The organism is Desulfuromonas sp. TF, assembly GCF_000472285.1.
Taxonomy (GTDB): domain Bacteria; phylum Desulfobacterota; class Desulfuromonadia; order Desulfuromonadales; family ATBO01; genus ATBO01.
Genome location: NZ_KI421422.1, coordinates 63,737 through 105,575, shown reverse-complemented (window position 1 = coordinate 105,575; position 41,839 = coordinate 63,737). Strand labels below are relative to the sequence as shown.

The following is a 41,839-nucleotide window of genomic DNA, read 5'->3' as shown; positions in this document are numbered from 1 at the left end:
GGGGGCAAAAGCCGGTCCATCGGCGGGTGCTTTTCGCCATGAACGAGCTGGGAAACGACTACAACAAGCCCTACAAGAAATCCGCTCGCGTGGTCGGGGATGTCATCGGTAAATATCATCCCCACGGCGACACGGCCGTCTACGACACCATCGTGCGCATGGCCCAGAGCTTCTCGATGCGCTATCCGCTGGTCGACGGCCAGGGGAATTTCGGATCGATCGATGGCGACTCGGCGGCGGCCATGCGTTACACCGAGGTTCGCATGGACCGGCTGGCTCACGAGCTTCTGGCCGACATTGACAAGGAAACGGTCGATTTCGGTCCCAACTACGACGACTCCCTTCAGGAACCGCTGGTTCTTCCCTGCAAGTTTCCCAACCTGCTGGTCAACGGCTCGGAAGGGATCGCCGTCGGCATGGCCACCAAGATCCCGCCCCACAATCTCGGGGAAGTGATCGACGGGCTGATCGCCGTCATCAACAATCCGGCTCTTCACGAAGACGAGCTTCTGGAAATAATTCCGGGCCCCGACTTCCCCACCGCCGGCTTCATCCTCGGCCGGGAAGGAATCAACGAGGCCTATCGCACCGGGCGCGGAATCATTCAGATGCGAGCCAAGGCGATGGTCGAGAAGGACCGCCGCACCGGGCGCGAGGCCATTATCGTCAACGAAATTCCTTTTCAGGTGAACAAGGCCCGCCTGATCGAAAAGATTGCCGACCTGGTCAAGGACAAAAAGCTCGAAGGAATCTCCGATCTGCGGGACGAATCCGACCGCGAAGGGATGCGCATCGTGATCGAACTGAAGAGGGACACCATTCCCCAGGTGACCCTCAACCAGCTCTACAAGATGACCCAAATGCAGAGCTCCTTCGGCATCATCATGTTGGCCATCGTCTCCGGCCAGCCGCGGATCCTGGCGTTGAGGGAGGTGCTCGACAAGTTCATCGAGCACCGCAAGGAGATCGTCACCAGGCGCTGCATCTTCGAGCTGAAAAAGGCCGAGGCTCGGGCTCACATTCTCGAGGGGCTCAAGATCGCCCTGGAGAATCTCGACGAGGTCATACAGATCATCAAGGCGTCGGCCAACTCCCCGGAAGCCAAGGAACGGTTGATCGCCCGCTTCCTTTTTTCCGACATTCAGGCCCAGGCGATCCTCGATATGCGCCTGCACCGTCTCACCGGCCTGGAACGGGACAAGATCATCAGCGAATACAATGAGATCCTGGCGCTGATCAAACGTCTCAAGGAAATACTGGCCAGCGAGGTGGAAATCCTCAATATCATCAAGGGGGAACTGACAGAGATCCGGGACCGCTACGCCGACAAGCGACGCACCGAGATCATCGAGAAAAAAGGTGAACTCTCTCTTGAGGACCTGATCGTAGAAGAAGACATGGTGGTCACCGTCTCGCACAGCGGCTACATCAAACGCAACGCCGTCTCCCTCTACCGGGCCCAGCGCCGCGGAGGGAAGGGCAAAACCGGGATGCGCCCCAAGGAGGAGGATTTCGTCGAACTGCTCTTCATCGCATCCACCCATTCCTACATCCTGGTATTCACCGACATGGGGAAGGTCTACTGGCTCAAGGTCCATGAAATTCCCCAGGGCGGAAGGGCCTCGCGCGGCAAGGCCATCGTCAATCTGCTTCAGATCGGTTCCGACGAGAAGGTCACCTCGATTTTGGCGGTCAAGGATTTCGTCGAGGGCAGATATATTGTCACGGCTACCCGCAATGGCGTGATAAAGAAGACGGACCTGATGGCCTACTCCAATCCCCGGGCTGGGGGGATCATCGCCCTGACCATAGATGAGGGGGACTGTCTGGTCTCCACCCGTCTTACCGACGGGCACATGGATATCCTGCTCGCCAGTCGGGACGGAAAATCGATCCGTTTCCCCGAGAAGAACGTTCGGCCCATGGGGCGGACCTCCCGCGGAGTGCGGGGAATGATGCTGGAGGGGGATGACCGGATCATCGGCATGGAGGTGGTGACCGAGGCGACGGCCGCCACGCTGGTCACGATTACGGAAAACGGTTTCGGCAAGCGCACCTCCCTGGACGAATACCGGCTGCAGAGCCGGGGCGGCAAGGGAATCATCACAATCAAGACTTCCGAGCGCAACGGCAAGGTTGTCGATATAAAGCTGGTCGATGAAGAATCGGATCTGATGTTTATCACCGACCGGGGCAAGGTATTGCGAACCAGAGTCGGCGCCCTTTCGATCATCGGGCGCAACACCCAGGGGGTGCGGCTGATGGTTCTGGAGCCGACAGAGCGCATTGTGGCAGTGGCCAGGCTCGCCGAAAAGGATGAGGATCATGGAGATAGAGAAGCTGAAGAAGCAGATTTTGCGGGAGGAGATGAGGAGGCGGAGGAAGAATTCTAGCCGTCCCCGCACATGGATCTGCATCCTGCTTCTTCTCCTGCTGGCGTGCTCCGTCGGAGCTTATTACCTGGCCACTTTGGACCAGAGGCTGGAGGCGCGCTATATCAGGGGCGAGAAGATGGTGGGAGCGGGTGAATACGGGGAGGCCGTAGAGATCTTTCGCGGCATTCACCGGGGCCATGGCAAATTTCGTCTCGCTCCCCAGGCCCTCTTTCGTTCGGCCGAAGTGCTCAATCACTACCTGGAAAGGTATCATGAAGCCATCCTCGCCTATCTGATGGTGGAGAAGGATTACCCTGATACCGACCAAGCCCGCAAGGCCCAGGAGCAGGTCGCGGAAATATACAAAAACAGCCTGAGGGATTACGGCCGGGCCATCGTCGCCTACCAGAAGCTTCTCGACAGCGGTGCTCCGGATGGGGACCGCATTCAATACGAAGTGGCAGACAGTTATTTCCGGCTCAACAACTTTGAGCAGGCCCGCATCGAATTCGAGAGTCTGCTGAAAAATTACCCAGAAAGCCCCCTTGTTGCCGGGGTTCAGTACCGGATAGCCGTCGCCTATTCACTCGAAGGGTCGTCCGAAGAAGCAGAAGAGGCGTTTCGGGTTACAATTGAAAAATGGCCCGGAAGTCCCTACACCGCCGAGGCCAGGTTCGGTCTGGCGACGGTTCTGGAAGAGCGGGACGAACTGAAGGCCTCCCTTCAGATACTCGAGGAACTGAAGGGGACCTACCCCAATGCCGAAGCGCTGGCCAAAAAGACCGACCAGGTCAAAGAGCGGATAGGTAAAAAGAAACGCGCCATTTAACCCCAAGTGACGAGTGACAAGTGACAAGTGACAAGTTGGAAATCGGCGTCATAGGCGCCGGCAGCTGGGGAACCACCCTGGCCGACCTGCTGGCCAAAAAGGGTTTCACCGTCACCCTCTGGGCCTATGAGAAAGATCTTGTGGAGCGTATGGGACGCAGCCGGGAGAACGATCTCTATCTGCCCGGCGTAGCCCTGTCCGAAAACCTTTCTTTCACCTCCGATCTGACTGAGGCGGTGGCCTTCAAGAAAGTCCTGGTTCTGGTTCCCCCTTCCCAGCTCATGCGCCAAGTGATGTCCCGGGCGGTGCCGCACATCGCGCCGGATACGGTGCTGGTCTCCGCCTCCAAGGGAATCGAAAACGAAACTCTTCAGACCATGTCCGAAGTTCTCAATGACCTTCTGGCTCCAGACCTGAACCGTCGGCTGGCCTTTCTGTCCGGCCCCTCTTTTGCCAGGGAAGTCGCCGCAGGGATGCCGACTGCCGTCGTGGCCACTTCCGGCGATTCCGAAATCGCCCGCAAGGTGCAGGAGATATTCAGCACCGAGGTTTTCCGGGTTTATACGAACGACGACGTCATCGGGGTCGAACTGGGGGGAGCTCTTAAAAACGTTATCGCGCTTGCGGCAGGGGTTTCGGACGGCCTGGGTTTTGGATACAATACACGTGCCGCCCTGATCACACGGGGTTTGGCGGAAATGACCCGGATCGGGATGGCCATGGGCGCCAATCCGGCCACCTTCTCCGGACTGGCCGGTATGGGAGATCTGGTGCTGACCTGCACCGGCGACCTCTCCCGAAACAGAACCGTGGGAATGGAACTTGGGCGCGGGAGAAGCCTGGAGGAAATACTGGCGGGAATGAACATGGTCGCCGAAGGGGTTAAGACGACCCTCTCCACTTTTCAACTGGCGCAGAAACTACAGATAGAGGTTCCCATCGTCGAACAGATGTATCTTATCCTGTACCAGGGCAAAGAGGCCCGCCAGGCGGTTACCGACCTTATGCTCCGGGAGTTGAAGCCGGAAGGGGTCTGATCCCCAAGGAGAAAAATCATGTCGAGAACAGTCGTGTTCCTGTTTGCGTTCCTGATCCTGGCAGCGCCGGTTCTGGGCGAGGAGAATGTGGTCATCCAGACGAATTATGGAGAGATCAAGCTTGCGCTCAATGAGGAGAAGGCTCCCATCACCGTGAAAAACTTTCTGCACTATGTCGAAAACGGCTTTTATGAGGGAACGGTTTTTCACCGGGTCATCAAGGATTTCATGATCCAGGGCGGCGGATTCACCCCCGACCTGAAACAAAAGGAAAATCTCGCACCTATTAAGAATGAGGCGGACAACGGCCTGAAAAACGGGCGGGGAACGATCGCCATGGCCCGCACGAATGTGGTGGACAGCGCCACCAGTCAGTTCTTCATCAATCTGAAGGACAATGATTTCCTCAATCATGCGGGGAACGCGCCCCCAGCTTACGGATACGCCGTTTTCGGAAAGGTTGTGGAGGGGATGGACGTTGTCGACAGAATCGGTACCAGCCCCACCAGGAGGAGCGGTCCGTTCCAGGATCTGCCGGTGGAGACCGTGATCATAAAATCCGTCAGGAAGGTGGAAAAGTAACAGGATAAACGCACCGTCGCCTTGTCTGCAGCCAAGGCGGAGAAGGGCTCCCGTGACAACCACCCGCGTCATGACATATAACGTCCGGCGCTGCCGGGGACGGCACGGTGAAGTAGATCCCGACCGTACGCTGAGCGTCATCGGTGCAGGAGCGCCGGATATCGTGGCCCTTCAGGACATCACTGCCGATCAGCTCGCCTACCTGGCCAGGCGGCTCGGCATGAAAAGCTACGGCAGCCCCGGTGAGGGCGGCAACGCCTTTCTCTCCTATCACATGCTGAAGGGGATTCGGGAATACGAGCTGGGAGACGGAGGCTGCTGCCTGCAGGCCGATGCGGAATTTTCCGGAAAACGCCTGCACCTCTTCGATGTCCATCTGGCTTTTGCGCCCGGGCGGCGTCACAACCAGATCGCAGGCCTGCTGGGGCCCGATATCCTGGGCAACCGCAACCTGGTCTGCCCGACCCTGATTCTCGGTGATTTTGCCGACCTGCTGGGCTGGATGGGTAATGTAAGTCTCTCGTTGTCTCTTCGCAGGGCTCCCCGTCTTCTGTGGAACGCCACCTATCCGGCCCGTTTCCCTGTGCTGGGGCGGGATCGCGCCTATCTGCGAGGAGATCTGCGGGTGGTCGACTCACGGATTCTTCGTTCATCCCTGTCCCGCCAGGCCTCTTCTCACCTGCCCCTGGTTCTGACCGTTCAGGTCATCGATCCCCGCACCTATCTTCGGGTTGAAAAGCTAAGCCGCAGTCGCATGGAGATCGCTCCGGGATGAGGGCAAAACTCCCCCTAGGAGATCTTTCATGATCCGATCCGATATCAGGAAAAAATCCCTCAAGGTTCTGGATATCCTGGCGGCTACCCATTCGGATGCAGCCATCGCCCTGGAGTTCTCCAACCCGCTGGAACTTCTGGTGGCCACCATTCTCTCGGCCCAGTGCACCGACGTGCGGGTGAACCAGGTGACGCGGGACCTCTTCCGAAAATACCCCGACGCGCGAGCCTATGCCGAGGCGGACCTCTCCGAATTCGAGAACGACATCCGGTCCACGGGCTTTTACAGGAACAAGGCCCGGAACATCGTCGCCGCCGCCAGAACCATCCTCGAAGATCACGGAGGGAAGGTCCCCTCCTCCATGGAGGAGCTCACCGACCTTCCCGGGGTGGGGCGCAAGACGGCCAACGTGGTCCGGGGGAATGCCTTCGGGCTGCCGGGGATGGTGGTCGACACCCACGTCAAGCGGGTTTCCTTTCGCCTGGGGTGGACGGCGGAAAAGGATCCCGGAAAGATCGAAAGGGATCTTTCCACGCTCCTCCCGGAAGAGCGATGGACGGAGGCCAGCCACGTCCTGATCTTCCACGGACGACGGATCTGCAAGGCCCCGGTTCCCAGCTGCTCGGGGTGCCCGGTGCTGGAATATTGTCCAAGGGCGGGAGTGATGAAGTCGCGCTAGTGAGGAACGGAATGGGACGAAAGCTGTTGACATTAAAGATTCCGCTTCACCCGGGGGGCGAAAAGATTCTGGCTTGAGAAGGGGATGGTGCTGCCGAAGGGCGGCTGAAAGGATGATCAGGGAAAAAGAGCCGCAGCCCGGTCACCGGTGCTAAACGGGAGCCTCGCGCAATGGGTCTCCAGCGTCAAGTTACGCACCTGCAGCATAGTTCCCCTTTTTGGTAAAAAACCTTCGCACCCGAGGGGGTGCGTGAACCAAGATCCTGTATAAGCCAGCTTTTCTTTGACATGAACCGCCGTTGCGGGTACTTTAGGGCATTCTTACATTTTGGTATGCTCTGGAGGGTTTTGATGAGAGTGCTGGGGGCAAACCGTAGAGATTGATGGGACCGCTTGGCGCCGTGAGGTGCGGGCGGTTTTTTTTGTCTCACGCGAAGCCGCGAAGGAACACGAAGAAGGGGGACGTGACAATTCCGGTAGAGGTCGTCGAGATTCGCTATTTTTCTCAGCAGGATACAAACTTGAAGTCACAATTTGTGACCTCAAGTTCACCTACTGTTACCGCGGAAAAGGAGGGGAATATGGAAAAAGTGAAAATTGATCTGCTCCGCATCGAACGATCCATTCGCCTGATTCGTGGCGACAAGGTGATTCTCGATGAAGACCTGGCAGAGCTCTACGGCGTCGAAACCAAAATCTCGACAGGTTTCCTGCCGACTTCATGTTTCAGCTGACGAATCAAGAATTTAGTGACTTGAGGTTCCAATCTGGAACCTCAAGTCAGTGGGGTGGCAGGCGCACTCCGCCCTACGCCTTTTCCGAGCAGGGCGTTGCCATGCTCTCCAGCGTGCTGCACAGTCCGCGAGCTGTGCAGGTGAACACATCGGTCCCGGGTCTCGGGTCTAAGGTCCCGAGTTAAAAGCCCAAGAAATAGACCAGGAACTCGGGATTCGGAATTAGAGACTCTAGACTCGGGACCCGAGACCAGGGACTCGGGACTTTATACAAGGAGGGGGATTGTGAAAGGGGTAAAGCATTTCGAGGAGTTGGATGTCTGGCAGAGGGCGCGGGAGATGGCCGGAGAGATCTACGCCTGCTGCAGGGATGGGGATTTCGCTCGTGATTTCGGATTGAGGGATCAGATCCGTCGGGCAGCTGTGTCGGTCGTCTCGAATGTCGCCGAAGGGTTCGAGCGGGGCGGTGACCGTGAGTTCCGCCAATTCCTGGCATTGGCCAAGGGGTCGTGCGGGGAAGTCAGGGCTCAGCTCTATGTTGCGCTCGATCAAGGGTATCTCAATCAGGAGAAGTTTGACCGCGTCAGTGCGCTGACAGTCCAGATCGGCCGAATGCTTGGCGGGCTGATGAATTATCTGAAGGTGTCGGATTATAAAGGGCAAAAGTTCAAATAAACTTCTCGGTCCTGGGTCCCGGGTCAAAGGTCCAGGGTCGAAAAGCCAATGACTCAAGACTCGGGACCAGAAGTTTAACGGACTCGGGACCAGGGACCCGAGACTCGGGACCTTAGGTATGGCGCCGGAAGGCGCGGCGTATCTGTGACTCTTCTTTGCTGGTTTTGGGGGCAAAATGGGGGCTTTAAGCGCTGTGGAGTGGTTAAAAATCGCGCTTTGTTGTTTGAAAACGGACACATGGTTTGGTCCGACCCCAATAGGCCGCGGCTTTCCAGCGTCCTCAATAGCGAGCGCGCCGTGCAGGTGAACATCGCCATCATGCGAGCCTTTGTGCAGATGCGGGAGTTGGCCTCATCCAACCGTGAGTTTGGCGAGCAAGTTCGCCGAGCTGGAGCGCGGGTAGGGAAGCATGACGAGGCCATCCACACCCTCTTCGACGCCATCCGGAAGATGATGCGGCCGGAGGAGAAGGGTAAGAAGTCGATCGGGTTCAAGGTGGAGGAGGACGGCGCGGCGTATGTGTGACTCTTCTCTGCTGGTTTGGGGCCAAAAAGGGGGTTTTAAGCTCAGTGGAGGGGTGATAAACTACTCTTTCTTGTATAAATACCGATGCTTGGCTTGGGCCGCCCCCGGCAACACCCAAGGCTCAATAGAAAAATAGAAAGGAACGTCCCTTCGGCCGTCTTTGAAAGGCATTTCGGATAAAAAAAGAGATTTATCCGCCTTTATCGGAAGTGATCAGATTTTATCCGCGTGAAAATAAGGTGTTTGGGGACTACCTGCGTAGAACTCGAAAGGGGAGGGGGAGACGATATCAACGGAGAACCCATGAGTGATCTATTTGCCAGTATCAAACGCGGGCTCGAAGAGGCTGTCGCGCACCAAAACGGGGAGAAAACCGTCTTTTCACTCCGGAAAAGGTCGATGTCAAACAGGTCCGGGAGCGGACCGGCCTGACCCAGGAGCAGTTCGCGGCTGGTTCTCCTCAACGCGGTCGCGAAGGGCCCGGGTACTGTTTTGTGGATATTGACGGGGAAAAGAGAATAGCAGAATTCGCCCCCTTGTTCGTCCACCAAAGATGACCCGAATAACCGCGCTAATTTGTTCAAGAGATAACAGATATATATGGCGATACCAATAATCGATTTATTTGCTGGCCCGGGCGGGCTGGGTGAAGGCTTCAGCCAAGTTGGATGGCGCGAAGGGAATCCTTTCTTCCGGATCGGCCTTTCAGTTGAAAAAGAAACTTTTGCGCATCGTACTCTTCGACTCAGAAGTTTTGTACGGAAATTCCCCTATGATAAAATCCCGGAAGAATATTTTCAATTTTTAAAAGAGGGTAGACCCCCTGAGGCTCTTTTTTCACTAAAAAAATTTTCAGAGCAGGCTCGAACTGCAGAAAATGAAGCTTGGAATGAGACTCTTCGTAATGACGATGATTTCAATACGGCTCTTGATGTACGAGTCCGTATGGCTCTTCGGGGTAATGAGAATTGGGTACTTATTGGAGGGCCTCCCTGCCAGGCCTATTCCGTCGTTGGTCGTTCCAGAAATAAGGGCGAAAAAGATTATGTTCCGGAAAAGGACGACCGCCATTATCTGTACCAGGAATATTTGCGGATTGTAGGTGTCCACAATCCGGCAATTTTTGTCATGGAAAACGTTAAGGGACTGCTTTCGTCCAAGGTTAACGGCAGTGCAGTTTTCAAGCAGATCCTGCAAGATCTTCGAGCCCCTTTAAATGGCCATGGTTGCAGATACCGAATCTTCTCACTTGCTATAGCCCCCCATTCTTATGATGAGCCGGAATTTGTGGACAAGGATTTTGTAATTGAGTCTGAAAAGTATGGCATTCCTCAGACCAGGCATCGGGTTATTCTTCTCGGGGTCAGAGAAGACATTTGCCAAAAAGGTGTCAGGCCCTCCGTTTTAACTGAAGAAAAAAGAATCAGTCTTTATAAGATTCTTACTCTTCCAGAATTACGGAGTGGAATTTCCAGGGGTAAATATAATGAGAGTGACTGGATGCAGGCTGTTAAAAGGTTCCCAGTAAACAAATTGAGACAAGAGATAGAGCGCTTGTCGGATCGCTGGACGATGGAGAATATCCGGGATGCCTTAGGTGGTCTGAGGGTTCCATCAAGTGATATGGGTGGTAACTTTGTGGATAAGCCGCCATCCTCAATAAAAGCTGAACACCTGAGGGTCTGGTATGAAGATGAACGTATTAAAGGAGTTTTCAACCATTCAGCAAGAACGCACATGGAGTCCGATCTTCACCGATATTTATATGCATCCAGTTTTGCCAAGGCAAAGGGAAGGTCTCCAAGAATGGAAGAGTTTCCTGAGCTTTTAAAGCCAGCACACAAAAACAGAGACTCCGGTGATTTTGATGACCGGTTTAGAGTCCAGGTGACTGGAAAACCTGCGACTACAGTGACCTGCCATATATCAAAGGATGGACATTATTTTATCCACCCTGACCCCTCGCAATGTAGAAGCCTGACGGTCAGAGAAGCAGCAAGAATTCAGACTTTTCCAGATAATTACTTTTTTTGCGGCAACAGGACAGAGCAGTATATCCAAGTAGGTAATGCGGTTCCGCCATTGTTGGCGAACAAGATAGCATTGATTGTAAAGAAAATGCTGATAGAGGCTTTTGGCGACTGTGGTTGATCGAATCACTAAAGAACGTCGCAGTTGGAACATGTCGAGAATCCGCTCCAAGGATACATCGCCTGAAAAACTAGTGCGATCTTTTTTGCATCGGGCAGGTTTTCGCTTCAGACTTCATGTAAATAAGCTTCCTGGCAGTCCAGATATTGTGCTTCCGAGGCATTGGACTGCCATTTTTGTTCATGGGTGCTTCTGGCATCGTCATGAGGGATGCAAGTTCGCATATTCTCCAAAGTCGCGGCGGGAGTTTTGGGAAGCGAAATTTCAGGCGAACGTGAAACGGGATGCCGTCGTCAGGCAACAGCTTGAGGACCTTGGCTGGAACGTAGGGATCGTTTGGGAATGCCAAACCAAAGATGAGCGGACACTGGTTCAATGCATTGAATCCATTCTGCCATTATGCAAGTGAAGGGTACGGAGGTATTACTTGAAAGAATGGCTCATGTCCGAAGACTTTGAGGACTGTCCGCCACGGGCTGAGGCAATGATCCACTCCCTGAGGGCCTTTGGTTACGATCTGGGTATGGCCATCGCCGATCTGATCGACAACAGCATTTTTGCCGGAGCTTCGAACATATGGCTCAGTTATGACTGGAATCACGGCGATCCATGGGTGGCCCTGCTTGATGATGGCAGGGGCATGTCCGAGGCCAGACTGGTTGAGGCAATGCGGCTGGGAACCCAGAGTCCACTCGAGGAGAGAGATAAGACTGACTTGGGAAGATTCGGGCTGGGCCTTAAGACGGCATCTTTTTCACAATGTAAGTTGCTGACAGTACGGACTAGACAGGCAGGAGGAGCACCCTCGACCAGATATTGGGATCTCGACCATGTGGAGCGGACCAAAATGTGGCAACTCGGGCGGAACCCTCCAGCGAACATTCGTGAACTTTTGCGCCCGCTCGACGATCTTGAGCATGGGACCATCGTCGTTTGGAAGGCACTTGATCGGATCGTGGATCACAGCATTACGGATCGGCATGATCCGAGAGATGCGTTTCTGGGTCGTTTCTTGGCCGTTAAGACATACTTAGAAATGGTTTTTCATCGTTATCTGGAGAAACGTCCCAAACGGATCAAAATTAAGATCGGCATTAGTGAATGCAGTGCGTGGGACCCTTTTCTGCTTAGAAACAATTTTACCCGTGAACTTTCCAGCGAGAGACATGAAGACAACCGGGTCAAGGTCGTTCCCTATGTCCTTCCGCATGTCTCGAATAGATCTGTTCAGGAGAATGAACAGGGTGGTGGAATCAAAGGGTGGAACGCTCAGCAGGGGTTCTATGTCTATCGAAATGACAGAATGATCGTCTCGGGGGGGTATCTTGATCTGGACCTCAAGCCCGAGGAGCATTACAAGCTGGCTCGTATAAGTATCGACATCACCAACGACATGGATCATGAATGGTCAATTGATGTCCGCAAGGCCGTGGCTTCACCACCCGACCGTCTTCGAAACGAGCTGCTGCGAATTGCAAGAGCGACACGTCAGAAAGCATCCGAAATCTACAGAGCCCGTACTGGTGCACGAAGAAGGGGTGCCACAGCAAGAGCGACGAATGATGTCTGGCTCAAACGTGAAGCGGACGGAAAGATTACCTACAGGGTGAACAGCAGCAACCCCGTACTGGTTAAACTTCTGGAGGAGATCGACGCCCCGCGTGGGTGGGCGAAGAAACTCTTTCATGTTCTTGAATCTACCGTCCCGCATCGACTCATCATTATGGATGGGATTGAAAACGAAGACTGCCATGTTGATCTTCCGGAAACTCTTCATGCGCCACCCCCGGGGCTCATGGACTACTGCAGGGAGATCTACCTGGACAAGCTGCGCGAGGGCAGGTCACATGAAGAGGCGGTCGATATTGTCTGCAGTATCGAACCATTTGATGTCCACCCAAGCTATCGTGCAACCCTTGATTCTTTTGCGGAGGGAAGAAACTGATGGAGCAGATCTACGAGGAAATCATCAAACTCTCATTTGCCTATTTTGAAAGCAGACCGGTTACTCCCGAGACGATCTGGGACTACATCGCACGAGCCAAGGGCTTCTATCCGGAGCACTCACTCGACGAAAAGAGACTCTTCAACGCCCTTGAAACAGTTCATGCTCCAACCATTTCCGATGATGCCAGAATTCTGGAAGATTCGGAGGGCCACGAGGACTGGTTCAATCCCGACACGCACCTGCCTCTCAAACGGGACTTCAAGTGGCATTTCTGGGACCACTATCAGCAGTATCTGCTGCTCAGGAAAAGATGGCCGAAGAACATCGTCAAGAGCATGGACCGATTTTCGAGTCTGGTCCTCTCAAGGATCGAGGATCCGCTGCGAGCGGGGTACTGGGATCGACGTGGGATGGTCGTCGGCAATGTCCAATCGGGAAAGACGGCGAACTATACAGCCCTGATTACAAAGGCTGCGGACGCCGGATACAAGCTCTTTGTCGTGCTGGCCGGTGTGCACAACAGCCTCCGAAGCCAGACCCAGGAAAGGCTCAACGAAGAATTCCTGGGTTATGATCTCGAAGTCATTCAACGGATCACCGGCCAAGAACGCCGTATAGGCGTTCGCAGAATGTTCAACGATCATAGGACTGTGAATACGCTTACCAGCTCCGCGGACTGTGGCGATTTCAGTCGTGTTGTCGCAAATCAGGCCGGCATCATCCCTTCCACGACGGGCGACCCGATCATTCTTGTAGTAAAGAAGAATGTGTCCATCCTCCGGAACCTCATCGAGTGGGCCACCAGCCTAGCTAGACCGGACAGCAGCGGCCATCGTGTCGTTCAGGACATCCCGCTGCTTCTTATCGATGATGAGTGTGACTTCGCTTCAGTGAACACCCGCGAACCGGTGAGGGATGAATTCCATAACATCATCGAAGACTGGGACCCGACCCGCACCAATCTGCTCATCAGGCAGCTGCTGTCGAGCTTTGCAAAGAGCAACTATATCGGCTATACGGCCACGCCCTTTGCCAACATTTTCATTCACAAAGATGATCCACATCCGATTTACGGCGACGATCTCTTCCCGAAGCATTTTCTCGTCAGTCTTCCCCAGCCTGACAACTATGTCGGCCCGGAGAAGCTTTTCGGCCTAAGGGGCGACCCGGATGTTGGCATTGCCGCGCTCGAGCCTCTCCCACTCCTGCGCGACGTCGACGATACCGAAACGGTCATTCCCGGAAGTCACAAGTCCCACTTGGTCATAAATGAATTGCCGGAATCACTCATAAGGGCGATCAAATCCTTTCTTCTGGTCTGCTCGGCGAGGAGACTGCGTGCTACAGGCACACCGCACAATTCCATGCTTATTCATGTGACACGATTTACCGGTGTTCAATCACGGGTGAGGGATCTCGTAGAGTCGGAGCTTTCCAGACTTTCGGGGCGAATCATGAGCGGCACCGATTCGCTGGACGACTTCAGGGATCTTTGGGAGGAGGATTTCATTCCGACGAGTGTCGAGATGAAGAGAAGAGATTTCAAAGACGCTCGGATTCATGACTGGTCCGAGATCCGCCCCGTTCTCTTCGACGTGATCCGCTCTCTGAAGCTTAAGGGTATCAACGGTGAAATCGGAGATACGCTCGACTACCGTCAGTCGGAACTCAACGCAAGGCAGAGGGTTGAACGGGGCGAGACAGTCCCTTGGGCGGAGTCGGGTGCGACCATCATCGCAATCGGCGGGGACAAACTCTCTCGTGGCCTGACTCTTGACGGCCTTTCCGTCTCCTACTATCTGCGTGCGGCCAGGATGTATGATACCCTCATGCAGATGGGCAGATGGTTCGGTTACCGTGACGGCTACAATGATCTCTGTCGGATCTACACCACGGAAGAGCTTATGCGCTGGTATCAGCACATCGCTCTGGCCAATCGTGAACTCAGGAACGAGTTCGACTACATGGAGGCCATCGGCAGTTCGCCCGAAAAGTTCGGCCTCAAGGTTCGAAAGCACCCTGGACGTCTCGCCATAACAGCCGCTGGCAAGGCTAGGGCAACAGAGAGGATGCAGATCACTTTTGCAGGCCGATGTCTGCGTACGATTGTTTTTGATCCCAGATTTTCAGCGCCCAACATGGAGGCGCTGGAAGGGCTAATCGAGGAAATCGGGCGGGAGCCTGACCGGGAGATAATTCCAGAGAAGCCTCGCTTTTACTGGACGAATGTGCCACCGCAGTTGGTCACGAAGTTTATGCGAAGCTATGTGACCCAGGAAGACGAGAAGCGGGTTGTCGATCCGGCCCGCATTGCCGACTATATCGACCGACAGACCGCCCGGAATGAGTTGACGGACTGGCACGTCGTTCTGGTCTCCAATTCAAATCCAATCCACAGGTTTCCGGTTGGTAAATATGAGATCGGCGCCGTTCTGCGCAAACCCCTCAGGAGAGTGGAGGAGCGTCTCATCTCCATAGGTACTCTGACAAGCCCCATGGATGAATACATCGATATGGAGAAGGACGAATATGAAAGGGTAAGGAAGCTGTATGAACGCCTCAAGATTGAGGACGAGGACGACAAGACGAGATTCGCAGCTTTCGCCCGATTGGAGAGACCTAAAGAACGCGGCCTGCTGCTGATCTACTTTCCCGCCTGTGACGATGATGTCGAGGGAGGGGCCTTCCGTTACGGACTTGATGGGAAAGAGGTTGTGGGCTTCGCGGTTAGTTTCCCGGGGAGTGATACCGCCGAGCCCATCGAATATGTGGTTAACTCGGTCTATGCGGACGGGGAGGATGCCGCGTGACTGGGGGCATGCAGGACCGACTTGTTGAGATCTGGAGGGATCTGGCTGTGCACCCGGAGGGCAACCTGTCCTTTACGGGGCGCAGATACCGTCGGCTGGATCTGGAGAGGGAGAGTGGATTCCGACTCAGCTGTCTCTTCCCTGCACAATTCTGGGAGCTTCTGGTCGAGGTTCCTCCCGATGGTGCCGGTGGTGAGATCCAGTTCCCACAGTGGCAGGGCATGGCCTTTGAATTGCTTTTCCTGGATGTCCCGGCCAAGGGGTCAAAGCACATATCATTGCGACTGGATGATAAGGACCTCCAAGATGTCTTCGTGACGGTATGCGCCGATCTGGCGGCCGAGCTTCAGGAACTGGTTGGCCCGGATCAGCGACAGAAAACACTTGCAGACTTTCTCGACAGGTGGTCTCGGTTCTTTGATAAACAGGGCTGGCTCGGACTTTCAAAAGCAAGTCAAAGAGGTTTGTATGGAGAGCTCTGGTTTCTTCGTCGGCTTCTCGACTCCGGTTTGCCACCATCACATGTCATCGGGGCATGGAAGGGATGCGAGAGGGCCTACCATGACTTCGAAATGTCGGGGAAGATTGTGGAGGTCAAAACGACGCTTTCCAAGGAACCCAAGAGAGTCCGCATCAGTAATGAAAGGCAGCTCGATGACAGAGGCCTTGAGTCTCTGCATCTTCTGGTTCTGTCGCTTGTGAGTTCCCTAGGAGGTGGGGAGTCCCTCCCCGGGATCATTGAAGAGCTGCGAAAGAGATTCGTTTACTCCCCTGGCTGCCGGAGACGGTTCAATCATGCACTCGGTGAGGCGGGATACCTTGAGGTGCATGCGGGTCAGTATGTTTCAACGTACGAAGTGAGAAGTGTGGAATTCTTCCAGGTCAAAGAGGGGTTCCCGAGGATTCTCGAACTACCTTCAGGTACCGGGGACCTGAGCTATTCGCTGATCATCGCGGCGATTTCCGCCTTTGCGTCCGATATGGATGAATTTCTAAAGCAGCTTGCCGGGAGAGCTTGATGGCGGACTCTGACCTCAGAGAGTACTACCGCAGTTTCTTAGAGGACATCCAGGCGTCGGCCCATGCGGCTGAAGCCCTTCGGGAGGACATCTTTGTCTCAAAAATGGGTGAGCTTCTTGAGGACTACGGGGAAATCGAATCGTTTGTTCCCTGCCCCTACCGTGGCAGGGGTATCAAGGTGGATGGATACTGCTTTGACGAGGAGTTCAGGGATATCACACTTCTTGTCTCCTGCTTCCTCGATGAACCCAATCACGAAAGAATCAAGGTCAATGACAGTACTGTCGACGACCATTTTGGCAGGCTTTCCAGATTCTTTGAGAAGAGCCTTAAAGGGTTACACAAGACCATCGATGTCTCGGATGAGGCTCATGACCTGGCAAAGTTGATTCATGAATGCCGAGATGACATCAGGAATGTGAAGCTGATTCTGGTGACCAATGGTGTTGCGAAGAAGCGCCCCGCCGAAGTGAGAGAGCACGACGGTGTGGATATCACCAACATCATCTGGGATTTGGAGAGGGCCCATCATTTTCAGAAGACGGGTGAAAGAGAGAGGATAACTATTGATTTCCAGGAGCAGTGCGGAGGAGCATTGCCGTGTACCGTTCTGGTACAGAACGGGAAGTATTCTACCTATCTTGCCTTCATCCCGGGACAGGCATTGGCCGACATGTATTCGCTGTGGGGGGTTCGCCTGCTCGACATGAATGTCCGGGTTTTTCTTACTGCCAAGGGAAAGGTCAATATGGGCATCCGGGAAACCATTCGCAAAGAGCCGGAAATGTTCTGTGCCTACAACAATGGGCTGACCGTCTTTGCCCGCAGCATTGAGACGATCGAGTCCGGAAATGGCGGCACGAGTCTGCTCCGCGTGGAAGACTTCCAAATCGTTAACGGCGGCCAGACAACCGCCTCTCTGTATCATACGCAGAAACAGTACAAGAGCGATCTCTCCGATGTCCGAGTTCAGATGAAACTGACTGTCGTTCATGACGAATCCCTGATAGATGAACTGGTTCCCCGAATCAGCGAATATTCCAATACCCAGAACAAGGTACAGTCGGCCGATCTTGCGGCGAATCAGGCTCCTCATCCGGAAATTCAGGCGATATCCAAGGCGATACCCTCCCCCGACCCGACAGGAGGATCACGGCTGACCTACTGGTTCTATGAACGTGCCAGGGGCAGCTATGAGGAATACCGGAACCTGACAGCCAGAACGCCTGCGCGGAAGAGGGAGTTTGATGCACTGAGACCCAAGGCGCAGAAGTTTGACAAAATCCGGTTCGGAAAGGTGTGGAACTCATATCTTCAGCTTCCGCATGTAGTCAGTCTTGGATCACAGAAGAACTTTGCCCGGTTCAATGAGTGGCTTCGTGGACAGAAGGATGAGGACTGGTCCGCCTTTTTCAGAAAGACTATTGCACTGCTGATCCTCTGGCGCGAAATGGAGAAGACGGTGCGCCGACTCAAGTACCCGGGGCATCACCACCTGATTGTTACCTATTCGTTGGCTTGGTTGTTCCATCTGACAAAGTCAAGAATCCATCTTGGTAAGATATGGGACACGCAGAGTATTGATCAGGCCATCCTCGATTTTCTTGAGGTCATTTCAGGAATCGTCAACGAGCATATACGCGATACCCAATCGAACATTGGTGAATATGCCAAGAAGGAAGAGTGCTGGTCGAAGCTCAAAGAGAAGAATCTAAAGGTGCCTGATAATGTGTCGGACAGCTACATTGAGCAAACTGGAGTGACAATTCACAGGCCGGACCTACCTGCCGAGAAAGAGGATATCGAGTTCTGCATGCAGAAGGGTGGTGTCCCTTGGTTCCAACTGGCAAGATGGCTCAAGGAAAGGGATTTCCTTACTGGAAAGGCACGAAGTCAGTGTGTAAACATGGGCAAGGCGATCAAGAGTGGGCGCGAGCCCAGCCCCCAACTAAGCCGTCCCTGCAGAAAGGCTTGGGAAGAGGCAGAGATTCGTGGCTGGGTCTGGGAGGAGTGATCTCTGCTTTCCAGAACCGTATAGGGATAGAAAATCCCAGGGGGACGCTGGTAAGTTATGTAAGTTATTCACCATCCCCCCCTTCAGCTCGGCTCTTACCTGCTCGACCACCAGGCAGACCGCAACGTGACTCCGGCCGGTCAGCCTACTCAGCATCGACTCCATTATTTGGGGTCCGGCGTCCAAGATAGCAAGAGCAGCCTTTGTCGGGGTTCGCGGGACAGGTCCGGAGTCGCGGGGATAGGTGTGGTAATTCCTCTTTTGTAACAGATAGTCGCAACCATATTTTCCCCTGAATCAAGAGCCCATGCAGAACCTCCTCCCCAAACTCACCCGCCTCAAAATCGACCGCTCCCGAGGCGCCGCCCCTCACAAACCCCTTCTCCTCCTCTGCCTCCTCGACCAAGGTCCAAAGTCCCGGGTCCAAGGCTTGCCGGCCATAGCCGAAAAGCGACGGCTGGTCCAAGGGCCAAAATCCAGGGGGCCTGGCGCCCCCCCCCTGAACGAAATTTACCGTTGGCATTTCAGGTGGTTGGCTGGTATAGTCTGTGCCGTGGGGAATTGTTTTAGTGAATGACTCCGGCAGTTTCAGGATATCTCATGACCGCCAACGATCTGAAAGGGAAAAGCTCCCGGGAAAAGCTCCCGGGTCAGGCTTGACATTCGGAGATTCGCAACCTGGTGTTTTTGGGTAAAGTAAGAGGCGTTTTCGGATCGGGGGGGCAAGCGGGTCAGGCCTGAAAGACTGCAATTTGGAAATGGCGGGCTGGTGCGTTAACTCACTCCCTCACCCGCTTACCCGCCACCTTGTACACCGCCAGATTCTCCCGCTTTCCCACCGCCACGACGATGACCACCACCCGGCTGGCGTCCACCTGATAGACCAGCCGATAGCCGGCATTTTTCAGCTTGATCTTATAGCAGTCGGCCATTCCCTTGAGCCGGGCCGATTCGACACACGGCCGGACCAGGCGCTCGGCAAGCTTCTTCTTAAACTGTTCACGGATCGCCCCATCGAGCTTCTTCCACTCCTTCAGGGCCGATTCCTTGAATTCGAGGCTATAGCTCATCGAGGGAAACCGGAACAGACGGTTCACCCTCCCGCTCTTTGACGACGCGGGAGAGCTCGTAGTCTTCGAGCTTTTCCATGAGGGCCTCGAAAGCCTCGGCGGGGACGAGATAGGCGCTGGGTTTGTTGTGGTTCAGGATAGCGACGGGGGTCCCCTCGGCTTCATGGATGATCCGGGAAGGGTTTTTCTTCAGGTCGCTGATGCTGACTGAGGCGCGGGCATATAGTCTTTCCATTTTGAGACCTCTTTTGTGTGCTGTTTTTAGCTCTAAATATAGCTCATGTTTTTGGAGATGGCAAGAGGCTCCTCGGAGCGGTTGGAATGATAGTGGGGACGTCCCTTGCTATTTTTCTAAGTGGGGAAAGCATTGATCGGAGTCTCGCCGGCGCAAGTCCGGAATTCCTCTTCCGTAACAGATTGTTGCAACCATATTTTTCTCTGAATCAAGATCGAACCTCCGCCCCAAACTCTCCCGCCTCAAAATCGACCGCTCCCGAGGCGCCGCCCCTCACAAACCCCTTCTCCTCCTCTGCCTCCTCGAATTCGCAGAAAACGGTCCAAGGTCCCTGGTCTTGGTCCTCAGTCCAAGTCACGTGGGACGGACCGGATGCCGACCTCATCCCCCTGAACGAAGTTTCCCGTTGGCCTTTTAGGGAGTTGCCGGTATAGTTCGGGGAGAGGAAGATGACCTTCCAGAGGGAGTGGGAAGATGACACTGTCCAAGAGGGAAAAAGAGACGCTGATCGTCAATTTCGCCGGCAAAGGGGAAGTCCTGTACGCGGCGTAAGGGTTTTCAGATTAGAGAGCGGAAAAAAGGGGTCAAGTCTTTGCTTGACTCATCCATGAAAATCCCTGCCAAAAACAGGCTTACAGGCCTGTTTTTGGCATCTGAGAATCACTTGCCTCCCGTTCTTTTACTGGAGATCGAGCTTGAAGAAATCCCTGGCCTGGAGCTTTTTCTCATCCAGGGCATATCGGGAAGGAGCTGTTCCCGGAGCGAAAACCTCGATGTATACATCGCCGCCATCCTCGGGGGCGAGAAGTCCGGTCAAGGGATCGATGGGGCGAAACTCTATGGAGTCGGGGACGGAAAAATCCGCCGGCTCCATACCCTTGACCGCCTCCTGCATGAAATCCATCCAGGCCGGAGCCGCGGCCAGAGAACCGGTTTCATTTTTCCCCAGCGGGCGCTCCTGATCATAGCCGACCCAGGAGACGGCAACCAACTGGGGCACAAAGCCGGCAAACCAGGCATCTTTGAGATCGTTGGTGGTCCCTGTCTTTCCGGCCACGGGCCGGTGGAGTGCTTTGGCCCGCCAACCGGTGCCATTGCGAACCACGCTCTCCATGAGATTGGTAATCAGGTAGGCGGTTTCGGGAGAGATGACGCGCTGCGGCGACTGTCGAATAAGGCGCTGTCCTTCCCTGGGACCTTCCGGGAAGTCGGCGGTGTCCAGGGACTCCAGCACCATGCCGTCGCGATCGACGATGCGGGTGATATAAGTCGGAGTCACCCGCACGCCGCCTGAGGCGAAAACGGTATAAGCGGTGGCCAGCTCCAGGGGGGTGAGGGCGGAGGAGCCCAGAGCGAGGGTAAGGTCCCTGGCCAGGGGAGATTCAATGCCGAGCTTGCGGATGTAATTGGCCGCGTATCTGACCCCGATATCCTCCAGAATTTTGATGGTTATTACATTGTGCGATTTGGTCAGGGCGGTGCGGACGGAAGTGGGACCGTAGAACCTTTCTGAATAGTTTTTCGGCTTCCACTGGGTCTCCTCTCCCGAATCGGAGGTCTCCTCATAGATCAGGGGTGTATCGAGGATGACCGTAGCCGGGGTATAACCCTTATCCAGAGCCGCGGCATAGATGAGAGGCTTGATCGCCGATCCTGGAAGCCGGCGTGCCTGGATAGCCCGGTTGAACTGGCTTTCGTTGAAATCATAGCCTCCCACCATGGCCCTGACCTGGCCGGAGCGAGGATCGAGGGCGAGCAGGGCGCCCTGGGCTTCGGGGTGCTGTTCAAGGGAGAGGAGCAGGGCGCCGTCCTCCAGCCGATCCTCCACCCTGACCTGAAGGAGGGAGCCGACGGGAAGATCGGTACTGCTCTTCAGGGCGTTGCCCGACGCTGCCCGGTCGGCGGATACCACCCGAAGGGGAGCGGCCCAATGCCCCTTGTCGATGGGGAGGCGACCACTGAAGGAGCCGATGCGGACAATGAGTTCCTTACCCGATCCGCCGGACAGGACCCCTTGGATAACGCTCCCCGTTTCAGGAGTTTCTCCCCCTAGAATTTCACCCTGTTCGGAAAGAAAAGCGTCGACCTCCGTGGACGACAGGACTCGTTCAGGCCCCCGATAACCCTGGCGCTTGTCATGGTCGCGGAGGTTTTTCCGGACGGCTTCCTGGGCCGCCTGCTGCATGGTGAGATTCATGGTGGTGTGCACTTGCAGGCCCCCGGTGTAGAGGACCTCCTCGCCGTAGGTCTGCTCCAGGTAGCGGCGCACCTGCTCAGTGAAATAGGCGGCTTCGGTGATATGGGTGTTCACCCGGGGAAGAATGGTCAACTCCTCCGCGAAGGCGGCTTCGGCCTCATCCCGGACAATATATCCTTCTTCCACCATTCGTCCGAGGACGTACTTCTGGCGCTCTTTGGCCCGGTCAAGGTATCGGTAGGGTGAATAGCGACTGGGAGCCCGGGGCAGTCCGGCCAGGATGGAGCATTCGGCCAGGGTGAGATCCTCGACATCCTTGGCGAAATAGTTCTCCGACGCCGCCTGCACGCCGTAGGCCCCATGCCCCAGATAGATCTGGTTGAGATAGAGGTAGAGAATCTCCTCTTTGGAGAGCTTTTTTTCCATGCGCCTGGCCAGGATGGCTTCCTTGAACTTGCGGGAGAACTTCTTCTCGGGAGTGAGGAGCAGACTCTTGGCTACCTGCTGGGTGATCGTGCTTCCTCCCTGAACGATTCCGCCAGCCTTCAGATTCTTGAGAGCGGCCCGGAGAATGGATGTCAGATCGATTCCCTGATGTTCGAAGAAGTTGGAATCCTCGGCAGCGACGAAGGCCTGGACGAGCTGGCGGGGCATGCGGGAGACGGGTACGACGATACGCCGTTCTTTATAGAACTCCGCGATGACCTGCCCATCGTCACTGTAGACATGGGAGATGATCGGCGGACGGTAATCCGCCAGCGTGTCGACGCGGGGGAGCGAGCTGGCGACATAAAAATATGCGCCCGCGAGAGCGGCAATGCCCGTCACCAGCAGAGCGGTTCCGATGTAAAGAGAAAGGCGCAGAAACTTCAGTGCGGTCATGGGTAGTATAAGTTCTCCATTTATCGATGAAAACGTAATTATTAGCACAAGAGGCGGCTCCGGGCAACCGCTTTTGCCGTTTGCCTGACCCTCCCCCTGTGCTATAGTTGATGGCGTCGCAAAAAATCCGCCCTGCGGCGTTACGGCGTTTTTTCAGGACCTCGACATACCGATGTATGCTTTCGCCCCTGAAAAACCACCAAGCCTTGTAGGACGAAATTTTTGCTTAGCCATCCTCTGAGTTTTTGAGAAAGCATCATAGTTGAACGGAACATTTTCATCCAGGGAGGCACGACGCGGCATGAAACGCCTTATACCACTTTTCCTGACAGCCATTGCCTGTGGGTGTGCCATGTTCGGCTCGTGGAAAGCCATCCCGCCGCCGGGAGGGTGCGACCAGTGCCATGTCAAACAGATCAGCGCGGACTGGCAGGTATCCTATAAGCCGGTGACATTGACCGAGGAGACGGGCAAGGAAGCCTGGCAGAAACCGGAGTCGGTCCTGCCGCCGGAAACGTCTCCCCTGGAGCAGAAAAAGATCACCGAGCAGCGGTGCTTCCGCTGTCACAAGAGTCCGGACAAGACACATACGGAATACAAAGGCAGTTATCATCATTAACGAGTCTCTCCCCGGCCGCAACAGAGGCCCTTCCCCCGTCGGGGGGAAGGGTTTTTTGCCATGGAGGGGAAAGGGCGGAAGGAGCTGCCATGATTCGCCATACAAAGATCGTCGCCACCGTCGGGCCGGCCTGCGACTCGGAGGAGGGTCTGCTGGCCCTGATGGAAGCCGGGGCTGATGTCTTTCGCCTGAACTTCTCCCACGGAGACCAGTCGAGCAAAGCCGCCATCATTCGCCGCATCCGGGAGTTGTCCCGGCGCCGTCAGCAGGCGGTCGCCATTCTAGGCGATCTGCAGGGACCGAAGATCCGTGCCGGCCTGATGAAGGGAGGTGCTCTGGAGCTCATTGCCGGAGAAGAGGTCGTGATTACCGTAAGGGATGTACTGGGGGAGGGAAACATCATCCCCACCATCTACAGGGAGCTGCCCCGAGACGTGGTGCTCGGGGATCGCATCCTGCTTGATGATGGCCTGATGGAGCTTGAAGTCCTGGGTGTTACCGGAGAAGATGTGCGATGCCGGGTCCGGGTCGGTGGAATACTCAAGGACCGCAAAGGAATCAATCTTCCGGGGGTAAAGGTTTCGGCCCCCGCCCTCACGGAGAAGGACCGGGAAGACCTGCGCTTCTGCGTGGCGGAGGAGGTCGATTACGTCGCACTGTCCTTTGTGCGAAGCGCGGACGACGTGTTGAAGCTGAAAGACCTTCTCTATCGTGAGAAGTCGGACATTCACGTGATCGCCAAGATCGAGAAGCCCGAGGCCGTGACAGATTTCGACGCTATCCTCAAGGCTTCCGACGGCATCATGGTGGCCCGGGGAGATCTCGGGGTGGAGATGAAGCCGGAGAAGGTTCCCCTGATTCAGAAAATGATCATCCGCAAGTGCAACGAGGCGGGCAAACCGGTCATCACGGCGACCCAGATGCTGGAGAGCATGGTTTCCAATCCCCGCCCGACCCGGGCGGAAACCTCGGATGTGGCCAATGCCATTCTCGACGGCACCGATGCGATCATGCTCTCGGCGGAAACGGCATCCGGGAAGTATCCGGTGGAGGCGGTTTCGCTGATGGTCCATGTGGCCCGCGATGTCGAAGGAGATCCTTTCCTGAACATGCAGGTCTTCCATCCCATTTCGGAGACTCGCGGTTATCGAAGCATGCCCGAGGCCATCGGCCGGGCAGCCTGCGGAGTGGCTGAAAACGTGGGCGCGGCGGGCATCCTCGCTTTCACCCAGACCGGCAGCACCGCGGCTCTAGTGGCCAAATGCCGGCCGGCCATCCCTATTTACGCCGTCACACCCTCCCAGGCGGTCAGGCGGCGGCTCGCCCTTTATGCCGGAGTGCGATCTATCCGGGTCGATATCAAGGGGGATACGGAAGCCCAGATCCGTTCCGTGGAGGAGGCGGTCCTGGCGGCCGGCGTCATGCGGAAGGGGGAGGTGGCGGTCATCACCATGGGAAGTCCCGTTTCCGCACCCGGAACGACCAATCTGCTGAAGGTTCATCGTCTGGGGACGGGCCTCTATTTTGAGGTTCACTAAATCCAGGTAAAAGGCCAGAGGTTAAGGCCAAAGGTAGGTTTTCTGATGTCTAAAAAAGCGGTGGTTCTCTACAGCGGCGGGCTCGATTCCACCACCTGTATGGCGATGGCACGGGCCGATGGCTTTGCACCCCATGCCATGAGCTTTGCCTACGGGCAGCGCCATAGCGTGGAACTGGACAAAGCCGTCGAGTACGCTCCCCGGATCGGGGCGGTGGAACACCAGCTGGTGGAGGTGGACCTGCGCCGGATCGGCGGCAGTGCGCTGACCTCCGATATCGCGGTGCCCAGGGGGCGGGCCATCGATGACACCATCCCGGTGACGTACGTTCCGGCCCGCAACACGATCTTTCTCTCCTTCGCCCTGGGGTGGGCCGAGGTACTGGGCGCCTTCGACATCTATATCGGGGTAAACGCCCTCGACTACTCGGGCTATCCCGACTGCCGGCCGGAGTACATCGCGGCCTTCGAGGCCATGGCCAACCTCGCCACCAAAGCGGCGGTGGAGGGGCGGGGGCGTTACCGCATTCACACTCCGCTGATCAGTCTCACGAAAGGTGAAATCATTCGGCGCGGACTCGACCTGGGGGTCGATTACGCCCTGACTCACTCCTGCTACGATCCGTCTCCGGAGGGGCTGGCCTGCGGCGAGTGCGACTCCTGCGTGCTGCGTCTCAAAGGGTTCGCCGAGGTCGGAGTGAAGGACCCTGTGAAGTACGTGAGGGGTGAGGCGTGAGGAGAAAAAGTCTGATATCCAAGGTCCCATACTTAATCGTCAGGAAACATGATGAAGAAGGATGACAACGCGTCCCGCGTCCCGCGTCCCGCGTCACCGGGCGGCGAAGCCGCCCCCATGCCCGACATGCAGAAATCCCCGGATACCCGCAACATCGCCATCGATAAAGTCGGGGTGAAGGATATCCGCTACCCCATCGTAGTGCTGGACAAGAGCAAGGTCCGGCAGCACACGGTGGCCCGGATCAATATGTATGTGGATCTGCCCCATCATTTCAAGGGGACCCACATGAGCCGCTTCATCGAGATACTCAACCAGTACCATGGCGAGATCAGCATCGAGAGCCTCGATACCATCCTGCTGGAGATGAAGGAGCGTCTGGAGGCATCCTGCTCCCATCTGGAGCTTGAGTTTCCCTATTTCATCGAAAAGGAAGCCCCGGCCTCGAGGGCCAAAGGCCTGATGGAATACCAGTGCCGGATGGTCGGCACCCTCGGAGAGAAGACCGATTTCATCCTTGGAGTGACGGTTCCGGTTACCTCCCTCTGCCCCTGCTCCCGGGAGATCAGCGCCCGCGGCGCCCACAACCAGCGCAGCGCCATTCATGTTCAGATCCGCTACCGCGGACACGTCTGGCTCGAAGACCTGATCAACTGGATTGAGTCCTGCGGCAGCGCTCCCGTCTATTCACTGCTCAAGCGCGAGGACGAGAAGGCGGTGACGGAGCAGGCGTACGACAATCCGATGTTCGTCGAGGACATGGTGAGGGCGGTGACGGAACAGTTGCGGTCCCGGCCTGAGATCCTCTGGTTTCGGGTGGAGTGCGAGAATTTCGAGTCGATCCACAATCATTCCGCCTATGCCGAGGTGGAGCGAAACAATGTTGAGGGCTGTGGATAAGTCTGTGGAAACGGTGGATAAGCTGTCGTCCGGGCGGGGTTTGGATGGGATGGCCGTGGGGGTTTTCGCCAAGGAGCCGGTCGCGGGGAGGGTTAAAACACGACTTTGTCCCCCACTGACCCCCGCCCAGGCGGCGCAGCTCTACCGGATCTCGTTGCTGGAGACCGTATCGGTCATGTCCGACGCGGGGTTTGATCCGGTCGTTTTTTATGCCGGCGATGAGGCGTTTTTCAGGCGCACCTTTCCGAGAACGCGGCTGGTTCCCCAAGGGGAGGGAAACCTTGGAGAGCGCATGGAGAGGGCCCTTGAGCTCCTTCTCGGCGAGTGTGCAGCCGCGGTCCTCATCGGTTCCGACAGTCCCGACCTTCCCCCCTCTCATGTAAAGGAAGCCTTCGCTGCCCTGGCGGAGGCCGATTTCGTCACGGCCCCGTCGCGGGACGGCGGCTACGTGCTGGTAGGCGAACGGCGGCATCACCCGGAGCTGTTCCGAAATATCCCCTGGAGCACGGATGCCGTTCTCGAGACCACCCGCCGGCGGGCTGTCGAGGAGTCGGTAAATTACGGCGAGGTCGGCGGATGGGACGATGTCGACGATCTCGTCTCTTTGACGCGCCTGCTGCTGCGCTCCCCGTCTACGGCCACCTCACGCTTCGCCAGGAAAATTCTTTTCCCCCACTCTTTCTAAGGACCCGCCTCCTCCTCCAACAGAATCCTGCGGGGGGCAAGATCCAGAAGCCGGCTGTACAGGGTTTCTCCCAGATCGTCCTCCACCAGGTGCACCCAGCCGCCGATATGAACAAGGTGCCGTTCCGGACGGGCAACCAGGCGGTGGCGGATTTCCTGGGCCATGTGCCGATCCCGCGTGCCGATGCCCTCCACGCCCCGGCGCTTCTTGAGAAAATCCCGACGAACCGCTTTTCCGGGATCTCTTAGAACCAGAGCTCTGGCGATCCGACTGCTTTCGGCGGCAGGGGGACCTCCTGTTTCGGGAAGGTTCACCAGGACCCGGATATTGGGATAGGTGATGAGGTCGGATTCCACTTTTTTCAGCTTGATGGCGGAAATTTCCGACAGATCGATCAGGCTCAGGGGGATCCCGGCCTCTTCGGCATATTCCGAGGCAGCCTGGTACTCAAAAGGTAGCGCCAGCAAGCTTCGGATGTCTTCGATGGCGGGATGGTTCCGCAAATGAGACCTCTCCCGTCCCAGCTCGGCGGCGAGCCGGTCCAGGATGCGTTCCAGGCGAAGCAATTTCGATTGCCCGTGGATTCTCCGGTAGCGGAGTGCCAGGGGACTCATCTCCAGGGTGATCTCGAGCGGGCGCAGCTGGGCGAGGAGTCGCCGCAGCTTGACGGTGCCCTCCCGATCGCGGTGGACGGTGCCTATGAGGGTCAGGATGGGCATTCCATTTGCTTTCGATCATCGATCGATCAGATTGTTGATGGGATTCCGGATAGACTAGCAAGGGTTCATCCGGAAAACGCCGGCTGTCCACTGACGAGTTTCTGATAATTAGCGCACCACGGTCGCCCCATACCCCCCCTTTTTCAAGAGGTCCAGAATTTCCCGGATATGCTCTGGTCCCCGGGTTTCCAGCTCGAGGTGTACCTCGGCCCGGCCCAGGTGGAGGCCGGCGGAACGGCGGTCGTGGCTGACATGGAAGATGTTTGCCCCCTCTCCGGCCAGCATGGACGCCAGTTTTGCCAGAGAGCCCGGAGCATCGAGAAGTTCCACTTTTACCTTCAGAAAGCGCCCCTCGGCCACCATTCCCCGTTCCACGACCCTGGCAATGGTCTGGACGTCGATATTGCCGCCGGAGAGAAGACAGACGGTTCGGCCGAGGGGGCTGGTCCCTCGCCCATAGAGGAGGGCGGCAAGGCTTACCGCCCCTGCCCCTTCCACCACCAGTTTTCCCTTTTCCATCAGACTGACAATAGCCTGGGCGATCTCCTCCTCTTCGACCGTGACGATATCGTCGACCAGTTTTTCAATAATGGGAAAGGTCTCCTCCCCAAGCCGTTTGACCACGATGCCGTCGGCGAGGGAGCGAGCCGCCGTGAGAGTCACCAGGGATCCTTTGCGCCGCGACAGCAGGGCGCACGGGGCGCCGGCCGCCTCCACTCCGACGATGCGGATGCGTGGATTGATCCCTTTGGCGGCCGTGGCGACTCCGGCGATCAGTCCCCCTCCGCCGATGGGGACCAGCAGAGTGTCGGCATCGGGAAGATCCTCCAGAATTTCCAGGCCGACGGTCCCCTGTCCGGCCATGATGAGGGGATGGTCGAAAGCCGGAACGTAGACCATCCCTTTTTCCCGTTCCAGTTCCCGGGCCCGCTCGGCGGCATCGTCGAAGGCGGCGCCATGCAGCGTCACCTCGGCTCCGTAATCCCGGGTGGCCAGGATTTTGGCCAGCGGTGTGTTCTCCGGCATGACGACCAGGGCGGGGATATTCATCTGGCGGGCGGCAAGGGCTACCCCCTGGGCATGATTGCCTGCAGAAGCAGTAATCACGCCTGACTGGAGGGACTCCGGCGGATGATGAGCCAGGAAGTTAAGAGCGCCGCGAACCTTGAAGGAGCCGGTGCGCTGGAGGTTTTCGCATTTGAAATACAGGGGATGGCCCAGCCGCTCCGAAAAGTAGTGGGAGTGGATCAGCTCCGTCCGGCGGATTCGCCCGTTCAGAATGACGGCAGCGTCGCGGATGGCGGAAAGCTTGAGCATCTAACCCCCTAAAGTGATTTTCTTTTTAAGAATAACGCATTGCCGCCCCGTGACAACCGGCGGCGCTTTTAGGCGTTCTGATTCACCTGTTAATATTGATGCCGGAGCCGAAAGCGAACCCGACCGCCGGGCGGCATGGATTTCGCATTTTTTCTCCGTGGTATGAAGGAAGGTCAGGGCGGAAACGATTGTTTTCGGCCCCTCTCTCAGGAGGCATCGTGACCGATCTGGAATATGTGGAACAATCTTTGTTCCTCCCTTCCGGCAAAGAGCGAATGGAGGCTTTTCTCGAAGACGAACGCCTGCGGTCGATCCTGCCCGAGGTCTACCGTCTGGAAGATGTTCCCCAGCCTCCCGACTACCACCCGGAAGGGGATGCGCTCATCCATTCCCTGCTGACGGTGCGCCACCTGCCGGAAGATCCGGACCGGCGGCTGGCCTGGGCCGCCCTGCTCCACGATGTCGGAAAGGCTCTCGTCACCCGGGAGATCGATGGAAGGATCCGGGCCTTCGGCCATGACCGGGAGGGAGCAAAGCTAGCGGCGAAAATCCTGAACCGCCTTGGAATGGAAGAGCGGACGGCGGCGGATGTGGAGTGGCTGATCCGCAATCACATGTTCGCCCTCTCCTGGCAGATCGAGGAGGAAGAGAAGCTCACCCGGCGTCAGTGGCGGTTCATCGAGGATCGCCGATTTCCTCTTCTTCTGGATCTCATGGAGATCGATTCCCTGGCCGCGGGGGGAAATCCGGTAAAACTGGAGCAGGTCGATTTTTACCGAGAGGCCCGTTCCCTGCTCGGGTGAAGCGCCCTCCTTTCGGGTTAAAATTCCGTTAGGACGTTGACTTGCAAGAGGGGATGGCCGATAATCACCGTCTGTAAACCCAATCAATCTGTGGAGGCGCAGTTTTGGAACTCATTCTCGGCGCCGGACCGGTGGTCAAGCTGGTCCTGCTGGTCCTCGTGTATTTTTCGGTGGTCTCCTGGGCCATCATCTTTTTAAAGTTCAGGGTGATCCATCGGGCCACTCGCGACTCGGAGAAATTTCTCGATTTCTTCTGGGCAAAAAAGCGCTTTGACCTGATCGGGGAGGGACTGAAGGATTACCCCTACTCCCCTCTGGTGGTTCTTTTCCGGGAGGGGTACAAGGAGCTGATCAAGGTTCAGGGGCGGCGCTCCGGGGAGCAGGAACACAAGGGGGTTTCCGCCGACCTGGGCGGAGCGGAGAATGTCGGCCGAGCTCTGCGCCGGGCCACCACACTGGAGATTCATCGCCTGGAAAAATTCCTCACCTTTCTTGCCACCACCGGTTCGACAGCCCCATTCATCGGCCTCTTCGGGACGGTCTGGGGGATCATGGACGCCTTTCACGGCATCGGCAAGACCGGCAGCGCCTCCCTCGCCGTGGTGGCGCCGGGCATCTCCGAAGCCCTGGTGGCCACCGCCATCGGCCTGGTGGCGGCAATCCCGGCGGTGGTCGCCTATAATCACTTCGTCAACAAGGTGAATGTCCTGAGCGGGGAGATGGACAACTTCAGCCAGGAGTTTCTAAATATCGTCGAGCGTTCGGTGCGGAGGGGCTGAAATGGAAGTCGGTCAGCGTGAGAGCCGCACCCGAAGCACCCTTTCTCAGATCAACGTCACTCCCTTCGTCGACGTCATGCTGGTGCTGCTGATCATCTTCATGGTGACCGCGCCGATGATGGAGAAGGGTCTCGACGTCAACCTGCCGGAAGTGGAGAATGCGCCGGATCTCGCCGCGACCAAGGAGCCGCTCATCGTGACGGTGCAGAAAGACGGAACCATTGCCGTCGGCGGGTCGCGGGTGAACAGCGCGGCCAAGCTCACCCCGGTGCTGCGGCAGATCCTCGAGAGCAGGCAGGAGAAGGAGGTCTTTCTCGAGGCCGACCGGGATGTTCCCTACGGCCGCGTCGTGCAGGCCATGGCGGCAATCCGCGAAGCGGGCGTGCAGAAGCTGGGGATGGTCGCCCAGGAACCACAAAGGTAATTCCGGACCGAATCGATGACCCGCAACCGTTTCACCCGACAGCAGACAGGGCTTCATCCCGATCCCCGAATGGGGCGCATGCTTTTCGTCTCTCTGGGGGTCCACCTGGCGGTTTTCCTCCTTTTCTCCGGCGTTCTGATGCCCCGTTTCAAGCGGGACGTGCGTCCCGTCTACCATGTCAACCTGGTCAACCTGCCGGTGAAAGACCCACAGGCCGGCCGGCCCGACGCCCGGCCGGAAGCGCCCAAACCGAAGCCGGAGCCGAAAAAACCGGAACCGGTCAAGGTCGCCCCGCCCGAACCGGCGCCGAAAAAACCGGAAACGGTCAAGGTGCCCCCTCCGAAGCCGGAGCCCAAGAAGCCCGCTCCAAAGGTGGTCAAGCCGGCGGATAAGGCGCCGCCGGTGAAAAAAGAGCCGGTGGCGAAACCACAGCCCCGGGAGAGTTATGAAGATACTCTTTCGGCCATCGACAAGCTGAAGAGAAAGAAAGAAATCGAAGATCTGCAAAAAAGCCTGGCGGCCCTCACCCAAAAGGATGCGCGCCAGGCCGCACCGGTCACAGCTCCGGCAGGAATGCCGGAAGGAAAGGGGACGGAGGCGGGTCCCTCCTATGATGCGTGGCTGCAGGAGTACCTGAAACAGGCCTGGACCCTTTCCAGGTACCAGGTATCCCGCCCGGACCTCGAGGCTGTGGTGACCCTGGTCTTCGATGCCAGAGGAAATCTCATCGACTACCGCTTCATCGAAAAGTCCGAAGAGGAGCGCTTCAATGATTCCGTACGCCGTGCCGTTCTTCAGTTAAAGAAACTGCCGACGGAGCCGGGCGAACGGATGGAGAAAAAAATTGTCTTCAATCTTAAAGATCTCCTGGAGTAAGGCGATGTTTCGCATCCTGATAACCGTGTTTCTTCTGTTGCTTCCGACCCTGCCTGCGGCGGCCGCCCAGATCGAGGTAAGCGCCCCCGGCCAGCAGGCCATCCCCCTGGCCCTGAACCGCTTTCTCCCCCTTCAGGGGGCGGTGGATCAGAAGGTGGCCGCGGAGGTGGATCAGGTGCTAAAAGCCGACCTCGATCTTTCCGGTCTGTTCCGCCTCCTCGATCCGCGGGCCTATCTCTCCGACGCCGAAAAGTTGGGCCTCACCAGCACCGCCATCGATTTTGCCCAGTGGCGGCTTCTGGGCGCCGAAGCCCTCATCAAAGGAGCCTACACGGTTGAGGGGGACACCCTGACGCTGGAAGCCCGTCTCTATGATACCGTGGGACGGCGCCTTCTCACCGGACGGCGTTACGTGGGCAAGGTCGAGGACGTGCGGCGCATGGCTCACTCCTTCGCCGACCAGGTTCTCAAAAGCCTCACAGGCGAGTCCGGCCCCTTCAACACCCGCATCGCCTATATATCCACCAGCACGGGGCATAAGGAGCTCTACCTTGCGGAAGTGGACGGCCATAATCCCATCCGGATAACCAACCATCGTTCCATCGTCCTCAATCCCGACTTTTCTCCGGTGGGCAAGGAACTGATCTTTACCTCCTACAAGGAGGGGAATCCCGACCTCTACCGCAAGGAGATTTATTCGGGCCAGGAAGCGCGCCTTTCCCATCAGAAGGGGCTCAACATTTCCGGCCGCTATCGGCCGGACGGCCGCGAGCTGGCCCTGACCCTGTCGAAGGACGGAAACTCAGAACTTTATCTGATCGGGACGGACGGCAGGCTGCACAAGAGGCTCACCGATAACTGGGGGATCGATGTCGATGCCAGCTGGAGTCCCCGGGAAGACGAAATCGTCTTCGTCTCCGACCGTCAGGGCAACCCTCATCTTTTCATCGTCAACACTCTCGACGGCGCCGTTCGCCGCTTGACCAATACGGGAAAATACAATGCCACCCCCGCCTGGAGTCCGAAGGGGGACCGCATCGTCTTCAGCCGTCTGGAGGGAAACATCTTCGACATCTACACCATCCGGCCGGACGGCACCGACGAGCGCCGCCTCACTTTTGGCCCCGGCAACAAGGAACATCCCCGCTGGAGTCCCGACGGCCGCTTTCTCGTCTACTCCTCGGATGAGACGGGAAACAAGGCGATTTATATCATGCGCGTCGACGGCAGCGGGTCACGGCGAATTTCTCCTCCCGGCGGGGATTCCAGGCACCCTGCCTGGTCGGGGCAATGGTAAAACGGTTGTTTTTTGTTTCTCTTCCTGTATAATTTAGCTTTATTTTTCGGTGTTTGAGCAGTCCAGATACACTGGAGATTGTTTTTTTTCCTAGAAAGGAGCGGAACACAATGAACAAAAAGAGTATCCTGCAGTTGGTTCTTCTGGTAACCCTTGCCACTCTGCTGGCTGTGGGCTGCGCCAAGAAACCGGCCCCCCCGGTGGAAGAAGAGGCTCCGATGGTCACCAAAATGCCTGAGCAGGAGGTGAGCGGCATTCAGGAGCGGGAGTTGACGGAAGCGGAGATCCGCGAACGGGAAGCCCAGGCGAGGGCTGCAGCGGAAGCGGCAGCGAGGGAGGAAGCTGCTCGAACCGGGATTCAGCGCATCTTCTTTGATTTCGATCAGTATGTCCTGACGTCCCAGGCCCGGGATATCCTGGCCGGCAATGCCGCCTACCTCAAGGCAAACCCCGAGGTCAGCGTGCGGATCGAAGGACACTGCGACGAGCGGGGTTCGGACGAATACAACCTCGCCCTTGGCGAGCGGCGCGCACAGTCCGCCCAAAAATACCTCATCTCCCTGGGCATCGATTCGAGCCGCCTCGATGTCATCTCCTATGGGGAGGAAAAACCCCTCGATCCGGGCAACAACGAAGAGGCCTGGGCCAAGAACCGGCGGGCCGAATTCGTCGTTACACGCTAAATCATCATGAAAGCAGAGGCCGCGACAACGCGGCCTCTCGTTTTTAGTCGGAGGCTGACGACCGTGGATGGATGGAAAAGAGTAATTCCGGTGCTTGTTCTGGTGGGGAGCGTTGCCGGCTGCATCCCGACCCAGCGCGATCTGCGCATGGAGCAGGATCTGGAGGAAATGAAGCGGCGGCTGGCCCAGTCGGAACGAAGCGTGGTGACACTGCGGCAGGACCGCTCGGACACAACCAGTGAGCGTCTTGAACTCCTGGCAAAGCAGCAGGCGGAAATTCAGGCGGGGCTCGACACCCTCAGGGTCGAGGCCCAGTCGGTCAACGGACGGCTTGAAGACATGGCGCAGATGAACGCCCGGCTTCGCGAAGATCTCTCCCTGGTGCAGGATGATCTGAGCCTCAAGGTCTCGGCTCTGGAAGAAAGGCTCAGCAGGTTGGAGGAAGCCCAGGCGACCCGGCCCGTTTCACCGGCGGCAACCCCAGAAGCGCTGTATCATCAGGGGTTGGAGTTGATTCAGAAAGAGGGGGCATTCAATCGGGGGCGTGAGCAGATGGAGACTTTTCTCAAACGCTACCCCGGTCACGAACTTGCGGTCAATGCCACGTACTGGGTCGGGGAGGCCTATTTCGGAGAAAAGAAATACGAAAACGCTATCCTGCAGTTCCAGGAAGTGGTGCAGAAGCATGGAAGTCATCCCAAGGCGGCCGCTGCTCTGCTGAAGCAGGGACTGGCTTTCAAGGCCCTTGGAGATGATAAAAACGCCCGGGTGATTTTGCAGCAGGTGGTGGAAAGGTTCCCGAAGACCGAAGAAGCGAAAAAGGCCAGCGAACGGCTTGGGGAGTGGAAAGAGCCTTCCTGAAAAACAATCAAACAGATATGGATCGATATTCGGGCGGCCTTCGGGCCGCCTGTTTTTTTTACTTAAACTTCGTCCAAGCGACGGAAGGTGGCCAGAACGTCATTCTGGTTGAGAATACCCAGCAGGCGGTCGGGGGTCTCGGGATCAATGACAGGAAAATAGCTGATGTCCCGGTTGAGCTGTAGGATCTTCAGAACTTCCCGCAGGGGCATATCCGGTGCAAGTGCATGATGGGTGGCAGTGGCCAGGTCGCCGGCGACAACGAGGGGAGCGAGCGACGGCTCAAAGAGTAGATTGCGGATCTCGGTGTAGTTGATCATTCCGAGGAAGCGCTCCTCCTTGTCGACCACGGGAAAGCGGTCGTAGCGGCTGTGGGCGATCAGGCGCAGCAGTTCATTGTAGGGGGTGTCGTTGCGTATGGTCTCCACATTCTGGCGCATGACGTGACGCACCAGAATATCTCCAGGATCCTCCATTTTGTGGCCCATCGGAATGCCGAGAGACGAGCGGAAATGCTGGGCGATGCTGTGGAGCCCCTCCAGTGCCCCTTGAGGAGCCCGTTTCTGCAGGAGGGAAAGGATGGGGACTTCGCCGGCGCGTACCAGTCCGTGCCTGACCGCCAGCGGCCCGATCAGCTCGAAGACGACGACCGAGCCGAGGACCACCGTTTCCAGGAGACGGCCCCCCTCGGGCCAGTGCCGCGACAGGCTGCCGGCCAGTCCGATGGCTACCCCCGCCTGGGCCAGCAGGGCCAGGCCCACGTAGTTTTTCTCCCTGCTTCCGAAGGCTCCCAGACGGGCGCCGATCAGGGCGCCGAGCCACTTGCCGAGAGTGCGGGCCAGAACGTAGGCGACGCCGAGCAGACCGATATGACTGAGGGTTTCGATATGGAGGTTGGCCCCCGCGAGGACGAAAAACGCCACGTAGAGGATGTAGTCGACCTGGCGCAGGGACTGGGTCAGCAGGTGCCACCGGGGTGAGCTGTTGGACAGGACCACGCCGAGGGCGAGACTGGCCAGGAGGTGGTCGATCCCGAGGAACCGGCACAGGGCCGTGCTTGCAGCCACCCCTCCAAGGAGCAGGAGCTTCTGCTCGCTCGGAAGCTCCAGGTTCTGGGCCCAGACCGACATGGCGAAGCCGATGAGACCTCCGATCACGATGGGGCCGGTCATGTGGAAAAGAAGCACCGGGAGACCTTCCCCCGGAACGATCAGGAAGTGGGCGATCACCGCGTAGCCGAGGACGGCGACCAGGTTGTTGATCCCTACCAGGGTCAGGACCATGCCGGTGACCGGACCCTCGGCCTCGTACTCGCGGATGACCATGAGGGTGGCGGCCGGTGCGGTGGCGACGGCGATGATCCCGAGAAAAAGAGCGAACCAGAGGGACGTCTGCCAGAGGGAGAGAGCGGCAACCGTCTTGTGCAGGACGGTCAGGTTGACGACCAGGGCGGCGGCGGCGACCAGGATGAAGGTCAGGCCGATTTCACTCAGGGAGAAGAGTGCGATGCGGTGCCGCCAGCGGCGCAGGTGGTCGATCTGAAACAGGCCGCCGATGTTCATCAGGATCAGGGCCAGCGCGACGTCGGAGACGATCTGCAGCTCGCGGAGCGCTTCCGTCCTGAGCAGGGAAGGAAGACCAAGGAGATCGGCCAGAGAGGGGCCGGCGGCCAGTCCCGTGATGAGGTACCCCGTCACCCGGGGAATGCGGCAGAGGGCGGCCAGGCGCCCACCGGCCAGTGCGCCGATGAAAATGATGGCGAGAGCGCTGAGGATGGAGACGATGTCGATGGTCATGTTGGGCCCGTGAGGAACCGGATGAAGCGGAATGGAATTCAATGGCTCTCGCCGATTTTTTCAGGCGGGGAAACAGCCGCATCGAATGAGAAGGTTACCACAAGAGCTGTCCCGTAAAAAGAAGATATCGCCCCTCCCGGCGCAGGCGGACGGTGAGACCCGGAGGAGCCCGTCGATAGATGTTGACCGGCCCCGGTTCTTTTGTCATATTTCCCGAAACGTTCTGTATTCAACCAGTTGAACCTCCGGTGGAAAAGATCATGGACAGCCTGACTCCGCGCGAAATAACCGTGATGTTCACGGCTCTCGGTACGCTTCTTTTCTCGGCACGGTTGCTCGGGGAGATCGCCAGGCGCTGCAACCTGCCGTCGGTGCTGGGAGAGATCATGGCCGGGATTCTCCTGGGGCCTACGGTCCTGGGCACCCTGGCGCCTGCGCTGAGTCAGAATCTTTTTCCTTCCCGGGGAGGAGGAGCTCTTGTCCTTGACGGTCTGACCACCCTGGCGATCGTTCTGTTTCTGCTGGTGGCCGGAATTGAAATCGACCTGCGCACGGTGTGGCGGCAGGGGCGGGCGGCGATCTGCGTGGCACTGGTCGGGATGTTCCTCCCTTTTTCCCTAGGCTTTGCCGCCGCCTGGTACGCTCCGGGGTTGATGGGTTACGAGGCCGGGACCGACCACCTGATCTTCTCCCTCTTCATGGCAACGGCCCTGTCGATTTCGGCCCTGCCGATCATCGCCAAGATCCTGATGGATCTGAATCTCTATCGGAGCGATCTGGGCGTGACGGTCGTCGCCGCCGCGGTCTTCAACGACCTGATCGGATGGCTTGTCTTCGCCATGATCCTGGGGTTGGCGGGGGCCGAACACGGACACAGCATGGCGATCGGCCACACCGTATGGTTGACCATCACTTTTACCGTCGCCATGCTCACCATCGTTCCATGGGTCATCCACCGGATCCTCCTCTGGATCCAGGCTTACGCCAGCTGGCCGGGCGGGGTCCTGGGCTTCGCCCTCTCCATGGCCCTGTTTGCCGCCGCCTTTACCGAATGGCTCGGTATCCATGCCATCTTCGGCTCTTTTCTGGCCGGCGTGGCCCTCGGTCAGTCGAGCCAGTTGAGGGAGCGGACAAGGACCACGATCGACCAGTTCGTATCCTTCTTCTTCGCTCCCCTCTTCTTTGCCAGCATCGGCCTGCGGGTCAACTTCGCCGCTAACTTCGATCTCTCTCTCACCCTGACCGTTCTCGGGCTTGCCCTCTTCGGAAAGGTGACGGGGAGCGCCCTGGGGGGGCGGCTCGGAGGCCTCCCCTGGCGGGAAGCATGGGGAGCCGGATTCGGTATGGGGGCCCAGGGGACAATGGGGATCATCCTCGGCGTGCTCGCGCTGCAGTTCGGCTTTATCGGCCAGGAGGTCTTCGTCTCCCTCGTAGTGATGGCTCTCGTCACCTCCCTGATAAGCGGCCCCATGCTGCAAAAAATTCTTCGATTGAAGAAGCCGCGCAAATTCACCGACTACCTCCAGCCACAGGGTTTTATCCGCCGCCTCGATGGCGCCGATTCCCGGGAGGTGATCCGGGAGCTTTCCCAGGTGATTGCACCACTGGCCGGACTTGATGCCGGAGAGGTCTGCAACGCCGTCCTTGCCCGCGAAAAGATCATGGCCACGGGGATCGGCCACGGGGTGGCTGTACCTCACGCCCGATTCCGGGATCTGGCTGAGCCGCTGGTGGGAATCGGTTTTTCCGACACCGGTGTCGATTTCGATGCGCCGGACGAAACAGCTGCCCGAATCATCTGCCTGATCCTGACCCCGCCCCATGACAATGGAGCCCAGTTGGAGATTCTGGCCGACATTGCCGCCACTTTCAAGAATGAGGGCCTCAGGGAAAAGGCTTTCCACCTCACCAGCTACACCGAGCTTCTCGCCCTGGTAAAAAGCGGAAAAGACGCCTAGGAGGGTGTCGGACTATACGGGCCGAAGCGTATAGTCCGACACCCTCCTAGTCCGGCAGACGATATCGCTGCAGCGCGGAACGGTTTGAATTCAGGGTTTGCGACGGCCGAGAAAGATGCCCAGAAAGAGCAGGGGAATTCCCAGCAGGAAGAAATAGATACCTGTCCGGAAGAGAATCCGGTTGTCGGTGATCGCACCGCCGAGTTCCAGGGCGAAGCCACTGAACAGACAGACCAGGGCCAGATTTTTCAAGGTTCGGCCGTATCGGGGAAAGGAAGATGGGGTCATAAAGGGCTCCTGCGGCGGCAAAAAGGATCTGCTTCGGTAAGAAAACCACAGGTCGGCCAAAAGGTCAAAGGCTGATGGCGTCTGCTTAGCCATTCTCCGCGTTTTTTGCGAAGGCATCAAAGGACTTCCAACGCATTGCATCTTCGATATCGGCCAATCAATTAGTGTCCCGATTGGTGTCCGGCGCATGGGTGGGGATCAGCTTTTTTAGGGGTTTTTATTCAGCGCAGGCACTGAAACAGGCCCATGCACCAGAGGCAACTGCCGCAGGGCTGGGCATTGACATGGCAGTCCTGTTCGAACTCCTCGGTCTGCACGTAGTCGCAGGGCGCCAGGGTACAGCTGGAGCAATAGGGATAATCATACTCCAGAACGCTTTCCCGGAAGGAACGGAATTCCAAGTTATTCCATATCTCCAGGATCCCCCTCTCGGCCAGGCTGCCGAAGATCTTCGGCTTGACGATCTGGTTCCAACCGCCGGCAAAGCAGTTGTAGCGGTGCCAGAGAAAATAGCACGGATGAACTCCTCCATCCCACGAAATGAAGGCCCCGCCGTCCTCGACGAAGTGACAATGCCTGTCCGCTTGAGGAACGATTTCGGGAAGCCGGAGATCGACTCCCGCCTCCTCGGCCGCTTCGCGGGCCTCTTCAAAGACTGAGGCGACCTCCTCGAGCCAGGAACGGTCCATCTGCAGAAGCTTTTTCAAATCGAAGGAGATGCCGCGCTCCCCGGCCTCCGTTTTCATCTGCTCGACGAACCCGATGATCCGCTGCTCCTCGTTGTTTTTGGCGTATTTGAAAATGACATCGAAGTATCGGGTCAGGTCGACGCCCGCTTCGGCCGCCTTTTTCTTCCACGTCTCGAAAAGCTCGATGGAGGCTCCGCTGCAGGAACCGTAGGCCGCCTGGCCGGAATGTTTTTCGTCATAGGGCAGAAGATGGGTGACGATGGCGAAATCCACTCCACGGCGAGCCGCCCAGCGCATCGCCTCTGGCAGTTCATGCAGATTGTCCCGCATCAGGACAAACTCCACTCCTGCCCGTATCTTTGGCCGGCCGCTTTTATTTGCGGCAATTTCCAGCGCCGAAAGGGCTCTCTCCACAGAGAGCAGCTCCCCTCCCTCCCGGACTTTTCTAAAGGTATCGGCGGAGACGGAGTCGAGGGAGAGGCAGATGCGGTCGAGGCCCGCCTCCGCAAGGCTGAGAGCCCGGCTTTCGTTCAGAAGAAGAGCGTTGCTCTGGAAGCCGATCCATCCCTGGTCGGGCATGCGCCTTCTTGCCCGGTGAATGAATTCCTCCAGGTGCGGATGAAGCAGGGGTTCGCCCACTCCATTCAGAACGAGGGCCTCCAGGTTCGGCAGGGCCGGCTCCAATCGGGAAAAGGTTTCCGGCGTCAGATCTCCGTCCTTGACGCCGCTGTCCCGGGTCTGCTTGACGCACATGAAGCAGCTCAGGTTGCAGCGGGAGGTTGTTTCGACGAAGAGCTTGGAAGGATATTCCCGAAGCGCGGGAGTGTCGCTGGGGTTCTGTAAGAGATTACGCTGGCGGTTCTTCACACCTTGCTCCTGTTTCGAAAATTGGGGTTAGACGCAAAGAAATCAAAACAATTATAGTCAGCTTTTTGGTCGCGCCTTTGCAGCTCCTTTTTCATTCTCCGGATTGTCTCATGCAATCTCCGCTCCAAACAACAGAAAACGGGTTTCGCAGAAAACGGTTTCGAGGAAAAAACGGGGGGACGACGTCCCCCCTATAACAGGGAGAGAGCGAGCACTGCGGAGGCGCTCTGGCACTCGCTGCCCAGTTCCTCGCCGGAGCAGCGGGTCTTTTCGGGCCGAATCGACCCATTTTGGAACAACAAAGTTTATCTGGGCGGAAGATCGATGATCCTGAGGTAGACCATGGTCTGGTTCAGCAACTGATAGGCGATTTCCCCGAAGGTCGCCGGTCCGGTGATGCCGGCGGTTTTTTTGCCTTCGAGTCCCGAATAGAGATAATTGAGGATGCAGTTGCAGGAGAAAAGGATCTGGTGTCCGAGGCCTTCCGGCATCCGGGCGATGAACCGGCCGACATAGTCGTCCACGGGTCGCGCGTGTTTATAGCGCAGGCCGCTGAACACCGGAGCGTAGAATTCGACCTTCTCCTCCAGTTCGTCACCTTCCTTGAAACTGGTATTGAGAAGAACGCCGTAATAGTCGGCGACGAGGGGAAGTCTCTTGTCGAGTCTTTTCTCGAACAGATATTCTCCAAAATTCCTCTTCTGTCCGTTTATATATGCAGTGCGGACGCTGAAGCCGTCCGATGGGAAAGTAATGGTGTCGCCGTCGCCCTGTTCGAAGATGTTGATGATGCCGATATCGGCGACCTTGTTTTTCGGCAGCGAAACGTGCATGACCACCGCCGCATCCTCGATTGCCGCAGGGTTGCGGCCATGGAAAACCTTGGGCGCAACCCGGTCAAGATCGTCGAGGTGGACGCCGGAAATCCACCCGATGAGGGGGCGCACGGCGAAATTCTTATAGTTGGGGGCATTGAGCGCGAAGGAAAAATGGACCGATGAAGCGGCAGGAATGATGATCACGCTGAAGCCGTTTTCAGGGGCATCGACATAAACGTCCGGAATGGTTTTCTCATTGTATTCGCGAATCTCGATCTCGCGGACGTAATCAGGCAGTTCGTTGACGTGGATCCTGTCCCGGAAGCATCCTCCCCCCTCTTCGGTCATGAAGTAGGGAATCGTCCCGGCGATCCAGTCCCCTGCGGGAAGCTGCAGCAGCAGACTTTCGTCCCCGGCGAGCAACAGGCGCTTCCCCTCGATGATTTTTTCCGTGACCTCTTCTAACGACAACATGGCGAGACCCATCGAAATACTCCTAGCCCAGGATTTTTCTCAGATCTTCCCGCACCTTCGGCAAATCCGAATTCTGGATAAAAAGCTCCCGTAAATCCCTGGCGCATTTTTCGAGATTTCCAGCCGTAGGGTTCTTGGCGAAGGCTCGGGTTAATGTGCTCTGGAGGATTTTTGCC

The 41,839-nt window shown here is 57.2% G+C and carries 36 protein-coding genes and 1 pseudogene; 28 read left to right on the top strand and 9 right to left on the bottom strand.

From position 1 onward, the window contains the following. From gyrA to DTF_RS0115390, 15 genes and pseudogenes are all read left to right on the top strand, one after another. Nucleotides 1-2,393: DNA gyrase subunit A (gene gyrA, locus DTF_RS23885; RefSeq protein WP_081703012.1), on the top strand; the 2,393-nt coding region annotated here is incomplete at its 5' end. Further along, the gene (locus DTF_RS0115460) at nt 2,326-3,204 is read left to right on the top strand and encodes a tetratricopeptide repeat protein (protein WP_027716049.1); all 879 of its coding nucleotides are present in this window, start codon (nt 2,326-2,328) and stop codon (nt 3,202-3,204) included. The genes gyrA and DTF_RS0115460, both read left to right, overlap by 68 nt. 35 nt (nt 3,205-3,239) lie before the next feature. Beyond that, a complete protein-coding gene (locus DTF_RS0115455; protein ID WP_027716048.1) occupies nt 3,240-4,241 on the top strand; it encodes an NAD(P)H-dependent glycerol-3-phosphate dehydrogenase in 1,002 nt (333 codons plus the stop codon). An 18-nt stretch (nt 4,242-4,259) separates the two neighbouring features. Beyond that, entirely contained in the window at nt 4,260-4,823 is a 564-nt protein-coding gene (locus tag DTF_RS0115450; protein WP_027716047.1) for a peptidylprolyl isomerase, read from the top strand. A 52-nt stretch (nt 4,824-4,875) separates the two neighbouring features. Continuing rightward, nucleotides 4,876-5,598 carry an endonuclease/exonuclease/phosphatase family protein gene (locus tag DTF_RS0115445; RefSeq protein WP_155890843.1) on the top strand — a complete coding sequence of 241 codons (723 nt, stop codon included), beginning with the start codon at nt 4,876-4,878 and terminating at the stop codon, nt 5,596-5,598. Nucleotides 5,599-5,626: 28 nt separating this feature from the next. Continuing rightward, a complete protein-coding gene (gene nth, locus DTF_RS0115440) occupies nt 5,627-6,277 on the top strand; it encodes an endonuclease III (RefSeq protein ID WP_035057526.1) in 651 nt (216 codons plus the stop codon). A 580-nt stretch (nt 6,278-6,857) separates the two neighbouring features. After that, a pseudogene (locus DTF_RS27825) lies at nt 6,858-7,165 on the top strand (ORF6N domain-containing protein); the annotation flags it as partial. A 130-nt stretch (nt 7,166-7,295) separates the two neighbouring features. Next, nucleotides 7,296-7,685, top strand: coding sequence for a four helix bundle protein (locus DTF_RS0115430; protein ID WP_035057523.1), 390 nt, complete (start codon nt 7,296-7,298; stop codon nt 7,683-7,685). 237 nt (nt 7,686-7,922) lie between these two features. Beyond that, nucleotides 7,923-8,210: a hypothetical protein gene (locus DTF_RS0115425; RefSeq protein WP_027716043.1), complete on the top strand. Its 288-nt coding sequence runs from the start codon at nt 7,923-7,925 to the stop codon at nt 8,208-8,210. 600 nt (nt 8,211-8,810) lie between these two features. After that, nucleotides 8,811-10,361, top strand: coding sequence for a DNA cytosine methyltransferase (locus DTF_RS26245; RefSeq protein ID WP_035057520.1), 1,551 nt, complete (start codon nt 8,811-8,813; stop codon nt 10,359-10,361). Further along, nucleotides 10,354-10,770, top strand: a complete 417-nt coding sequence (locus DTF_RS27820; protein WP_081703023.1) for a DNA mismatch endonuclease Vsr — start codon at nt 10,354-10,356, stop codon at nt 10,768-10,770. Before DTF_RS26245 ends, DTF_RS27820 begins: the two co-directional genes overlap by 8 nt. A gap of 18 nt (nt 10,771-10,788) precedes the next feature. Then, the gene (locus DTF_RS23875) at nt 10,789-12,306 is read left to right on the top strand and encodes an ATP-binding protein (RefSeq protein ID WP_051361365.1); all 1,518 of its coding nucleotides are present in this window, start codon (nt 10,789-10,791) and stop codon (nt 12,304-12,306) included. Continuing rightward, a complete protein-coding gene (locus tag DTF_RS23870; protein WP_051361364.1) occupies nt 12,306-15,119 on the top strand; it encodes a Z1 domain-containing protein in 2,814 nt (937 codons plus the stop codon). The genes DTF_RS23875 and DTF_RS23870 overlap by 1 nt, the downstream gene beginning before the upstream one ends. Then, on the top strand, nt 15,116-16,138 hold the full coding sequence (locus DTF_RS25680; RefSeq protein WP_051361363.1) for a PD-(D/E)XK motif protein: 1,023 nt from the start codon (nt 15,116-15,118) through the stop codon (nt 16,136-16,138). Before DTF_RS23870 ends, DTF_RS25680 begins: the two co-directional genes overlap by 4 nt. Further along, nucleotides 16,138-18,153: an AIPR family protein gene (locus DTF_RS0115390; RefSeq protein WP_027716040.1), complete on the top strand. Its 2,016-nt coding sequence runs from the start codon at nt 16,138-16,140 to the stop codon at nt 18,151-18,153. The genes DTF_RS25680 and DTF_RS0115390 overlap by 1 nt, the downstream gene beginning before the upstream one ends. A gap of 779 nt (nt 18,154-18,932) precedes the next feature. Here DTF_RS0115390 and DTF_RS0115380 read toward each other — a convergent pair. The 3 genes from DTF_RS0115380 to DTF_RS23860 all read right to left on the bottom strand — a co-directional run bounded on the left by DTF_RS0115380 (nt 18,933) and on the right by DTF_RS23860 (nt 22,537). Further along, nucleotides 18,933-19,223 carry a type II toxin-antitoxin system RelE/ParE family toxin gene (locus DTF_RS0115380; RefSeq protein ID WP_027716038.1) on the bottom strand — a complete coding sequence of 97 codons (291 nt, stop codon included), beginning with the start codon at nt 19,221-19,223 and terminating at the stop codon, nt 18,933-18,935. After that, a complete protein-coding gene (locus tag DTF_RS0115375; protein ID WP_027716037.1) occupies nt 19,213-19,458 on the bottom strand; it encodes a type II toxin-antitoxin system Phd/YefM family antitoxin in 246 nt (81 codons plus the stop codon). Before DTF_RS0115375 ends, DTF_RS0115380 begins: the two co-directional genes overlap by 11 nt. 679 nt (nt 19,459-20,137) lie before the next feature. Continuing rightward, on the bottom strand, nt 20,138-22,537 hold the full coding sequence (locus DTF_RS23860; RefSeq protein WP_035057516.1) for a penicillin-binding protein 1A: 2,400 nt from the start codon (nt 22,535-22,537) through the stop codon (nt 20,138-20,140). Between the two features lie 301 nt (nt 22,538-22,838). Here DTF_RS23860 and DTF_RS0115360 point away from each other — a divergent pair, with 301 nt between their 5' ends. The 5 genes from DTF_RS0115360 to DTF_RS23855 all read left to right on the top strand — a co-directional run bounded on the left by DTF_RS0115360 (nt 22,839) and on the right by DTF_RS23855 (nt 27,014). Beyond that, nucleotides 22,839-23,156, top strand: coding sequence for a hypothetical protein (locus DTF_RS0115360; protein ID WP_027716036.1), 318 nt, complete (start codon nt 22,839-22,841; stop codon nt 23,154-23,156). An 89-nt stretch (nt 23,157-23,245) separates the two neighbouring features. Continuing rightward, entirely contained in the window at nt 23,246-24,694 is a 1,449-nt protein-coding gene (gene pyk, locus DTF_RS0115355) for a pyruvate kinase (protein WP_027716035.1), read from the top strand. Between the two features lie 45 nt (nt 24,695-24,739). Next, nucleotides 24,740-25,429 (top strand): 7-cyano-7-deazaguanine synthase QueC, encoded by a 690-nt coding sequence (queC, locus tag DTF_RS0115350; protein WP_027716034.1) that lies wholly within the window; start codon nt 24,740-24,742, stop codon nt 25,427-25,429. Between the two features lie 117 nt (nt 25,430-25,546). Beyond that, entirely contained in the window at nt 25,547-26,329 is a 783-nt protein-coding gene (gene folE2 / locus DTF_RS0115345; RefSeq protein WP_027716033.1) for a GTP cyclohydrolase FolE2, read from the top strand. A 4-nt stretch (nt 26,330-26,333) separates the two neighbouring features. Then, a complete protein-coding gene (locus DTF_RS23855; RefSeq protein ID WP_162148655.1) occupies nt 26,334-27,014 on the top strand; it encodes a TIGR04282 family arsenosugar biosynthesis glycosyltransferase in 681 nt (226 codons plus the stop codon). Here the strand turns inward: DTF_RS23855 and DTF_RS0115335 are convergent. Next, nucleotides 27,011-27,733, bottom strand: a complete 723-nt coding sequence (locus DTF_RS0115335; protein WP_027716032.1) for a hypothetical protein — start codon at nt 27,731-27,733, stop codon at nt 27,011-27,013. The two genes, DTF_RS23855 and DTF_RS0115335, sit on opposite strands and share 4 nt — an antisense overlap. A gap of 108 nt (nt 27,734-27,841) precedes the next feature. Further along, nucleotides 27,842-29,050 (bottom strand): threonine ammonia-lyase, encoded by a 1,209-nt coding sequence (gene ilvA, locus DTF_RS0115330; RefSeq protein ID WP_027716031.1) that lies wholly within the window; start codon nt 29,048-29,050, stop codon nt 27,842-27,844. A gap of 218 nt (nt 29,051-29,268) precedes the next feature. Here ilvA and DTF_RS0115325 point away from each other — a divergent pair, with 218 nt between their 5' ends. The 7 genes from DTF_RS0115325 (at nt 29,269) to ybgF (ending at nt 34,773) form a co-directional block, all read left to right on the top strand. Beyond that, on the top strand, nt 29,269-29,853 hold the full coding sequence (locus DTF_RS0115325; protein WP_162148654.1) for an HD domain-containing protein: 585 nt from the start codon (nt 29,269-29,271) through the stop codon (nt 29,851-29,853). 104 nt (nt 29,854-29,957) lie between these two features. Continuing rightward, on the top strand, nt 29,958-30,632 hold the full coding sequence (gene tolQ / locus DTF_RS0115320; protein ID WP_027716029.1) for a protein TolQ: 675 nt from the start codon (nt 29,958-29,960) through the stop codon (nt 30,630-30,632). 1 nt (nt 30,633) lies between these two features. Continuing rightward, nucleotides 30,634-31,056 carry a protein TolR gene (gene tolR, locus DTF_RS0115315; RefSeq protein WP_027716028.1) on the top strand — a complete coding sequence of 141 codons (423 nt, stop codon included), beginning with the start codon at nt 30,634-30,636 and terminating at the stop codon, nt 31,054-31,056. Between the two features lie 15 nt (nt 31,057-31,071). Beyond that, a complete protein-coding gene (locus tag DTF_RS0115310) occupies nt 31,072-31,932 on the top strand; it encodes a TonB C-terminal domain-containing protein (RefSeq protein ID WP_027716027.1) in 861 nt (286 codons plus the stop codon). 4 nt (nt 31,933-31,936) lie between these two features. Further along, nucleotides 31,937-33,229, top strand: a complete 1,293-nt coding sequence (gene tolB, locus DTF_RS0115305; RefSeq protein ID WP_027716026.1) for a Tol-Pal system beta propeller repeat protein TolB — start codon at nt 31,937-31,939, stop codon at nt 33,227-33,229. A gap of 110 nt (nt 33,230-33,339) precedes the next feature. Next, complete coding sequence (gene pal, locus DTF_RS0115300; RefSeq protein ID WP_027716025.1) at nt 33,340-33,912, top strand: peptidoglycan-associated lipoprotein Pal; 573 nt, start codon at nt 33,340-33,342, stop codon at nt 33,910-33,912. Between the two features lie 63 nt (nt 33,913-33,975). Next, nucleotides 33,976-34,773, top strand: coding sequence for a tol-pal system protein YbgF (gene ybgF, locus DTF_RS25675; protein ID WP_162148653.1), 798 nt, complete (start codon nt 33,976-33,978; stop codon nt 34,771-34,773). A gap of 62 nt (nt 34,774-34,835) precedes the next feature. Here the strand turns inward: ybgF and DTF_RS0115290 are convergent, their stop codons facing one another. Next, nucleotides 34,836-36,611 (bottom strand): cation:proton antiporter, encoded by a 1,776-nt coding sequence (locus tag DTF_RS0115290; RefSeq protein ID WP_027716024.1) that lies wholly within the window; start codon nt 36,609-36,611, stop codon nt 34,836-34,838. 218 nt (nt 36,612-36,829) lie between these two features. Here DTF_RS0115290 and DTF_RS23845 point away from each other — a divergent pair, with 218 nt between their 5' ends. Continuing rightward, nucleotides 36,830-38,527 (top strand): cation:proton antiporter, encoded by a 1,698-nt coding sequence (locus tag DTF_RS23845; protein ID WP_162148652.1) that lies wholly within the window; start codon nt 36,830-36,832, stop codon nt 38,525-38,527. A gap of 90 nt (nt 38,528-38,617) precedes the next feature. Here DTF_RS23845 and DTF_RS0115280 read toward each other — a convergent pair whose 3' ends face one another. The 3 genes from DTF_RS0115280 to DTF_RS0115270 all read right to left on the bottom strand — a co-directional run bounded on the left by DTF_RS0115280 (nt 38,618) and on the right by DTF_RS0115270 (nt 41,675). After that, nucleotides 38,618-38,815 (bottom strand): hypothetical protein, encoded by a 198-nt coding sequence (locus DTF_RS0115280; protein WP_027716023.1) that lies wholly within the window; start codon nt 38,813-38,815, stop codon nt 38,618-38,620. Nucleotides 38,816-39,036: 221 nt separating this feature from the next. Continuing rightward, nucleotides 39,037-40,371, bottom strand: a complete 1,335-nt coding sequence (locus DTF_RS0115275) for a radical SAM/SPASM domain-containing protein (protein ID WP_027716022.1) — start codon at nt 40,369-40,371, stop codon at nt 39,037-39,039. A 305-nt stretch (nt 40,372-40,676) separates the two neighbouring features. Next, the gene (locus DTF_RS0115270) at nt 40,677-41,675 is read right to left on the bottom strand and encodes a hypothetical protein (RefSeq protein WP_027716021.1); all 999 of its coding nucleotides are present in this window, start codon (nt 41,673-41,675) and stop codon (nt 40,677-40,679) included. Between the last annotated feature and the right edge of the window lie 164 nt (nt 41,676-41,839).

What these genes read in the sequence shown, in the direction of transcription:
- DTF_RS0115460 (WP_027716049.1), top strand. Translation starts at nt 2,326, where the DNA reads ATGGAGATAGAGAAGCTGAAGAAGCAGATTTTGCGGGAGGAGATGAGG.
- DTF_RS0115450 (WP_027716047.1), top strand. Translation starts at nt 4,260, where the DNA reads ATGTCGAGAACAGTCGTGTTCCTGTTTGCGTTCCTGATCCTGGCAGCG.
- nth (WP_035057526.1), top strand. Translation starts at nt 5,627, where the DNA reads ATGATCCGATCCGATATCAGGAAAAAATCCCTCAAGGTTCTGGATATC.
- DTF_RS0115425 (WP_027716043.1), top strand. Translation starts at nt 7,923, where the DNA reads ATGGTTTGGTCCGACCCCAATAGGCCGCGGCTTTCCAGCGTCCTCAAT.
- DTF_RS26245 (WP_035057520.1), top strand. Translation starts at nt 8,811, where the DNA reads ATGGCGATACCAATAATCGATTTATTTGCTGGCCCGGGCGGGCTGGGT.
- DTF_RS23870 (WP_051361364.1), top strand. Translation starts at nt 12,306, where the DNA reads ATGGAGCAGATCTACGAGGAAATCATCAAACTCTCATTTGCCTATTTT.
- DTF_RS0115390 (WP_027716040.1), top strand. Translation starts at nt 16,138, where the DNA reads ATGGCGGACTCTGACCTCAGAGAGTACTACCGCAGTTTCTTAGAGGAC.
- DTF_RS0115380 (WP_027716038.1), bottom strand. Translation starts at nt 19,223, where the DNA reads ATGAGCTATAGCCTCGAATTCAAGGAATCGGCCCTGAAGGAGTGGAAG.
- DTF_RS0115375 (WP_027716037.1), bottom strand. Translation starts at nt 19,458, where the DNA reads ATGGAAAGACTATATGCCCGCGCCTCAGTCAGCATCAGCGACCTGAAG.
- DTF_RS23860 (WP_035057516.1), bottom strand. Translation starts at nt 22,537, where the DNA reads ATGACCGCACTGAAGTTTCTGCGCCTTTCTCTTTACATCGGAACCGCT.
- DTF_RS0115360 (WP_027716036.1), top strand. Translation starts at nt 22,839, where the DNA reads ATGAAACGCCTTATACCACTTTTCCTGACAGCCATTGCCTGTGGGTGT.
- pyk (WP_027716035.1), top strand. Translation starts at nt 23,246, where the DNA reads ATGATTCGCCATACAAAGATCGTCGCCACCGTCGGGCCGGCCTGCGAC.
- queC (WP_027716034.1), top strand. Translation starts at nt 24,740, where the DNA reads ATGTCTAAAAAAGCGGTGGTTCTCTACAGCGGCGGGCTCGATTCCACC.
- folE2 (WP_027716033.1), top strand. Translation starts at nt 25,547, where the DNA reads ATGCCCGACATGCAGAAATCCCCGGATACCCGCAACATCGCCATCGAT.
- DTF_RS0115335 (WP_027716032.1), bottom strand. Translation starts at nt 27,733, where the DNA reads ATGCCCATCCTGACCCTCATAGGCACCGTCCACCGCGATCGGGAGGGC.
- ilvA (WP_027716031.1), bottom strand. Translation starts at nt 29,050, where the DNA reads ATGCTCAAGCTTTCCGCCATCCGCGACGCTGCCGTCATTCTGAACGGG.
- tolR (WP_027716028.1), top strand. Translation starts at nt 30,634, where the DNA reads ATGGAAGTCGGTCAGCGTGAGAGCCGCACCCGAAGCACCCTTTCTCAG.
- DTF_RS0115310 (WP_027716027.1), top strand. Translation starts at nt 31,072, where the DNA reads ATGACCCGCAACCGTTTCACCCGACAGCAGACAGGGCTTCATCCCGAT.
- tolB (WP_027716026.1), top strand. Translation starts at nt 31,937, where the DNA reads ATGTTTCGCATCCTGATAACCGTGTTTCTTCTGTTGCTTCCGACCCTG.
- pal (WP_027716025.1), top strand. Translation starts at nt 33,340, where the DNA reads ATGAACAAAAAGAGTATCCTGCAGTTGGTTCTTCTGGTAACCCTTGCC.
- DTF_RS23845 (WP_162148652.1), top strand. Translation starts at nt 36,830, where the DNA reads ATGGACAGCCTGACTCCGCGCGAAATAACCGTGATGTTCACGGCTCTC.
- DTF_RS0115280 (WP_027716023.1), bottom strand. Translation starts at nt 38,815, where the DNA reads ATGACCCCATCTTCCTTTCCCCGATACGGCCGAACCTTGAAAAATCTG.
- DTF_RS0115270 (WP_027716021.1), bottom strand. Translation starts at nt 41,675, where the DNA reads ATGGGTCTCGCCATGTTGTCGTTAGAAGAGGTCACGGAAAAAATCATC.